The organism is Noviherbaspirillum sp., from assembly GCF_035627455.1.
Lineage (GTDB): Bacteria > Pseudomonadota > Gammaproteobacteria > Burkholderiales > Burkholderiaceae_D > Noviherbaspirillum.
Genome location: NZ_DASPLS010000094.1, coordinates 56,574 through 112,629, shown reverse-complemented (window position 1 = coordinate 112,629; position 56,056 = coordinate 56,574). Strand labels below are relative to the sequence as shown.

General features: G+C 64.0%; 47 protein-coding genes and 1 tRNA gene (1 of these 48 running past the window's edge). 26 read left to right on the top strand and 22 right to left on the bottom strand.

Annotated features, from left to right (window positions below):
• Position 1: 1 nt before the first annotated feature.
• The 6 genes from VEC01_RS18220 to VEC01_RS18195 form a co-directional block, all read right to left on the bottom strand.
• Positions 2-76 (bottom strand) — tRNA-Val (locus VEC01_RS18220).
• A gap of 41 nt (positions 77-117) precedes the next feature.
• Positions 118-837, bottom strand: coding sequence for a DNA polymerase III subunit epsilon (gene dnaQ / locus VEC01_RS18215; RefSeq protein WP_324902328.1), 720 nt, complete (start codon positions 835-837; stop codon positions 118-120).
• Positions 838-843: 6 nt separating this feature from the next.
• A complete protein-coding gene (locus VEC01_RS18210; RefSeq protein WP_324902327.1) occupies positions 844-3,942 on the bottom strand; it encodes an efflux RND transporter permease subunit in 3,099 nt (1,032 codons plus the stop codon).
• Between the two features lie 16 nt (positions 3,943-3,958).
• A complete protein-coding gene (locus VEC01_RS18205; protein ID WP_324902326.1) occupies positions 3,959-5,107 on the bottom strand; it encodes an efflux RND transporter periplasmic adaptor subunit in 1,149 nt (382 codons plus the stop codon).
• 67 nt (positions 5,108-5,174) lie between these two features.
• Positions 5,175-5,618 (bottom strand): ribonuclease HI, encoded by a 444-nt coding sequence (rnhA, locus tag VEC01_RS18200; protein ID WP_324902325.1) that lies wholly within the window; start codon positions 5,616-5,618, stop codon positions 5,175-5,177.
• 1 nt (position 5,619) lies between these two features.
• A complete protein-coding gene (locus tag VEC01_RS18195; RefSeq protein WP_324902324.1) occupies positions 5,620-6,402 on the bottom strand; it encodes a class I SAM-dependent methyltransferase in 783 nt (260 codons plus the stop codon).
• Between the two features lie 3 nt (positions 6,403-6,405).
• On the opposite strand from VEC01_RS18195, the gene gloB reads away from it, so the two are divergent.
• Both gloB and VEC01_RS18185 read left to right on the top strand, forming a co-directional pair.
• Positions 6,406-7,179, top strand: coding sequence for a hydroxyacylglutathione hydrolase (gene gloB, locus VEC01_RS18190; RefSeq protein ID WP_324902323.1), 774 nt, complete (start codon positions 6,406-6,408; stop codon positions 7,177-7,179).
• Between the two features lie 129 nt (positions 7,180-7,308).
• On the top strand, positions 7,309-8,802 hold the full coding sequence (locus VEC01_RS18185) for a transglycosylase SLT domain-containing protein (RefSeq protein ID WP_324902322.1): 1,494 nt from the start codon (positions 7,309-7,311) through the stop codon (positions 8,800-8,802).
• Between the two features lie 284 nt (positions 8,803-9,086).
• Here the strand turns inward: VEC01_RS18185 and VEC01_RS18180 are convergent, their stop codons facing one another.
• The 4 genes from VEC01_RS18180 to VEC01_RS18165 are packed head-to-tail and all read right to left on the bottom strand — an operon-like array spanning position 9,087 to position 14,675.
• Positions 9,087-10,703 carry an ABC transporter ATP-binding protein gene (locus VEC01_RS18180; RefSeq protein WP_324902321.1) on the bottom strand — a complete coding sequence of 539 codons (1,617 nt, stop codon included), beginning with the start codon at positions 10,701-10,703 and terminating at the stop codon, positions 9,087-9,089.
• Entirely contained in the window at positions 10,700-11,797 is a 1,098-nt protein-coding gene (locus VEC01_RS18175) for an ABC transporter permease (RefSeq protein WP_324902320.1), read from the bottom strand. The genes VEC01_RS18180 and VEC01_RS18175 overlap by 4 nt, the downstream gene beginning before the upstream one ends.
• Positions 11,794-12,852 (bottom strand): microcin C ABC transporter permease YejB, encoded by a 1,059-nt coding sequence (locus VEC01_RS18170; protein ID WP_324902319.1) that lies wholly within the window; start codon positions 12,850-12,852, stop codon positions 11,794-11,796. Before VEC01_RS18170 ends, VEC01_RS18175 begins: the two co-directional genes overlap by 4 nt.
• 23 nt (positions 12,853-12,875) lie before the next feature.
• Complete coding sequence (locus VEC01_RS18165) at positions 12,876-14,675, bottom strand: extracellular solute-binding protein (RefSeq protein WP_324902318.1); 1,800 nt, start codon at positions 14,673-14,675, stop codon at positions 12,876-12,878.
• A 330-nt stretch (positions 14,676-15,005) separates the two neighbouring features.
• Between VEC01_RS18165 and fabI the strand changes: the two genes are divergently transcribed.
• The gene (gene fabI / locus VEC01_RS18160) at positions 15,006-15,791 is read left to right on the top strand and encodes an enoyl-ACP reductase FabI (RefSeq protein ID WP_324902317.1); all 786 of its coding nucleotides are present in this window, start codon (positions 15,006-15,008) and stop codon (positions 15,789-15,791) included.
• 357 nt (positions 15,792-16,148) lie between these two features.
• On the top strand, positions 16,149-17,543 hold the full coding sequence (locus VEC01_RS18155; RefSeq protein WP_324902316.1) for a DEAD/DEAH box helicase: 1,395 nt from the start codon (positions 16,149-16,151) through the stop codon (positions 17,541-17,543).
• A 92-nt stretch (positions 17,544-17,635) separates the two neighbouring features.
• Here the strand turns inward: VEC01_RS18155 and senA are convergent, their stop codons facing one another.
• The gene (gene senA / locus VEC01_RS18150) at positions 17,636-18,820 is read right to left on the bottom strand and encodes a selenoneine synthase SenA (protein WP_324902315.1); all 1,185 of its coding nucleotides are present in this window, start codon (positions 18,818-18,820) and stop codon (positions 17,636-17,638) included.
• Positions 18,821-18,954: 134 nt separating this feature from the next.
• Here senA and VEC01_RS18145 point away from each other — a divergent pair, with 134 nt between their 5' ends.
• Complete coding sequence (locus VEC01_RS18145; RefSeq protein ID WP_324902314.1) at positions 18,955-19,401, top strand: GNAT family N-acetyltransferase; 447 nt, start codon at positions 18,955-18,957, stop codon at positions 19,399-19,401.
• A gap of 6 nt (positions 19,402-19,407) precedes the next feature.
• On the opposite strand, the gene egtB is transcribed toward VEC01_RS18145, so the two are convergent.
• Together egtB and egtD are read right to left on the bottom strand one after the other, a co-directional pair.
• Positions 19,408-20,643 (bottom strand): ergothioneine biosynthesis protein EgtB, encoded by a 1,236-nt coding sequence (gene egtB, locus VEC01_RS18140; protein WP_324902313.1) that lies wholly within the window; start codon positions 20,641-20,643, stop codon positions 19,408-19,410.
• Positions 20,644-20,653: 10 nt separating this feature from the next.
• A complete protein-coding gene (egtD, locus tag VEC01_RS18135; protein ID WP_324902332.1) occupies positions 20,654-21,562 on the bottom strand; it encodes an L-histidine N(alpha)-methyltransferase in 909 nt (302 codons plus the stop codon).
• A gap of 293 nt (positions 21,563-21,855) precedes the next feature.
• On the opposite strand from egtD, the gene VEC01_RS18130 reads away from it, so the two are divergent.
• The 13 genes from VEC01_RS18130 (at position 21,856) to VEC01_RS18070 (ending at position 35,818) form a co-directional block, all read left to right on the top strand.
• On the top strand, positions 21,856-22,521 hold the full coding sequence (locus tag VEC01_RS18130; RefSeq protein ID WP_324902331.1) for an ABC transporter ATP-binding protein: 666 nt from the start codon (positions 21,856-21,858) through the stop codon (positions 22,519-22,521).
• On the top strand, positions 22,518-25,055 hold the full coding sequence (locus tag VEC01_RS18125) for an ABC transporter permease (protein ID WP_324902312.1): 2,538 nt from the start codon (positions 22,518-22,520) through the stop codon (positions 25,053-25,055). Before VEC01_RS18130 ends, VEC01_RS18125 begins: the two co-directional genes overlap by 4 nt.
• Entirely contained in the window at positions 25,055-26,119 is a 1,065-nt protein-coding gene (locus VEC01_RS18120) for a carotenoid 1,2-hydratase (RefSeq protein WP_324902311.1), read from the top strand. The genes VEC01_RS18125 and VEC01_RS18120 overlap by 1 nt, the downstream gene beginning before the upstream one ends.
• A complete protein-coding gene (locus VEC01_RS18115) occupies positions 26,116-27,903 on the top strand; it encodes an ABC transporter transmembrane domain-containing protein (RefSeq protein WP_324902310.1) in 1,788 nt (595 codons plus the stop codon). Before VEC01_RS18120 ends, VEC01_RS18115 begins: the two co-directional genes overlap by 4 nt.
• A gap of 123 nt (positions 27,904-28,026) precedes the next feature.
• The gene (locus VEC01_RS18110) at positions 28,027-28,821 is read left to right on the top strand and encodes a thymidylate synthase (RefSeq protein ID WP_324902309.1); all 795 of its coding nucleotides are present in this window, start codon (positions 28,027-28,029) and stop codon (positions 28,819-28,821) included.
• Positions 28,821-29,303 carry a dihydrofolate reductase gene (locus tag VEC01_RS18105; protein WP_324902308.1) on the top strand — a complete coding sequence of 161 codons (483 nt, stop codon included), beginning with the start codon at positions 28,821-28,823 and terminating at the stop codon, positions 29,301-29,303. Before VEC01_RS18110 ends, VEC01_RS18105 begins: the two co-directional genes overlap by 1 nt.
• Positions 29,304-29,318: 15 nt before the next feature.
• Positions 29,319-29,888, top strand: coding sequence for a DUF4337 domain-containing protein (locus VEC01_RS18100; RefSeq protein ID WP_324902307.1), 570 nt, complete (start codon positions 29,319-29,321; stop codon positions 29,886-29,888).
• Positions 29,889-30,057: 169 nt separating this feature from the next.
• Positions 30,058-32,307 carry an arginine/lysine/ornithine decarboxylase gene (locus VEC01_RS18095; protein ID WP_324902306.1) on the top strand — a complete coding sequence of 750 codons (2,250 nt, stop codon included), beginning with the start codon at positions 30,058-30,060 and terminating at the stop codon, positions 32,305-32,307.
• Between the two features lie 223 nt (positions 32,308-32,530).
• The gene (locus tag VEC01_RS18090; RefSeq protein WP_324902305.1) at positions 32,531-33,493 is read left to right on the top strand and encodes a CvpA family protein; all 963 of its coding nucleotides are present in this window, start codon (positions 32,531-32,533) and stop codon (positions 33,491-33,493) included.
• A gap of 118 nt (positions 33,494-33,611) precedes the next feature.
• On the top strand, positions 33,612-34,211 hold the full coding sequence (locus tag VEC01_RS18085) for an NUDIX domain-containing protein (protein ID WP_324902304.1): 600 nt from the start codon (positions 33,612-33,614) through the stop codon (positions 34,209-34,211).
• Between the two features lie 49 nt (positions 34,212-34,260).
• Positions 34,261-34,620, top strand: a complete 360-nt coding sequence (locus VEC01_RS18080; RefSeq protein ID WP_324902303.1) for an autorepressor SdpR family transcription factor — start codon at positions 34,261-34,263, stop codon at positions 34,618-34,620.
• Positions 34,617-35,276: an SdpI family protein gene (locus VEC01_RS18075; RefSeq protein ID WP_324902302.1), complete on the top strand. Its 660-nt coding sequence runs from the start codon at positions 34,617-34,619 to the stop codon at positions 35,274-35,276. Before VEC01_RS18080 ends, VEC01_RS18075 begins: the two co-directional genes overlap by 4 nt.
• A gap of 23 nt (positions 35,277-35,299) precedes the next feature.
• On the top strand, positions 35,300-35,818 hold the full coding sequence (locus VEC01_RS18070; protein ID WP_324902330.1) for a class IV adenylate cyclase: 519 nt from the start codon (positions 35,300-35,302) through the stop codon (positions 35,816-35,818).
• An 83-nt stretch (positions 35,819-35,901) separates the two neighbouring features.
• Here the strand turns inward: VEC01_RS18070 and VEC01_RS18065 are convergent, their stop codons facing one another.
• Positions 35,902-36,459 (bottom strand): hypothetical protein, encoded by a 558-nt coding sequence (locus tag VEC01_RS18065; RefSeq protein WP_324902301.1) that lies wholly within the window; start codon positions 36,457-36,459, stop codon positions 35,902-35,904.
• Between the two features lie 33 nt (positions 36,460-36,492).
• Positions 36,493-37,662, bottom strand: coding sequence for a zinc-dependent alcohol dehydrogenase (locus tag VEC01_RS18060; protein WP_324902300.1), 1,170 nt, complete (start codon positions 37,660-37,662; stop codon positions 36,493-36,495).
• A gap of 574 nt (positions 37,663-38,236) precedes the next feature.
• On the opposite strand from VEC01_RS18060, the gene VEC01_RS18055 reads away from it, so the two are divergent.
• A complete protein-coding gene (locus tag VEC01_RS18055; RefSeq protein ID WP_324902299.1) occupies positions 38,237-39,568 on the top strand; it encodes a glycosyltransferase in 1,332 nt (443 codons plus the stop codon).
• 795 nt (positions 39,569-40,363) lie between these two features.
• Here VEC01_RS18055 and VEC01_RS18050 read toward each other — a convergent pair.
• On the bottom strand, positions 40,364-41,371 hold the full coding sequence (locus VEC01_RS18050) for a fasciclin domain-containing protein (RefSeq protein ID WP_324902298.1): 1,008 nt from the start codon (positions 41,369-41,371) through the stop codon (positions 40,364-40,366).
• A gap of 237 nt (positions 41,372-41,608) precedes the next feature.
• Positions 41,609-41,893, bottom strand: a complete 285-nt coding sequence (locus VEC01_RS18045) for a DUF378 domain-containing protein (RefSeq protein WP_324902297.1) — start codon at positions 41,891-41,893, stop codon at positions 41,609-41,611.
• A 215-nt stretch (positions 41,894-42,108) separates the two neighbouring features.
• Between VEC01_RS18045 and VEC01_RS18040 the strand changes: the two genes are divergently transcribed.
• The 3 genes from VEC01_RS18040 to VEC01_RS18030 all read left to right on the top strand — a co-directional run bounded on the left by VEC01_RS18040 (position 42,109) and on the right by VEC01_RS18030 (position 44,077).
• The gene (locus tag VEC01_RS18040) at positions 42,109-43,050 is read left to right on the top strand and encodes a MerR family transcriptional regulator (RefSeq protein WP_324902296.1); all 942 of its coding nucleotides are present in this window, start codon (positions 42,109-42,111) and stop codon (positions 43,048-43,050) included.
• Positions 43,051-43,158: 108 nt separating this feature from the next.
• Positions 43,159-43,479 (top strand): PilZ domain-containing protein, encoded by a 321-nt coding sequence (locus tag VEC01_RS18035; RefSeq protein WP_324902295.1) that lies wholly within the window; start codon positions 43,159-43,161, stop codon positions 43,477-43,479.
• A gap of 316 nt (positions 43,480-43,795) precedes the next feature.
• Entirely contained in the window at positions 43,796-44,077 is a 282-nt protein-coding gene (locus VEC01_RS18030) for a KTSC domain-containing protein (protein WP_324902294.1), read from the top strand.
• 191 nt (positions 44,078-44,268) lie between these two features.
• Here the strand turns inward: VEC01_RS18030 and VEC01_RS18025 are convergent, their stop codons facing one another.
• Both VEC01_RS18025 and VEC01_RS18020 read right to left on the bottom strand, forming a co-directional pair.
• A complete protein-coding gene (locus VEC01_RS18025; RefSeq protein ID WP_324902293.1) occupies positions 44,269-44,649 on the bottom strand; it encodes a DUF5710 domain-containing protein in 381 nt (126 codons plus the stop codon).
• A gap of 518 nt (positions 44,650-45,167) precedes the next feature.
• Entirely contained in the window at positions 45,168-47,252 is a 2,085-nt protein-coding gene (locus tag VEC01_RS18020) for a hypothetical protein (RefSeq protein ID WP_324902292.1), read from the bottom strand.
• A 171-nt stretch (positions 47,253-47,423) separates the two neighbouring features.
• On the opposite strand from VEC01_RS18020, the gene VEC01_RS18015 reads away from it, so the two are divergent.
• The 3 genes from VEC01_RS18015 to VEC01_RS18005 all read left to right on the top strand — a co-directional run bounded on the left by VEC01_RS18015 (position 47,424) and on the right by VEC01_RS18005 (position 49,599).
• The gene (locus VEC01_RS18015) at positions 47,424-48,317 is read left to right on the top strand and encodes a DMT family transporter (RefSeq protein ID WP_324902291.1); all 894 of its coding nucleotides are present in this window, start codon (positions 47,424-47,426) and stop codon (positions 48,315-48,317) included.
• Between the two features lie 214 nt (positions 48,318-48,531).
• Entirely contained in the window at positions 48,532-48,849 is a 318-nt protein-coding gene (locus VEC01_RS18010; protein WP_324902290.1) for a BON domain-containing protein, read from the top strand.
• A gap of 408 nt (positions 48,850-49,257) precedes the next feature.
• Positions 49,258-49,599 (top strand): hypothetical protein, encoded by a 342-nt coding sequence (locus VEC01_RS18005; RefSeq protein ID WP_324902289.1) that lies wholly within the window; start codon positions 49,258-49,260, stop codon positions 49,597-49,599.
• A gap of 22 nt (positions 49,600-49,621) precedes the next feature.
• On the opposite strand, the gene dcd is transcribed toward VEC01_RS18005, so the two are convergent.
• The 3 genes from dcd to hrpA all read right to left on the bottom strand — a co-directional run bounded on the left by dcd (position 49,622) and on the right by hrpA (position 55,826).
• Positions 49,622-50,188: a dCTP deaminase gene (gene dcd, locus VEC01_RS18000; protein WP_324902288.1), complete on the bottom strand. Its 567-nt coding sequence runs from the start codon at positions 50,186-50,188 to the stop codon at positions 49,622-49,624.
• A 154-nt stretch (positions 50,189-50,342) separates the two neighbouring features.
• Positions 50,343-51,665 carry an NAD(P)/FAD-dependent oxidoreductase gene (locus VEC01_RS17995; protein ID WP_324902287.1) on the bottom strand — a complete coding sequence of 441 codons (1,323 nt, stop codon included), beginning with the start codon at positions 51,663-51,665 and terminating at the stop codon, positions 50,343-50,345.
• A gap of 279 nt (positions 51,666-51,944) precedes the next feature.
• Complete coding sequence (gene hrpA, locus VEC01_RS17990) at positions 51,945-55,826, bottom strand: ATP-dependent RNA helicase HrpA (protein WP_324902286.1); 3,882 nt, start codon at positions 55,824-55,826, stop codon at positions 51,945-51,947.
• Positions 55,827-55,851: 25 nt separating this feature from the next.
• Between hrpA and argA the strand changes: the two genes are divergently transcribed.
• On the top strand, positions 55,852-56,056 hold the 5' end (the start) of the coding sequence (gene argA, locus VEC01_RS17985) for an amino-acid N-acetyltransferase (RefSeq protein ID WP_324902285.1). Its footprint extends 1,106 nt past the window's final position; the window shows 205 of its 1,311 coding nt (coding positions 1-205); its start codon is at positions 55,852-55,854; its stop codon lies beyond the right edge, outside the window.

Genomic DNA, 56,056 nt, shown 5'->3' with positions numbered 1-56,056 from the left:
CTGGTGGACGGTACTGGGATTGAACCAGTGACCCCTGCCGTGTGAAGGCAGTGCTCTACCCCTGAGCTAACCGTCCGAGAAGGTGCGCATTATGGCACAGTCGCTGCAGGGAATCAACTAACTTGCCGCGCTTTCCGGCTCGAAGCGCCAGAGGCATTTGCCCTTGACTTCCTTGTCGAGGCGGTCGAGCAAGGCCTCGTGCTCCGCGAGCTCCGCTTCGGATGCAGTCAGGATCACGATTTCCGCAAGCGAGACGACTTCCACCATCTGCTCCGCTTCAGCTCCGGCTTCAGGCGCGGCGAGGTCGATCGTCAGGCTGTTCTGGCCGCGCGTCATCGCCAGGTACACCTCGGCCAGCAGTTCGGCGTCCAGCAGCGCGCCGTGCAGCGCGCGGTGCGCGTTCGAGATGCCGTAGCGGTCGCAGAGCGAATCCAGCGAGTTGCGTTTTCCGGGGTGCATCTCCTTGGCCTGCACCAGGGTGTCGGTCACCATCGCGACGTGCTCGACAAAGCGCGGAAAACCGAGGCGGTCGAATTCCGCGTCCAGGAAGGCGAGGTCGAACGGGGCGTTGTGGATGATGATTTCCGCGTCGCGCACGTAGTCGCGCAGTTCGTCGGCGATTTCGGCGAACTTGGGCTTGTCGCTCAGGAATTCGGTGGTCAGGCCGTGCACCGCGAGCGCGCCCTCTTCCGAATCGCGCTCCGGGTTGATGTAGTGGTGAAAATTGTTGCCGGTCAGGCGCCGGTTCACGATCTCCACGCAGCCGATCTCGATGATGCGGTCGCCGGAGCGCGGGTTCAGGCCGGTAGTTTCGGTGTCGAGTACGATTTGTCGCATGGTGGCTTATTGTATCGCGGCCGGCGCATGCGCCGGGCCGTGAGCGGCAACGGTTCCGACAGTTTTTTTTCCGCGCGCGAAGAAAGTGTAGAAGGTCGGGACGACGAACAGCGTAAGCAGCGTGCCGAAGCTCATGCCGCCGACGATCACCCAGCCGATCTGGACCCGCGATTCCGCGCCGGCGCCGGTGGCCAGCGCCAGCGGCACCGCGCCCAGCACCATCGCGCCGGTGGTCATCAGGATCGGCCGCAGGCGCAGGATCGCCGCTTCCACCACGGCTTCGCGGATGTCCCTGCCCTGCTCGCGCAGCTGGTTGGTGAACTCCACGATCAGGATGCCGTGCTTGGTGATCAGGCCGACCAGCGTGATCAGGCCGATCTGGCTGTACACGTTGAGCGTGCCGCCGCTCCACTGCAGCGCCGCCAGCGCGCCGGCCATCGACAAGGGCACCGTCAGCATGATGATGAACGGGTCGACGAAGCTCTCGAACTGCGCCGCCAGCACCAGGTAGATGAAGGCCAGCGCCAGCACGAAGGTCAGCGCCAGGCTGCCGGAGGACGAGCGGTACTCGCGGGAAGAGCCGGACAGGTCGGTCGCATAGCCGGGCTTGAGCACGCCGCGCGCGGTCGCTTCCATGAACTCGATCGCTTCGCCCTGCGTGTAGCCGTTGGCGAGATTGGCCGAAATGATCGCCGCGCGGCGCTGCCCGAAGTGGTTCAGCTCGCGCGGCGCCACGGTTTCGCGCACCTTCAGCAGGCTCGACAGCGGCACCATCTGTTCCGGCGCGCCGTTCTTGCCGGTGGCGCGCACGAAGATGTTGTTGATGTCATCCGGCGCGTCGCGCTCGCCGTTGCGGATCTGCACCACCACGTCGTACTGGTCGCTGCCCTTCTTGAAACGGGTCACGTTGCGTCCACCGAGCATGGTTTCCAGCGTGCGGCCGACCGTCTCGATCTGCACGCCGGCGTCGGCCGCCTTGTCGCGGTCGACTTCGACGTTGACCTGCGGCTTGTTCAGGCGCAGGTCGGTGTCGATATTGGACAGCCCCGGGTTCTTGCTCGCTTCCGTGACGATCTGCTGCACCATGCGCTGCAGGTCTTCATACGGTTCGTTGGTCATCACCACCAGGCTGACCGGGCGCTCGCGGATGTTCTGCCCGAGCGAGGGCGGTGCGTTCGGGAACGCGAGCACGCCGGGAACGGCAGCCATCTTGGGCTGCATTTCCTTGATCATGTCGACCGTCTTGCGCTCGCGCTGGCTCCAGTCGACGGTGCGGAAGAATGCGACGCCGCGCTCGACGGTGGGGTTGCCGGCGATCACGAAAACACGGTCGATTTCCGGAATGTCGGCGGCGATCTGTTCCAGCCGGCGCGCGTACTTCTCGGTGTATGCCAGCGATGCGCCATCCGGCCCGGTCAGCGCGGTAAAGATGGTGCCGCGGTCCTCGATCGGCGCGAGTTCCTTCTTCATGCTGGTGCCCAGCCACACCAGCGCGCCGATCACCACCAGGTACAGCGCGATGACCAGCCAGCGTGCCGACAGCGTCAGCGTGAGCAGGCGGCGGTAGGCGGAGGTGACTCCATTGAGCACGTTTTCGATCGCGCGGTAGACCGCCCCATGCTTCTCCTGATGCTTGAGCATGATCGAACACATCATCGGCGACAGCGTCAGCGCGACAAAGCCGGACACGATCACCGCGCCGGCCAGCGTCAGCGCGAATTCGACGAACAGGCGCCCGGTGCGGCCGGGCGTAAACGCCACCGGCGCATACACCGCCGCCAGCGTGAGCGTCATCGCCACCACCGCGAAGCCGATTTCCCTGGCGCCCTTCAGGGCCGCCTCGAACGGTTTCATCCCCTCTTCGACGTGGCGGTAGATGTTTTCCAGCACCACGATCGCGTCGTCGACCACCAGGCCGATCGCCAGCACCAGCGCCAGCAGCGTGAGCGTATTGATGGTGAAGCCGGCCAGCGTCATCAGCGCAAACGAGCCGATCAGCGATACCGGGATCGTCACCAGCGGGATGATGGACGCGCGCAAGGAGCGCAGGAACACGAAAATCACCAGCGCCACCAGCACGATCGCCTCGCCGATGGTGGTGTAGACCGACTTGATCGAGCGGTCGATGAACTGGGTGTTGTCCACCGAAATCGCGATCTGCACGCCTTGCGGCGCCAGTTCCTCGTTCAGTTTCGGCAACTCGGCCTTCACATAGCCGGCCAGCTCCAGCGGATTGGCGGTCGCCTGCCGGATCACGCCGAGCGCGACCGCATTCTGTCCGTTGAAGCGCACCGAAGTGCGCTCCGCCGCCGGGCCCACCTCGACGCTGGCGACGTCCCGGATACGCACCGCATAGCCGTTGACGCTGCGCACGATGACGTTCTCGAACTGCTCCGGCGTGGTCAGGTCGGTCTGCGACACCACCGAGAATTCCCGCTGGCGCGACTCGATGCGCCCGGCCGGCACTTCGATGTTCTGCCGGCGCAGCGCGTCTTCCACGTCGGCCGGCGTCAAGCGGTAGGAAGCCAGCCGGTCGCGGTTGAGCCAGATGCGCATCGCGTACCGGCGTTCGCCGCTGATGCGCACGTCGGCCGCGCCAGGCAGAAGCTGCAGGCGCGGCTTGACGATCCGGTTGGCGATGTCGGTCAGGTCCAGCTGCGACATCTTTTCGCTGGCGAACGAGAGCCAGATGATCGGGCTGGCGTCAGCTTCGACCTTGGCGATCACCGGTTCCTCGATCGTCTGCGGCATCTTGGAGCGCACCCGCGACACCCGGTCGCGCACGTCATTGGCGCCGGAGTCGGGATCCTTTTCGAGTCGGAAACGCACCGTGATCTGGCTTTGCTCGGCGCGCGAGATCGAGGTCAGCACGTCGATGCCGTCGATGCCGGCGATCGAATCCTCGAGCGGCTTGGTGACCTGCGATTCGACGATCTCCGAACTCGCGCCAGGGTAGCGGGTTTCGACCGTGACCACCGGCTCGTCGATCTTCGGGTATTCGCGCACCGCCAGCCGCTTGTAGCACACCAGGCCGACCAGCAGGATGATGAGCGACATCACCGTCGCAAACACGGGACGGCGGATGCAGACGTCGGATAACATCATGATCGATTCGCTCCGGTCAGCTCTTGGCAGGAACGCCGTCGGCCGGTTTCTGTTCGCCGCCGCCTTCGGCCACGCGCACCGGCGTGCCGTCCTTCGACAGGCGGACCTGGCCCGCGGTGACGACCAGGTCGCCGGCCTGCAGGCCCTGCACGATCTCGACCTTCGCCGCGCGCCGCAAGCCGGTCTTGACCTCGGTGCGCACCGCCTTGTTGTCGACGATCTTCCATACGACGAACTTGTCGCCCTGCGGGACGATCGCCTCTTCCGGCACCACCAGCGCGTTGTCGCGCTCGGCCAGGATCAGGCGCACCCGCGCGAACATGCCGGGCTTGAGCTTGCTCTCCTGGTTGTCGATGCGTCCGCGCAGCAGCGCGGAACGGCCGGAGCTGTCGACCTGCGGATCGATGGCGTCGACCCGAGCGCGGAACGGCCGGCCGGGCAGCGCGTCGACGGTGACTTCGATGGCCTGGCCCTTCTGCACCTGGTCGACATAACGCTCCGGCACGCGGAAATCGACCTTGACGCTGGAAATGTCTTCCAGGTTCACCAGGTCGGTGCCGTCCTTCACGTAATCGCCGACGCTGACGGTGCGGATGCCGACGATGCCGGAAAACGGCGCGCGGATTTCGAGCTTGGACAGTCGCGCTTCTGCCAGCGCCAGCTTGGCTTCCAGCACCTGCACATTGGCCTGCGATTCGTCGCGCGCGCGCTCGGAAATGAATTTCTGCTTGGCCAGGTCCACCGTGCGCTCGTAGTTCGCCCTGGCGATGCCGAGTTCGGCCTTGGCCTGCCGCACTTCCGCCTGGTTCACGGTGGAATCGAAGCCGACCAGCAGCTGCCCTTTCTTCACCTGCTGGCCATCGGCGAAATTGAGCTTGACGATGCGGCCGGAGACTTCCGGCCGGAGGATCACGGATTCATTCGAGCGCACCGTGCCGACCGCATTGATGTCGTCCACCAGCTTCATGCCGACGACCTTGCCGACGTCGACCGAGATCGGGCCGGCCGCCCTGGCCGCGCCCGCCGTTGCCGGCGCCGCGGCGCCTCCCACCGCCTTCTGTTCTGTCGGCCCCTGCGGCTGCCGCTGCACATAATACGCATAGCCGCCAAGCGCGGAAATGCCGATCGCCGCGACGGCGGGGTACAGGAGTCTCCGAGGATTCATCTGGAAGAATGGAATGGTAATTTGTCAGATAGCAACAAAAGTTGCTCCTGGCGAATGTAGCACAAGCTCAAGCGGATCGTGCGACGGACGCGACGCCGAGGTTGGCCAGCGCATCCGCGCGTTCGTTGCCATCGTGTCCCGCATGACCTTTGACCCAGCGCCATTCGATTTGGTGCTGGGACTGTGCGGCATCAAGCGCCTGCCACAGGTCCGCGTTCTTCACCGGCTCCTTCGACGCGGTCTTCCAGCCGCGTGCCTTCCAGCCGTGGATCCACTCGCTGATGCCCTTCTGCACGTACTGGCTGTCGGTATGCACGATAACGTCGCAGGGCCGCTTGAGCGCCGACAGCGCTTCGATCACCGCTCTGAGTTCCATCCGGTTGTTGGTGGTGTTCAGCTCCCCGCCATACATTTCCTTCTTGTGCGCGCCGGCAACCAGCAATGCGCCCCAGCCGCCCGGGCCGGGATTTCCCTTGCATGCCCCGTCGGTGAATATTTCCACTTTTTCCATCTTATAGGTGTTCGTTCTTGTTGATTCGATTGGTCGCCGGCACGCCCTGCCGGGCCGTCGCCGGCTTTCTCGTCCATGCGGGTCCGACCAGCCGCATGCCGCGGACGCGCTTGATCGCCTGGACCACGTACATGGCGCCGAGGAAAGGCCACCAGCGCTCCCCCATCCTGTCCATGAACGCGAAGCGGTTCAGCCATTTCTCCGTGAGGCAGGGCGGCGCATAGCAGCCGAAATGGCCGCGGTTGACTTCCATGTTGAGGAGCTTGAGCCAGTCCTTGAGGCGCGGCAGGCTGATGAATTCCCCATCCTGCGGCAGAAAATGGGCTCCCGTGATGCGCCCGGCCACCTGGCGCAGACCCCACAGGCTGGCCGGGTTGAAGCCGGTGATGATCACCTGGCCTTCCGGCCGCAGCACGCGTTCCACTTCGCGCAGCACCTGGTGCGGCTCGCTTGCGAATTCCAGCACGTGCGGCAGCACCACCAGGTCCAGGCTCTGCGACGCGAACGGCAATTCGGTGAAATCATGCACCAGCACCACCGGCGACTTGCTGCCATCGTGCATCTCGGCCGGCAAGTGGGTGTCGGTCAGCCAGCGGTTGGGCATCCGGTTCGCCTGCAACGCATTGACCTGCGGCAGCCCGATCTGCACCGCGTTGAATCCGAAAATGTCCGCCGTGAGCATATCGAGGCGCTGCTGCTGCCAGGCGCGCACATAGCCGCCGGTCGGCGTTTCGAGCCAGGGACCGAGGGCTATAATGGGTCTTTCAGCGGAAGGACGTTCCATCGTATGTTGAAAATATTGACTGTACCGGCGTTTCAGGACAACTACCTGTGGCTGATCCACGATGGCGTGCATGCCGCAGTCGTTGACCCGGGCGACGCGGTGCCCATCCTCTCCGCACTGGCGGAAAACCGCCTTGCCTTGGCCGCTATTCTACTGACACATCATCATGCTGACCATGTCGGCGGGGTTCCGGCGCTGCTGCAGCGTTTCCCGGTGCCGGTATTCGGGCCGCGCGGCGAGAACATTCCGCAGATCACGCATCCGCTGGGCGAAGGCAACCGTGTGACGGTGCCGGGCATCGGCGTGCAATTGTCCGTCCTCGACGTGCCCGGCCACACCAGCGGACATATTGCCTATCATGCAAGGGAGCAAGATTGGCTCTTCTGCGGCGACACGCTGTTTGCCGGCGGCTGCGGCCGGCTGTTCGAGGGTACGCCTGATCAGATGGCGGAATCCCTGGAAAAACTCGCCGGGCTTCCTGAGCAAACGCAAATCTTCTGCGCGCACGAGTACACCTTGGCAAATTTACGCTTTGCTAACGAAGTCGAGCCGGATAATATGGCGTTGAAGGCGCGCATTGAACGCGAGCAAGCCAAGCGCGACCGCGGAGAACCGACCGTGCCTTCCACCGTCGGTATTGAAAAAGAAACAAATCCGTTTCTCCGGTTCCGGGAGCAGCATATCGCCGACAGGCTGATTGCCGCAGGACATCTTTCCAGCAGGGAACCAATTGCCGTTTTTGCGGCCTTACGCGGGTGGAAGAATTCCTACCGTTAAGGCACCGGCATTCATTGCTTTTTTTGCAATAAAACCAGTAATTCTTGACGCAGGAAAATACCATTACGTAAACTCCATCGATTTACCGGCGCGACGATCGCCGGACCATATAACAGCAAGCGAGGACTCATGCAGCGGCTGAAAATAAGAAAACTGACTCTGGCAGCGATCCTCGTCCTCGGGGCGCCCGTGGCGGCGCAGGCCGCGGATCTTTCCCTTCCCTTATATAACTGGTCGCAGGTGTCGGCGATCGAGCGGCCGTACGATCCGGATGATCCGCTCGCCCAGGTGCTGGCGATGGAGGAAGTCGACGTCTGGGGGCGCATCCGCAAGGGCTTCGGCATTCCCGACCTGGACAATCCGCTGGTCGCCAACCACATCCAGTGGTACAGCTCGCGGCCGGATTACATCCAGCGCACCACCACGCGCGCATCGCGCTACCTGTTCCATGTGGTGCAGGAGCTGGAAAAGCGCAACATGCCGACCGAGCTGGCGCTGCTGCCCTTCATCGAATCGGCATTCAATCCGCAGGCCTACTCGACCGCGCATGCTGCCGGCATGTGGCAGTTCATCCCGTCCACCGGCCGCGACTACAACCTGACCCAAAGCATGTTCAAGGACGAGCGCCGCAACATCCTGGCCTCGACCGATGCCGCGCTGACCTATCTGCAGCGGCTGTACGGCATGTTCGGCGACTGGCAGCTCGCGCTGGCGGCGTACAACTGGGGCGAGGGTTCGGTGCAGCGGGCGATCAACAAGGCGCGCGCGGCCGGCCTGCCGCAGGATTTCAACACGCTGTCGCAGTACATGCCGCAGGAAACGCGCAACTACGTGCCGAAGCTGCAGGCGGTAAAGAACATCATCGCGTCGCCGGCCGAGTACGGCCTGGCGCTGCCCAAGGTCGACAACCAGCCGTATTTCGTCACCATCGGCAAGACGCGGGACATCGACGTCAAAGTCGCCGCGCAACTGGCCGAGCTGTCGATCGAGGAATTCAAGGCGCTCAATCCGCAGTTCAACCGCCCGGTCATTCCGGCCGGTTCCGGCACGCAGATCCTCCTTCCCCAAAGCAACGCGGAAAAATTCAAGTCCAACCTGGCGCGTTGGGGACGGGCGCTTTCCTCGTGGACTGCCCACAAGGTCACGAACGCCCGGGAAAGCATTGCCAGCATCGCGAAGAAGTTCGGCACCACGCCGGAGGTCATCCGCGAAGCGAACAACATCCCGCCGAAGATGGCGGTGGCGGCAGGGTCGACCGTACTGGTTCCACGCAACGATCACGCACCGGACAAGGACATTGCGCCGGAACTGATCGATACCGCCAGACTGGTCACCGCACCGGACGTGCCGGAGACCCGCAAGATTTACGTGAAGGTGGGCAAGAAGGACAACCTTGCATCGATCGCGAAGCGGCACCGGGTCAGCGTCGCCCAGATCAAGTCGTGGAACGACCTGAAACAGGACAAGGTGGCGGCGGGCACGAGCCTGGAGCTGAATGTGCCAAACAAGGCAGCGGCGAAGCCGGCGACCCGGCAGGTATCGCGCAGCGGCGGCACGACCCACCGCAAGGCCGCGCCGGCGCCACGCAAGGCCAAGGCGGCGGCGAAGCCGAAGAAGCGCTAGCCGGCGTTCTGCGGCGGGCCTGGTTCGCACGCGGGCCCGGCAAGCCGGTCCTGCTGGAGGCCCACCCAGTTGTGCCCGCACCGGCGCTTAACGCCGGGCGTGGCGCCGGATTCTGCTTGTGAGGCCTGCGGATTTTATTACCGGGTTATGCCCCCCGCCTTCGCGGGGGCGACGGGGAAAGGACAGGCCCGGATTCGTTTGCCAGCCCGCATTTCACCGCAACAGCCAGCCTGCATTTCACCGCCACGGCCGCGCCCCGTTTCACCGCAACAGCCGCCCTGCTTTCAGGTCAACCCGACCTTCTCGCTCTCCGGCACCGCGCTGCTCAGCGTGGAATACGTCGCCGCCGCCAGCAGCCGCTGCGTATAGGGTTGCTTCGGACGCGACAGCACTTCCTCGGTCGTCCCGCTTTCCACCACTTTCCCGTCCTTCATCACCATCACCCTGTGCGCCATCGCGCGGATCACCGCGAGGTCGTGACTGATGAAGAGATAGGCCATGCCGTACTTGCGCTGCAGTTCGGCCAGCAGCAGCAGCACCTGCTGCTGCACCGACACGTCCAGCGCCGAGGTCGGCTCGTCAAGCAGGATCAGCTCGGGCTTCAGGACCAGCGTGCGCGCGATCGCGATGCGCTGGCGCTGGCCGCCCGAAAATTCGTGCGGATAGCGCGACATCATCTGCGGCACCAGCCCGACCTCGGCAAGCGCATTGGCGACCGCCTCGCGTATCTTCTCGCGCCCGAGCTGCGGCTGGTGCAGCGCCAGGCCTTCGCCGACGATCTGCTCGATGGTGCGGCGCGGCGACAGCGACGCGAACGGGTCCTGGAACACCACCTGCATCCTGGCGCGCATCGGCCGCAGCGCCGTGCTCGACATCTCGCTGATCGGCTTGCCGAGGAACGCGATCTTCCCCTGGACCTGGGCCGCCGACAAGCGCAGCAATGCCATTCCGAGCGTCGATTTGCCCGAGCCCGATTCGCCGACGATGCCCAGCGTCTCATGCGCCTTGAGCTGCACGTCGACCGCATCGACGGCGACGAACTCCGTCTTCTTGAACCAGCCGCGCGGGATCGAGAAGGTGCAGCGCACCCGCTCGGCGGTCAACAGCGCCGGCGCGCCCTGGTCGACGGTGTCCACCACGCGTTGCGGACGGCTGCCGAGCAGCTTGCGGGTATAGGGCTCGCGCGGTTGCGCGAACAGGTCGCGCGTGCTCGCGGTTTCGATCAGCTTGCCTTTTTCCATCACGCCGACGCGGTCGGCGAAATGGCGCACCAGGTTCAGGTCGTGCGTGATCATCAGCACCGCCATGTTCTCTTCGCGCTGCAGCTGGTTCAGCAGCTCGAGAATCTGCACCTGGATGGTCACGTCAAGCGCCGTGGTCGGCTCGTCGGCGATCAGCAGCTTCGGCCTGCAGGCCAGCGCCATCGCGATCATCGCCCGCTGGCGCTGGCCGCCGGAGAGCTGGTGCGGAAAGGCGAGCGCGCGGCGCGCCGGCTCCGGAATGCCGGTCTTGTCGAGCAGCGCGACCGCCCGCTGCGCCGCCTCCTTCGCGCTGACGCCCTCGTGCAGCATCAGGACTTCCGCGATCTGGTTCCCGATCGTAAACAGCGGGTTCAATGCCGTCATCGGCTCCTGGAAGATCATCGCGACATCCTTGCCGCGCACCGACCGCATCGCCGGTTCCGGCTTCTGCAGCAGGTCGCTGCCCTCGAACAGGATGCGCCCGCCATAGCGCGCGTACTGGTTCAGCCGCAGCACGGACAGCGCGGTCACCGTCTTGCCGGAACCCGATTCTCCGACCAGCGCGAACTTCTCGCCCGGCGCAATCGAAAAGCTGACGTCGTCGACCACGGTCGACTGGCCGAAATCGACCCGCAGGTTTTGCACCTCGAGCAGGCTCATGCTTGCCTCCTCACATCCAGCGCATTGCGCAGGGCATCGCCAATATTGGTCAGCAGCAAGAGCATCATGGTCAGCACCACAAAGGTGGAGGTGGCGATCCACCAGGCGTCCAGGTTGTTCTTGCCTTGCGCAAGCAATTCGCCCAGGCTCGGCGTCGAAGGCGGCACGCCGAGACCGAGGAAGTCGAGGCTGGTCAGTGCAAGGATTGCCGCGCTCATGCGGAACGGCAGGAAGGTCACCACCGGCGTCATGCTGTTGGGCAGCACATGGCGCCAGATGATCTGTCCGTTGGACAGGCCGAGTGCGCGCGCGGCCTGCACGTACTCCAGGTTGCGGTTGCGCAGGAAGTCGGCGCGCACGTAATCCGACAGCCCCATCCAGCCGAACAGCGACAACAGGATCAGCAGCAAGCCGATGCCCGGCTCGAAGATCGACGCGAAGATGATCAGCAGGTAGAGCTCTGGCATCGAGCCCCAGATTTCCATGAAGCGCTGGAAGAACAGGTCGACCCTGCCGGCGAAATAGCCCTGTATCGCACCGGTGATCAGGCCGAGGATCACGCCGGTGATGGTGAGCGCCAGGCCGAACAGCACCGACACCCGGAAGCCGTACAGCAGGCGCGCGAACACGTCGCGCCCGCGGTCGTCGGTGCCGAGCCAGTTGTCCGCGGACGGCGGCGCCGGGTTCGGCGATTTCGCGAAATAGTTGAGGGTGTCGTAACGGTAGCGGTTGAGCGGGTAGATCGCCCAGTTGCCGTCGCGCGCGAACTGCTCCTGGATGAAGGGATCGAGGTAGTCGGCCGGCGAATCGAAGTCGCCGCCGAAGACCTTTTCCGAATAGGTCTGCACGATCGGGAACAGGATCTTGCCGTTGTACCCGACCGCCAGCGGCTTGTCGTTGGACACGATTTCCGCGACCAGGCTGATCGCAAACAGCACGCTGAAGATGATCAGGCTCCAGTAACCGCGCCGGTCCTGCTTGAAGCGCAGCCACACGCGCCGGCCCGGGGAAATGGAGACGGCCGACGGCGCGGCGGCCGCGCCGGGTGCGGCGGCGGGGGCGGTGGCGGCGGAGGCGGGGGTCACGGTATTCATCGGGCCAGGCTTTCAAACTGCACGCGCGGGTCGGCCCACACGTAGCACAGGTCGCCCAGCAGCTTGACCACCAGGCCGATCAGGGTAAACAGGTAGAGCGTGCCCATGACCACAGGATAATCGCGGCGGATCACGGATTCGTAGGACAGCAGGCCGAGCCCGTCGAGCGAGAACAGGGTCTCGATCAGCAGGCTGCCGGCGAAGAAGGCGCCGATGAAGGCCGCCGGAAAGCCGGTCACCAGCGGGATCAGCGCATTGCGGAACACGTGCTTGTAGAGCACCGTCTTTTCGGACAGACCCTTGGCGCGCGCGGTCAGCACATACTGCTTGCGGATCTCTTCGAGGAAGGTGTTCTTGGTCAGCATCGTCATCACCGCGAACGAACCGGCCACCGAAGCGGTGACTGGCAGCGCGATGTGCCAGAGATAGTCGGTGATCTTGCCAAACCAGGACAGCTGCTCCCAGTTGTCCGAGGTCAGGCCGCGCAGCGGAAACCATTGCAGGAAGCTGCCGCCGCCAAACATCACCAGCAGGAAGACGCCCAGCACGAAACCGGGGATCGAATAGCCGACCAGCACCGCAATGCTGGTGGCGACGTCGAAACGGCTGCCCTCCCGCACCGCCTTGGCGATGCCGAGCGGCAGCGATATGAGATAGGTCAGGAAGAAGGTCCACATGCCGAGGCTGATCGACACCGGCAGCTTCGATTTCACCAGGTCCCAGACATCCTTGTGGTGATAGAAGCTCTGGCCGAGGTCGAAGGTCGCGAAACCCTTGAGCATCTGCCAGAAACGCTCCAGCGGCGGCTTGTCGAAACCGTAGAGCGTCTGGATCTCCTTGACGCGTTCGGCATCGATGCCCTGCCGGCCGCGATACTCCGACGGCCCGCGCGTCGATACCTCGCCGGCGCCGGCCTGCCCCTTCAGTTCCGACAGCATCTGCTCGACCGGACCGCCGGGAACAAACTGGATCACGGCGAAGGTGATCGCAATCACCCCGAACAGCGTCGGCAGCATCAGCAGCAGGCGCTTTCCAATGTAAGCCCACAAGTTCATGGATCAACCCTCATGATGAATTCCTAGCGCGGCCTGGTTTCCCACCAGGTGGAGAGCACGTAGCCGTCGGCCTGGTAGTACAGCGGCACGACCTGCGGAAAGCCGAAACGGTTGCGGTAGGCGACGCGGTGGGTCGCCGAGAACCAGTGCGGCACGACGATGTGCTTGTGCAGCAGCACGCGGTCCAGCGCGCGCGAGGCGGCGACCAGATCCGTCCAGCTGGTCGCGCCGACCACCGCCGCGACCAGCTTGTCGACCGCCGGGTCCTTCAGGCCCCAGATATTGCTGGAACCTTTCTCGTCGGCCGCCGCCGAGCTGTACATGTCGAACAGCTCGTTGCCGGGGCTGGTGAACGCGCCGAAGTTGACGCTGGTCATCTCGAAGTCGAATTCCTGCATGCGCCGCTGGATCAGCGCGTAATCCGAGGTGCGCTGGTTCACCTGGACGCCCAGCTTCTGCAGGTTGCGCACATAGACGCTGATGATGCGCGACATCGCGCCCTGGTCGTCGATGACTTCCAGCGTGAAAGGCTCGCCCTTCGCATTGCGCAGCGCGCCGTCGCGGTACTCCCAGCCGGCTTCCTTGAACAGCGCCTTGGCCTGCACCAGGTTGGCGCGCAGGGACGAAGGCGGCGTCGTTACCGGCTGCACCGGCGCCGGGCCGAATACCGCCGGGTCGAGCTGCGCGCGCAGCGGCTCCAGCAGCTTCAGTTCGTCGGCGGACGGCAGGCCGGTCGCCGCCAGCTCGCTGTTGTTGAAGTAGGAATAGATGCGCTTGTACTGGTTATAGAACAGCTGGCGGTTCATCCACTCGAAATCCAGCGCCAGCCCGAGCGCGCGGCGCACGCGCACGTCCTGGAACTGCGGCCGCCGCAGGTTCATCACGAAGCCCTGCATGCCGGCGCCGTTGGAATGCCGCATTTCCCGCTTGATGATCTCGCCGTTCTCGAACTTCGGGCCGATGTAGGCGCGCGCCCAGTTCTTCGCGGTGTTCTCGACCACCACGTCGAACTCGCCCGCCTTGAACGCTTCCAGGCGCGCGACGTCGTCCTTGTAGAACTGGTAGTTGATCCGGTTGAAATTGAACATGCCGCGGCGCGTCGGAATCTCATTGCCCCAGTAGTCCGGATTGCGCTTGTAGCTGATCGAGCGGCCGACGTCGTAACGGTCGATCAGGTAGGGGCCGGTCGAAATCGGCGGATCCAGCTGGATCCGGTCGAAGCTCGTACCGGCGCCCCATTTGCGCGAAAACACCGGCACCCCGCCGACGATCAGCGGCAGTTCATGGTTGAGCGACTTGAAATCGAAGCGGACGGTGCGCTCGTCGACCACGACGCACTGCTTGACCTCGGCAAACGTGATCTTGAACGATGGCGCGCCCTTGGCGACCAGGCTGTCGAAGGAATGCTTGACGTCGGCGGCCGTGACCGGGTCGCCATTGTTGAAGCGGGCCTTGGGATGCAGGCGGAAAGTCATCGACATCCGGTCCGGCGCCAGTTCCATGTCCTCGGCCAGCAAGCCGTACATGGTCGCGATTTCATCGGACGAAGCGGTGGCGAGGGTTTCGAACATCAGGTTCGACACGCCCGCCGCGGCCACGCCCCTGAGCGAGAACGGATTGAACTTGTCGAAGCTGGTGCGGCGGTCCGGGTTGGCGAGGTAAAGCTCGCCGCCGCGCGGCGCGTCCGGATTGACGTAGTCGAAATGCCGGAAGCCGGCCGCATATTTCGGCTTGCCGTACAAGGAATAGGCATGCGCCGCCAGCGCGCCGCCGCTGTACTGCATGAATCCGACGAGCAGGAAGGAAAGAAGGAGTTGTCGCATTCGCCTGTATATAAAGTGATGCAGTCCGCCGCTTCGGGATAGGTATTTTACCCAAAGGGAAGGCAGCAATTTATATTCGATTAAGTTTTTTGCTTGCCCGGCGGTAAGCGGTTTTGCGGTTTTATCACGCGACCGGGGCCCTTGGCTTGATTTCACCCAAGAACGCAAAAAGTTGCCGTCCGCGTCAACCCACCCTACAATCTTGCCCAGTTTGAAAAAAGGAGCCCGGAAAACCCCGTAATCACGCGCTTTTCCCGGAATCCTTAACCGCGGCAAGGGGGATGAAACCCGTATCGCGATAAAATACAGACCAATTATCTGGAGTCGTTCATGGCATTCCTGCAAGGCAAAAAAATTCTGATCACCGGACTCCTGTCCAACCGTTCCATCGCCTATGGCATCGCCCAGGCCTGCCATCGTGAAGGCGCGGAACTGGCGTTCACGTATGTCGGCGAACGCTTCAAGGACCGCATCACGGAATTCGCGAAGGAATTCGGCAGCGAGCTGGTCTTCGACTGCGATGTGAGCAGCGACGAACAGATCAACAACGTCTTCACCGACCTCGCGAAGTCCTGGGACCACCTGGACGGCCTGGTGCACTCGATCGGCTTTGCGCCGCGCGAAGCGATCACCGGTGACTTCCTAGATGGTTTGTCTCGGGAATCGTTCCGTATCGCACATGATATTTCCTCGTACAGCTTCCCGGCGATGGCCAAGGCGGCGCTGCCGATGCTGCGCCCGAACTCCTCGCTGCTCACGCTTACCTACATGGGCTCGACCCGCGCCACACCGAACTACAACACCATGGGCCTGGCCAAGGCATCGCTGGAAGCGAGCGTGCGCTACCTCGCCGAATCGCTCGGCCCGAAAGGCATCCGCGTCAACGGCGTGTCCGCCGGCCCGATCAAGACGCTGGCAGCCTCCGGCATCAAGGACTTCGGCAAGCTGCTCGGCATCGTCGCCGCGCATGCGCCGCTGCGCCGCAACATCACGATCGAGGACGTCGGCAATACCGCCGCCTTCCTGCTGTCCGACCTCGCGGCCGGCATCACCAGCGAGATCATGTATGTCGACGGCGGCTTCTCGCATGTGATGTACGCACCGACCGAAGAGTAAGCGCTCTGCGGAACAGGCAAGCGGGCGGGTTTTCCCCGCCCGTTTTTCTTTCCGGTCCGCATTAACACGTACCGGGGAAAATAAACCCGCAGCGGCATCGGGAAGTCTGTATAATGCGCCGCTGTGCATCGCAACAAGCATGCACCAAGCAGCATCGCAAACCCTGTAGCAAGAAACGATAAAGCCCTCCCGCCTCTTGGTGTCGCCTTTTTTCAGACACCGTCCCGGCGCAAAGCTTTGTGCCGAAATTTCTCAAAAGAATTCTCAGTTGTTTCGTCGGTTGGCGTTGCCTTTTCAATACGTTCGCGCATGCGTGATGAACGCGGTCGCGGCGTTGCATTTTAAGAAAGAAGCACAATGACATTTGAAACACTCGGCCTGCATTCGTCCGTTCAAAAAGCCCTGACGGAAGCCGGCTACACCAAACCTACTCCGGTGCAGGAGCAGGCAGTTCCCGCGGCGCTGCAAGGCCGCGACCTGATGGTGTCCTCGCAGACCGGCTCCGGCAAGACCGCCGCATTCATGCTGCCGGCGCTGCACAAGTTCGCGCTGATGGAGCAGCCGCAAGCCGCCCAGCGCACCCCGAACCAGGAGCGCCAGGCCGCGCGCGCCCGCGGCGACCGCCCGCGCTTCCAGCCGGCCCAGCCGAAGATGCTGGTGCTGACCCCGACACGCGAACTCGCGCTGCAGGTCACCAATGCCGCCGCCAAGTACGGCACCTACCTGCGCCGCGTGCGCACCGTGTCCATCCTGGGCGGCATGCCGTATCCGAAGCAGATGCAACTGCTGGCCAAGAATCCGGAAATCCTGGTGGCCACGCCCGGCCGCCTGATCGACCACATGGAATCGGGCAAGATCGATTTCTCGCAGCTGCAGATGCTGGTGCTGGATGAAGCCGACCGCATGCTCGACATGGGCTTCATCGACGACATCGAAAAGATCGTCGACGCCACGCCGGAATCGCGCCAGACCATGCTGTTCTCCGCCACGCTCGACGGCGTGGTCGGCAGCATGGCCAAGCGCATCACGCGCGACCCGCTGGTGATCCAGATCGCCAGCGCCGCCACCAAGCATGAAAACATCCAGCAGCGCGTGCACTTCGTCGACGACCTGTCGCACAAGAACCGCCTGCTCGACCATCTGCTGCGCGACGCGTCGATCGACCAGGCTGTGGTGTTTACCGCCACCAAGCGCGACGCCGACAACATCGCCGACCGGCTGAATATCGCCGGCTTCACCGCCGCCGCGCTGCACGGCGACATGCACCAGGGCGCGCGCAACCGCACGCTGGACGCGCTGCGCCGCGGCCAGGTGCGGGTGCTGGTGGCAACCGACGTCGCCGCCCGCGGCATCGACGTGCCGGGCATTACCCACGTGGTGAACTACGACCTGCCGAAGTTCCCGGAAGACTATGTGCACCGCATCGGCCGCACCGGCCGCGCCGGACGCAACGGCCTGGCGATCTCGCTGGTGAACCACTCGGAAAACATCAACATCAAGCGCATCGAACGCTTCACCAAGCAGATGATCCCGGTGGATGTGATCGCAGGCTACGAGCCGAAGAAATCGGCTTCCGCCCCGCGCAGCAACCGCAAGCCGCAGGGCTGGAAGCCGGGCGAAGGCCGCGGCGGCAAGCCGGGCCAGCGCAGCTTCAGCAAGCCGGGCGCGCCGCGCAAGGACGGCGGCGGCTACAACAAGGGCTCGCACTTCGGCGACAACGGCGGCGGGCGCCGCTCGTACGGCGATCGCTGATCGACGCTGCTGTCATCGAACGGCCGCTTCCGGATAACGGGGCGGCCGTTTTTTTTGCGCCGTCCGGCAGGCAGGAGAAACATCACGGCGCGCTATAGCGCGCATGTCCTGAAGCCGATGAACAGGTCATCCCGCCCGGGCAGGCAGAAATTGCGGAACTTCGGCGAGCGCAATCGCAGCCTGGTCGCAAACGATGCGCCGCGCACCGCCTGGTGGCTGACGAACGCCGGCTCGGAGTATTCCCGCCACGCGCCCGCGCTGAACCCCGGATAAGGCTCGAACGGCGTGCACGTCCATTCCCACAGGTCGCCCCAGCGCAACGCCGCATGGCCCGATTGCGCCGCATATTCCCATTCGGCTTCGGTCGGCAGCCTGCGCCCGGCCCAGGCGCAATACGCCTGCGCCTCGTACAGGCTGATGTGGCGCACCGGCTCGTTCGGCGCCAGCGCCACCTGGGTGCCGAAACGCTCGATGCGCCAGCGCCTGCCGTCGCGCATCCAGTCACGCGGCGCGGAGCGCTCGCGCGCCATCAGCCAGGCGCGCCCGGCGCTTGTCCAGTACTGCGGCTTCTGGTAGCCGCCATCCTCGACGAAATCGCCGAACTGCGCGTTCGACACCAGCGTGGAATCCATCGTGAACGCAGGCACGTAACACGCATGTTCCCATTTTTCGTTGTCGAACACGAAGCCGGCATCGCGCCGGCTGCCCATCTGTATCGTCCCGCCGGGGAAACGGATCTCTCCCTGTGCCCAGGAAGGCATGGTATTCCGGGAAAGTTGCAGCGGCGCACCGACGCCGAGCGTCTGCAGGCTCTGTGCGAGCGCTTCACCGCGCATGTCTTCATGGGCGAGCGCCAGCCGGTACGGATAGAGCGCGGCATCGCTCTTCGCGCGCCCGAGCTTGTCGAGCACGCGGTCGAGCACTTCATGGCAATACGTCTTCAGCGCGCCCCTGCTCGGCAGTTCCAGCTTCCAGCGCGCCGCGTGCGGCACCGTGTTCGCGTCGAACCAGTCGTCGCCCTTGGTCAGCAGTGAATTGCGCTGGGCTGCGACCGGGTCGCTCGATTGCGCGTCGCGCAGGATGTACCACTCGGCAAACCAGGCAATGCGGCCCAGTTCCCATAGCGGCGGATTGATATGCGGCAGCACGGGGACCCGGGCCGCGCTATCCAATCCTTCCGCCGCATGGCATTCGAACAGTTCGAGCGTGTACTCGCGCGCATCCCGCAACCCGATTGCCAGTTCGTTCGATGTCGCAGTACGGAAGGAAAAATTCATCGTGTTTGGCCAAGTCGGTTGTGCCCCGGTTCATTATCGGCCTGCGGTCCCCAAAAGCCAATGACGGCGGGAACGATTCTTTCCCGCTTTGTGCTACCTTTACGCCGCCTTCAACCTTTTTCCAGGGGAATTGCATGCCCGTCATTACCCGGCAGGCCGGGCTGGCCGATATCGACCTTGTCGCACCGCTGTTCGATGCCTACCGCCAGTTCTACCGGCAGGCGCCTGACGCCGCGCTCGCCCGCGCCTTTATCCAGGAGCGGCTTGCACTGTTGGAGTCGGCAATCTTTCTTGCCTTGAACGGCGACGAGCCGGTGGGCTTCACGCAGCTGTATCCGTCCTTCACCTCGGTCGGCGCGCGCCGCATCTGGGTACTCAACGACTTGTACGTCGCGCCGTTGGCGCGCGGCCAGGGCGTGGGGAGCGCTTTGCTGGATGCGGCGAAGGCGCATGCGCGCGCAACCGGCGCGAAACGGATCGACCTGTCGACCGCGCAGGACAACCCGGCCCGGAAACTGTACGAGGCGCATGGCTATACGCGCGAGAGCGGGTTCTGTCACTACAGCCTGCCGCTCGACTGACACCGGCTACAGCGACTTCGCCAGCCGGATCCCGGTGAACTGCCAGCGCGCGCTGGCCGGAAAGAAATTGCGGTAGCTGATGCGCGCATGTCCTGCCGGCGTGGCGCAGGATGAGCCACGCAGCACATACTGGTTCGCCATGAACTTGCCGTTGTACTCCCCGAGCGCGCCTTCCGCGATGCGGTAGCCCGGATAGGGCGAGTAGCTGCTCAGCGTCCACTGCCAGCTGGCACCGAACAACTCCGCCAGGCCGGCAGCCTGCTCGCGCTGCTGCGCCTGCGGATGCAGTCCCTGCAGTCCGAAATCGCCGGCGCCGTGCGCCGCATATTCCCACTCCGCCTCCGTCGGCAGGCGCGCCCCGCGCCAGCGCGCATAGGCATCCGCCTCGAAGAAGGAGAGATGGGTGGCCGGGCGCTGCGCATCGAGCGGCTGCAGCCCGTGCAGCGTGAATTCCTGCCACGTGCTGCCGTCGCGCCGCCAGTACAGCGGCATCGACAGCCGGTTCGCCTGCACCCAGTCCCAGCCTTCCGACAGCCAGAGTGCGGGACTGGCATAGCCGCCGTCCTCCACGAAGGCGCGGTACTCGCCGTTCGTCACCAGGCGCGACGCCAGCGCGAACGGCTCGAGGAATTGCCGGTGGCGCGGCATCTCATTGTCGAAGCAGAATCCGGGGCCGCCGAAGCCGATTTCCGCCAGTGCCGCATCGAATCCGCGCCATGCCGGCTCTGCCCCCCTTGCCGCGGGCGCGAGCGGCGCCTCGCTGTAGGCCGGATACAGCGGACTCATCGACAGCATGTGCTTGACGTCGGTCAGCAGCAGCTCCTGGTGCTGCTGTTCATGCTGCAGGCCGGTTTCGACCAGCGCGAGGCGTTCCGCGGTAAGATTTCCGTTCGCCAGCAGCCAGCCCATGCGCTCATCGACGTCGCGCCGGTATGCCAGCACCTCGTGCAGGCCTGGCCGGGTCAGCATGCCGCGCTGCGGACGCGGATGCTTGTCGCCGACGCCGTTGTAATACGAATTGAACAGCACCCGGAACGCCGGATGAAAAGGCCGGAATCCCGGCTCATGCCGTTCCAGCAGAAAGGTTTCGAAGAACCAGGTGGTGTGCGCCAGGTGCCATTTCACCGGGCTCGCATCCGGCATCGACTGCACGCAGCAGTCTTCTTCCGACAACGGCCCGGCCAGCGCCTGCGTGTGCCCGCGCACGGCGCGGTAGCGCGCGGCAAGCGTATCGTCGTTCATCCACGCTCCTTCAGACGGCGTGCGCATGGCATACCATGAACCAGCCGCGCTCGTCGGTCCAGGTCTTGACCCTGCCGAAACCGGCGCGTTCAAGCAGTTGCAGGAAATCCTGGCGCGTGTACTTGTAGCTGTTTTCGGTATGGATGCGTTCGCCCTCGCGAAACACGCGCTGCCCGCCGCTCCAGCGCACCGCGACCGACCGCCGCGCTTCCAGATGCATTTCGATACGGCCCTGCGCGTCGTTGAAGAATGCCAGGTGCCGCCAGTCGCTCACGTCGAAGTCCGCATCGAGCAGGAGATTCAGGTGGCGCAGCAGGTTCAGGTTGAACGCGGCGGTCACGCCGAGCGCGTCGTCGTACGCCCGATCCAGCACCCGTCTTTCCTTGACCAGGTCGACGCCGATCAGCAATCCGCCGCCGGCCTCGCAGGCGGCACGGATGCGGCCCAGCATGCAAGCCGCTTCTTCCGGTGTGAAGTTGCCGATCGACGAGCCCGGATAAAAAAACAGGCGCTTGTCGCGCCGCACTTCCGCCGGCAGTTCCAGCGAACACGAAAAGTCCATGCCCACGCCGGTCATCCGGACCACCGGGTAGCGCAGGCGCAGCCGTTCGATCGCGTCGCGCAGGAAGTCGACGGAAATGTCGACCGGCACATATTGCACCGGCTGCAGCACCGGAAACAGGCGCGCCGCCTTTGCGCAGTTGCCGGCGCCGAGGTCAATCAGCGTCACGCCCTTTCCGACCGACTGCCCGATGTCACGCAGGTATCGCTCGAATATGGCCGCTTCGGTGCGGGTCGGATAGTACTCCGGCAGTTCGCAGATCGCTTCGAACAATTTAGAGCCGAGCGCGTCGTACAGGTACTTCGGCGACGCCGACGCCTGCTGCGCCAGCAAACCGGCGCCGAGCTCCGTGCGGATTGCGTCCGTGTCGTATCGGTAGAGCTGGATGAAGCCGTTTGGCAAGTCGCTGGTGGGAAAGGACACGGTGTCTGCTTTCAGGCATGCTCGTCCGTTGCCGGGCGCGCTGTCGCAAGGTTTTTCGCTATCATAGTTGTCGGCTGCGTTCCGCTTCTTGAGGCGACACAAGCATGCTTGGCGCAATTGCTGCCGTCGTTTCCGGCTTTCATCCCTTTGAGGACATCAACCGCGCATATGTCTTTCCGAAACAAAATGCGACGCTTTTCCCTGACCTGCCTCCCTGCCTGCCGCGCATGCTGAACCTGCGCGGCGTAACCAAATCCTATGGCGCCGGCAGGCGGGTGCTTGCCGGGCTGAACTACACCTTGGGCGCGGGGGAATACGTCGCGATCATGGGCGAGTCCGGTGTCGGAAAATCGACGCTGCTGAACCTGATCGCCGGGCTCGACGTGCCCGACGCCGGCGAGATACTGGTCGACGGCGCCGCGATGTCGGCGCTCGATGACGATGCGGCCACGCGCCTGCGCCGCGAGAAATTCGGTTTCGTCTTCCAGGCCTTCCATGTTCTTCCGCACCTGACCGTGATGCAGAACGTCGCGCTGCCGCTGCTGCTCAACCGCCAGGCGCCGCAGCGCGCGCTGCAGATGCTCGACGCGGTCGGTCTCGGCGACCGGGCGCAGGATTATCCGCGCCAGCTATCCGGCGGAGAACTGCAGCGCGTGGCGATTGCGCGCGCGCTGGTGCACAGGCCGAAGCTCTTGCTCGCGGACGAGCCGACCGGCAACCTCGATCCGGACACCGCGCATGAAGTGCTGCTGCTGCTGCGCGACGAGATCAAGCAGAACGGCGCATCGGGCATCATCGTCACGCACTCGCCGGCGGCGGCGGCAACCGCGGACCGGGTGCTGCTGCTGACCAGGGACGGCCTGCGCCCGATGGACTTGCGGCAGCAGGCATGAGGCAGGCATCCCTTTCCCTGCTGCACCGCTGGCTGACGTTTGGCGAGTGGCGCGCGCATCCGCTGCGCGCGCTGGTCGCGGTGGCGGCGATCGCGCTCGGCGTGGCGCTCGGTTTTGCGATCCACCTGATCAATGCGGCCGCATACAATGAATTCTCCGCCGCGATCAAGAGCCTGTCCGGACAGGCCGACCTGCAGCTGCGCGGCAGCCAGCCCACCTTCGACGAGGCTATCTATGCGGAGCTGCTGCAGCAAAAGGAGATCGCCGTCGCCAATCCGGTGCTGGAAATCGATGCCGCGGTGCCGGACCGCGCGGGCGCGCTGAAGATCCTCGGCATCGATGTGCTGCAGGCCGGCGCCATCGCACCCGACCTGATCGGCATGCCGGCCGAGGACCGGCCTTTCGACCTCCTGGCCGACGACACGGTTTTCCTTTCCCCGGCCGCGATGGAGTGGCTCCAGGTCCGGCAGGGCGATGCATTGCAGCTGCAATCCGGCACGCAGACGGTGACGCTGCGGGTGGCGGGCGGGCTGGTGCGTGCCCGGCCGGGGCAGCGTATCGGGGTGATGGATATCGGCGCCGCGCAATGGCGTTTCCAGCGCCTCGGCCTGCTGTCGCATATCGACCTGCGGCTGGCGAGCGGCGTTTCGCGCGCGGCGTTCAGGACCGCGCTGGCGTCGCAATTGCCGCCCGGCTTGCTCGTGACCGAAACCGAAGACCAGGAAACGCGCACGGCCAACATGTCGCGCGCCTACCGCGTCAATCTCAACATGCTGGCGCTGGTGGCGCTGTTTACCGGCGCCTTCCTCGTGTTTTCCACGCAGGCGCTGTCGGTGCTGCGGCGGCGCAGCCAGCTGGCGCTGCTGCGCGTGGCCGGCATGACGCGGCGCCAGCTGCTTGCGCAGATCCTGGGCGAGGGCGCGCTGCTCGGCGTCGCCGGCTCGCTCGCCGGGCTGGGCGCCGGCTACGGGATCGCCGCCGCCGTATTGCGCTTCTTCGGCGGCGACCTGGGCGGCGGCTACTTCCCCGGGGTGCAGCCGACGGTGCAGTTCTCGCTGCCGGCGGCATTGAGTTTCTTCCTGCTCGGCACGGCCGCCGCATTGCTCGGTTGCGCCGGCCCGGCATGGGAAGCGGCGAAGGCACGCCCGGCACAGGCACTGAAATCGGGCGGGGAGGATGTCGCGCTGGCGCGCCTGGCCTCGCCCTGGCCCGCCCTCGCCTGCCTCGCGGCCGGCGCGGTACTGACGCAATTGCCCCCGGTGTTCGAGCTGCCGGTATTCGGCTATCTCGCGATCGCCCTCCTGCTGGTGGGCGGCATCGGCCTCATGCCGCGCATGGCCGCGCTGCTGTTCGCGCCGCTGGCGCGCACGCCGGCGCTGTCCGGTCCGGTTACGGGACTCGTGTTCGCGCGGCTGGCGAACGCGCCGAACCAGGCGGCGATTGCGCTTGGCGGGGTGTTGTCGAGCTTCAGCCTGATGGTGGCGATGGCGATCATGGTTTCCAGCTTCCGGGTATCGGTCGATGACTGGCTCGGGCAGGTATTGTCGGCGGACATGTATGTGCGTTCGGCGGGGGGCGGCAATACCGGCGCGTTTTCCGAAGACGAGCAACGGGCGATCGCGGCGGCGCCCGGCGTGGCGCGCGCCGACTTCCTGCGCTCGTCGCAGCTGGTGCTCGATCCGGCGCGCCCGCCGGTAGCGCTGATCGCGCGCCCGATCGACATCGCCGATCCGGGCAAGGCGCTGCCCCTGGTCGACACCGCCCTGCCCGCCGGCCAGCTGCCCGCCGGCGTCGCGCCGGTATGGGTATCGGAAGCTATGACCGACCTGTATGGCTACCGGGTGGGCGCGCGGGTACGGCTGCCGCTCGGCGCACAGCAGCCGGAATTCGTGGTCGCCGGCGTCTGGCGCGACTACGCGCGGCAATCCGGCGCGATCCAGATGCGATTGGAGGATTACCGTGCGGCCACCGGCGACCGGGAGGTGAACGACGGCGCGCTGTGGCTGCAGCCCGGCACGACGGTGGAGCAGGTGTCGGCCGCGCTGCGGCGGCTGCCGTTCGGCAGCATGCTCGAATTTTCCGTTCCGGCGGAGATCAGGGCGATCAGCCTGCGCATCTTTGACCGCAGCTTCGCCGTCACCTACCTGCTGGAAGCGGTGGCGATCGTGATCGGCCTGTTCGGCGTCGCGGCGACCTTTTCCGCGCAGACGCTGGCACGCGCAAAGGAATTCGGCATGCTGCGCCACCTCGGCCTGCTGCGGCGCCAGATCCTCGCGATGCTCGCGGCGGAAGGCGCGCTGCTGACGGTGCTCGGCATCGTTGCCGGCTTTTTGCTCGGCGGCACGATCAGCCTGATCCTGGTGTTCGTGGTCAATCCGCAATCCTTCCACTGGACGATGCGCCTGCACCTGCCCTGGGCCATGCTGTTCGCGGTCGCCGCCGTGCTGCTGGTATCGTCGGCGCTGACCGCGCTGGCTTCCGGGCGGTATGCGGTGTCGGGCAACGCGGTGCGGGCCGTGAGGGAGGATTGGTGATGCGCCGTCTTGCGATCATGCTGCTGTCGGTTGCGCTGTCCGCCGTCGCCGCTCCGCCGCAGTTTGCCCCGGTGCTGCCGGGAAAAGCGCTGTCCTTCCCGGCCGACTTCGGCGCGCATCCGGCCTTCCGCACCGAGTGGTGGTATGCCACCGGCTGGCTGGAAATTCCCGATGGCAAACCAGTCGGCTTCCAGGTCACCTTCTTCCGTTCGGCGACCGAACACGACGCCGGCAATCCGAGCCGCTTCGCCCCCAGGCAACTGATCGTCGCGCACGCCGCGCTGTCGGACCCGGCCGTCGGCAGGCTGCTGCACGACCAGAGAAGCGCGCGCGAAGGCTTCGGCCATGCCCATGCGAAAGAGGGCGATACCGATGTGCGGCTGGGCGACTGGCGCTTTGTGCGCAAGCCGGACGGGCGTTATGAAGCAAGCCTTCCCGCCCGCGACTTCACGCTGGCGCTCACGCTGACGCCCACGCAGCCGCCGCTGCTGCAGGGCGACCGCGGCTTTTCCCGCAAAGGACCGAGACCGGAGCAGGCAAGCTATTACTACAGCGAGCCGCAGCTGCAGGTCGAAGGAACGGTCACGCGGGAAGGCAAAAGCCTGCCGGTGCGCGGCAGCGCATGGCTGGACCATGAGTGGTCCACCAGCGTGCTGGACACCGAAGCGGCGGGCTGGGACTGGGTCGGCGCCAATCTCGACGACGGCGGCGCGCTGACGGCGTTCCGCATCCGCGGCAGGAACGGCACGACGCTCTGGGCATATGCGGCGCTGCGCGACCGCAGCGGCCGGATCACGGTCTATGCGCCGGGTCAGGTAAGATTCGTGCCGCAACGGCAATGGCGTTCGCCGCGCACCGGCGCCAGCTATCCGGTTGCAGTGCGCGTCGAGACCGGCGCCACCGCATGGGAACTGCTGCCGCTGCAGGACGACCAGGAGCTGGATTCGCGCCAGTCCACCGGCGCGGTCTACTGGGAAGGCGCGGTGACGCTGCAGCGCGACGGGCAGGCCGTCGGGCGCGGCTATCTCGAACTCACCGGTTACGTGAAACCCCTGAAACTATGACGGATTCGACAGAACGCGCGAAAGGCAGCCTGGCCACCATCAAGGACCTGCTGCCCTTTCTCGCGCCGTACCGGAAACAGTTCCTGCTGGCCGGCATCGCGCTGCTGATCGCCGCCGGCGCCACGCTGGCGATTCCTTATGCGTTTCGGCGCATGATCGACGCCGGCTTCGGGCCGACCGGCATGGGCGCGGAAAACAGCGCGCAGATCGACCTCTATTTCCTCGCGCTGTTCGGCGTCGCCTGCGTGCTCGCGGTGGCGACGGCGGCGCGCTTCTACATGGTGTCCTGGCTGGGCGAACGCGTCACCGCGGACTTGCGCGCCGCGGTCTACCGGCATGTGGTGCAGCAGAGCCCGCAATTCTTCGAAACCACGCAGACCGGCGAAGTGCTGTCGCGCCTGACCACCGACACCACGCTGATCCAGACGCTGGTCGGCACCAGCATCTCGCTGGCGCTGCGCAACACTTTGCTGTTCGCAGGCGGGCTGGTGATGCTGTTTGTCACCAGCGTGCGGCTGTCATCGATCATCATCGTGATGCTGGCCGCGGTGGTGCTGCCGATCGTGATCTTCGGCCGGCGCGTGCGCAAGCTGTCGCGCGACTCGCAGGACCGGGTCGCCGACGCGTCGGCAATGGCCGGCGAAATCCTCAATGCGATGCCGACGGTCCAGGCCTACACCCGGGAACACGAGGAAGCGCGCCGCTTCGGCGGCTCGGTCGAGCGCGCCTTCCACACCGCGATGCAGCGCATCCGCGCGCGCTCGCTGCTGACCGTGCTGGCCATCCTGCTGGTGTTCGGCGCGATCGTGTTCGTGCTGTGGCTGGGCGCGCACGCGGTGATCCAGGGCCGGATGACCAGCGGCGAACTCGGCCAGTTCATCCTGTATGCGACCATCGTCGCCGGCGCCACCGCCGCGCTGTCGGAAGTGATGGGCGAGGCCCAGCGCGCCGCCGGCGCGGCCGAGCGCCTCTTGGAGCTGCTGACGGCGCGCTCGCCGATCCAGCCGCCGCCCGCGCCGCGCAAATTCGCCACGCGGACCGCGAACGGCGCGGCGCTGGCGCTGCGGCAGGTGACGTTTCACTACCCGTCGCGGCCGCAGTCCCCGTCGCTGCGCGACCTGACGCTCGAGATCCGGCCGGGCGAGACGGTCGCCGTCGTCGGTCCCTCGGGCGCCGGCAAGACTACGCTGTTCCAGCTCCTGCTGCGCTTCTACGATCCGCAACAGGGCGCGATCCTGCTCGATGGCGTCGACATCCGCGAGCTGGCGCTGCACGACCTGCGCGCGGCGATCGGGATCGTGCCGCAGGATACGGTGATCTTTTCCGCCGACGCGATGGAAAACATCCGCTACGGCCGCGCCGACGCCAGCGACGAAGATGTGGTGCGCGCGGCGAAGCTCGCCGCGGCACATGAATTCATCGAGCGCCTGCCGCAGGGCTATCGCTCCTTTCTCGGCGAGCGCGGCGTACGGCTGTCCGGCGGCCAGCGCCAGCGCATCGCGATCGCGCGCGCGCTGCTCAAGAATCCGCCGCTGCTGCTGCTCGACGAGGCGACCAGCGCGCTGGACGCCGAGTCGGAGCGCCTGGTGCAGGGCGCGCTGGAAGCGGCGATGGCGGGTCGGACCACGCTGGTGATCGCGCACCGGCTGGCCACCGTGCAGCGCGCCGACCGCATCGTCGTGCTGGAGCACGGCCGCATCGTGGAAAGCGGCACGCATGCGTCGCTGGTGGCGCAGGGCGGGCTGTATGCGAATCTCGCCGCCTTGCAATTTTCGCAATCCTGAGCATCGTCGCCGTCCTTTGTTGCAACGGCAAGGCCGCCGGTGCGCTTGCGGTTCCTTGCATGACAATGACACATCCGGGCGCGCTTTACCCGTTAAAATATCGCATCTTAAAACAGGGTCACCATGCGCCAATACCTCGATTTCATGCGCCATGTGTATGAACATGGCACCGAAAAGACCGACCGCACCGGCACCGGCACGCGTTCCGTGTTCGGCTACCAGATGCGCTTCGACCTGCAGGAAGGCTTCCCGCTGGTCACCACGAAGAAGCTGCACCTGAAGTCCATCATCCACGAACTGATCTGGTTCCTCGCCGGCTCGACCAACATCCAGTACCTGAAGGACAACGGCGTGTCGATCTGGGACGAATGGGCTGACCAGGACGGCAACCTCGGTCCGATCTACGGCTACCAGTGGCGCTCCTGGCCGACACCGGACGGCGGCCATATCGACCAGATCGCGCAGCTGGTGGAACAGATCAGGAACAACCCGGATTCGCGCCGCCTGATCGTGTCGGCCTGGAACGTGGCCGACATCCCGCGCATGAAGCTGCCGCCGTGCCACGCGTTCTTCCAGTTCTACGTCGCCGACGGCAAGCTGTCCTGCCAGCTGTACCAGCGCAGCGCCGACATCTTCCTCGGCGTGCCGTTCAACATCGCATCCTACGCGCTGCTCACCCACATGATGGCCGAGCAGACCGGACTGGACGCGGGGGAATTCATCTGGACCGGCGGCGACTGCCACCTGTATTCCAACCATATGGACCAGGTGCGCGAACAGCTCTCGCGCACGCCCCATCCGCTGCCGAAACTGGTGATCAAGCGCCGCCCGGATTCGATCTTCGACTACAAGTACGAGGATTTCGAGATCGCCGGCTACACATCCCACCCCCACATCAAAGCACCAGTAGCCGTCTGATGCCGCACCTGACCATCGTCGTCGCCGTCGACGAAAAAAACGGCATCGGCATCGACAACAAGCTGCCCTGGCGGCTGCCGGAAGACCTCGCGCATTTCAAGCGCATCACGATGGGCCATCCGGTGATCATGGGCCGCAAGACCTACGATTCCATCGGCCGGCCGCTGCCGAACCGGCGCAACATCGTCATCACCCGCAACCCGGCCTGGAAGCAGGAAGGCGTGGAAACCGCTTCCTCGCTGCAGGCGGCGATCGGCATGGTTGGCGATGTCGCCGCCTGCATCATCGGCGGCAGCCAGATCTTCGCCGAGGCGCTGCCGCTCACCGACCGCCTCATCGTCACGGAAATCGCCCATGGCTTCGCCTGCGACACCTTCTTCCCCGCAATCGACCGCGCGCAGTGGAAGGAAATCGCGCGCGAAGTGCATCATTCGGCGTCGAACGGTTTCGACTACGCATTCGTCACTTACGAAAAAGCCTAGGAAGCAGGAGAGAAAATGTCAGCACACGGTTTTCACGTGCATGGTCCGCACGACCATGAGGTGGAACACGCTGCCCACGGCAGCGACGGTTTTTCCAGCAAGATCGCGGTGACCACCGCGATCCTGGCGACCATCGGCGCGGTCTTCGGCTACCAGGCCGGCGCCACCCAGAACAATGCGGCGCTGTACAAGAACAATGCCGCGATCAAGAAGACGGAAGCCTCCAACCAGTGGAACTATTACCAGGCCAAGTCGAACAAACAGAACCTGGCGGAACTGGCGATGAGCCTGCCGGGCGCCGACACCGACAAGTACAGGTCGGAAGTCGAGCGCTACAAGTCGGAAAAGGCGCAGATCAAGGCCGACGCCGAGAGGCTGGAAGCGGTGTCGGTCGACTGGGACAGGCAGTCGGACCAGCAGATGCACCAGCATCACCGCTGGGCGCAGGCGATGACCGCCGAACAGATCGCGATCTCGCTGGCGGCGATCACCCTGCTCACCCGCAAGAAATGGCTGGAGTTCGCCTCCTATGGGGTGGCCGGGGTCGGCATTGCGCTCGGCGTGGCCGCCTGGCTGCATTTCTGACACAAACCATCAGCAGCGAAAAGCCGGCTTCGGCCGGCTTTTTCTTTCAAAACCCATCGTTTTCTCGCACGAGTTCTGCATATCTGCGACAATTCGGTTTTTGCAGTTTTCGGCGCGCAAGCTTTCCCGCCCAGGCGTCTCCCAAGTAATCGTCCGTTCTGGAGACCAAATGAAATTCCGTTTCCCCATCGTCATCATTGACGAAGACTTCCGCTCCGAAAACACTTCCGGCCTGGGTATCCGGGCGCTGGCGCAAGCGATGGAAGCCGAAGGCATGGAAGTGCTCGGCGTGACCAGCTATGGCGACCTGTCCCAGTTCGCGCAGCAGCAGTCGCGCGCCTCCGCCTTCATCCTGTCGATCGACGACGAGGAATTCGGCGGCGGCACCGACGAGGAAACCGACGTCGCGCTCAAGTCGCTGCGTGCCTTTGTCGAGGAAATCCGCTACAAGAACGCCGACATCCCGATCTACCTGTACGGCGAAACCCGCACCTCGCGCCACATCCCGAACGACATCCTGCGCGAGCTGCACGGCTTCATCCACATGTTCGAGGACACGCCGGAGTTCGTCGCGCGCCACATCATCCGCGAGGCCAAGTCCTACCTCGACAGCCTGGCGCCGCCCTTCTTCCGCGCGCTGGTGCACTATGCGCAGGACGGCTCCTATTCCTGGCACTGCCCCGGCCACTCGGGCGGCGTGGCCTTCCTGAAGTCGCCGATCGGCCAGATGTTCCACCAGTTCTTCGGCGAGAACATGCTGCGCGCCGACGTCTGCAACGCGGTCGAGGAACTCGGCCAGCTGCTCGACCATACCGGCCCGGTCGCGGCCTCGGAACGCAACGCGGCGCGCATCTTCAATGCCGACCATTGCTACTTCGTCACCAACGGCACCTCGACTTCGAACAAGATGGTGTGGCACTCCACCGTCGGCCCCGGCGACATCGTCGTGGTGGACCGCAACTGCCACAAGTCCATCCTGCACTCGATCATCATGACCGGCGCGATCCCGGTGTTCCTGATGCCGACGCGCAACCACCTCGGCATCATCGGCCCGATCCCGCTCGAAGAATTCAAGATGGAAAACATCATGAAGAAGATCGAGGCCAATCCGTTCGCGCGCGAAGCGGTAAACAAGAAGCCGCGCATCCTGACCATCACGCAGTCGACCTACGATGGCGTGCTGTACAACGTCGAGACCATCAAGGAAATGCTCGACGGGAAGATCGACACGCTGCACTTCGACGAAGCCTGGCTGCCGCACGCGACCTTCCACGACTTCTACAAGAACATGCACGCGATCGGCAAGGACCGGCCGCGCGCGAAGGAATCGCTGATCTTCTCGACCCAGTCCACCCACAAGCTGCTGGCCGGCCTGTCGCAGGCATCGCAGATCCTGGTGCGCGACTCGCAGACGGTCAAGCTCGACCAGGACATGTTCAACGAAGCCTACCTGATGCACACCTCGACCTCGCCGCAGTACGCGATCATCGCGTCCTGCGACGTCGCCGCCGCGATGATGGAGCCGCCGGGCGGCACCGCGCTGGTGGAGGAAAGCATCCTGGAGGCGCTCGACTTCCGCCGCGCGATGAAGAAGGTGGACCAGGAATGGGGCCAGGACTGGTGGTTCCAGGTCTGGGGCCCGGACAATTTCGGCGACAACGGCATCGGCTCGCGCGAGGACTGGATGATCCGCGCGGAAGACGACTGGCACGGCTTCGGCAAGCTGGCGCCCGGCTTCAACATGCTCGACCCGATCAAGGCGACCATCGTCACCCCGGGCCTGGCGCTGGACGGCAAGTTCGGCGAGTCCGGCATCCCGGCGTCGATCGTCACCAAGTACCTGGCCGAGCATGGCGTGATCGTGGAGAAGTGCGGCCTGTATTCGTTCTTCATCATGTTCACCATCGGCATCACCAAGGGCCGCTGGAACACGCTCCTGACCGCGCTGCAGCAGTTCAAGGACGACTACGACAAGAACCAGCCGATCTGGCGCATCCTGCCGGAATTCGCGGCGGCCAACCCGCGCTACGAGCGTGTCGGCCTGCGCGACCTGTGCCAGGCCATCCACGACATGTACAAGACCTACGACGTGGCGCGCCTGACGATGGAAATGTACCTGTCCGACATGCAGCCGGCGATGAAGCCTTCCGACGCGTTCGCGAAGATGGCGCACCGCGACATCGAGCGCGTGCCGATCGAGGAACTGGAAGGCCGCGTCACCGCGATCCTGCTGACGCCCTACCCGCCGGGCATTCCGCTCCTGATCCCGGGCGAGCGCTTCAACAAGACCATCGTCGACTACCTGAAGTTTGCGCGGGATTTCAATGAGAAATTCCCGGGCTTCGAAACCGACGTGCACGGCCTGGTGACGCAGGAAGCGGGCGGCAGGCGCGGGTATTTCGTGGACTGCGTGAAGTAATGCATTGATAAAGCGATGCACCAGGGCGCCGACCGGCGCCCTTTTTTTTGCGTTGCGCTTTGGCGCCGGTTCGCCGTTCTACATGCAAAGCAGGCGTTTTCCCGGAACCTGAAGTCCGGCGCGATCGACCGGAAGCAAACACCCCCCATATTTGCGGAACGCCGGACGTAACTGCCACTCCTTTGGACGGTCTTAAGGGGAAGAGCAAAACCGTGACGGCGCCATGAACCTCAACTGGATCGATCTGCTGCTCGGCACACTCATCCTGCTTAGCGTGTTTGCGGGATGGCGCCGGGGCTTCCTGCTGGAATTCCTTGACCTTGCGAGCTGGCTGGCCAGTCTCTGGCTGGGGCTGCGTTTTTACGCGCCTGTCGCGCGGTGGCTCTCCAGCGTCACGGATTGGCCCGACATCTGGGGCCGGCCGGCCGGATTCCTGGCCATCTTCTTCCTGAGCCTGATCGTGCTGCGGCTGGCGCTCGTAAAACCCATCGCCGCGCTGCCGGCGAACGCCCACATGCACCCGGTCAACAAGGTGCTGGGCTTCCTTCCCGGCCTCGCCAACGGCCTGATCCACGCCATGATCGTCGCCATCCTGCTGATGGCCCTGCCCTTGCCGGAGCGCTTGCAGACCGATGCGAGAGGCAGCGCGCTCAATGAACGCTTGACGAGCTATGCGGACGCGGTCGAGTCCCGGCTGCGTCCGGTGTTCGACGATGCGATCAACGAAACCCTGACCATGCGTACCGTCAGGAGGCCGCCGACGGAGAGTATGAAGCTCCCGTTTTCCGTAAAGGAATCCAGGCCGCTGGCGAAGCTCGAAGTCCAGATGCTGGCGCTTGTGAACCAGGAAAGGGCCAAGGAGGGACTGCGGCCGCTGGCGATGGATGATGAGCTCACAAAGGCCGCGAGAAAGCATTCCGCCGACATGCTGGCCCGCGCTTATTTCTCGCATTACTCGCCGGAAGGAAAAAATGCGTCCGACCGTTTGCGCGCGGCAAAGATACCTTTCCTGCTCGCGGGAGAGAACCTCGCTTTCGCGCCGAACCTGAACATCGCGCATACCGGCCTGATGAATTCTCCCGGGCACCGCGCCAACATCCTGAGGTCCCAGTTCAGGAAGGTAGGCATCGGCATCATGGATGCAGGAGCAAGAGGCATCATGGTGACGCAAAAGTTCAGCAATTGAGGGGGTGCGCCGGATTCCGGAAATGGTTCCCGCCCTTGCATTGACAGGACGGCGCGAGCCGCTCGCCGTTTTGCGCAAGACTTCTGGTATCGACTGCTCCGCTCCAAAAGGAAATCCCATGCCCACCGAAGATCACCAGATCAAGATAGTTGACGTCGAGACCCTGTCCGATGACTGGTACACGCTGAAAAAATACAGCTTCGATTTCCGGCGCAAGAATGGCGAATGGCAACGGCAGACGCGCGAGGTGTACCACAGCGGCAACGGCGCAACGGTGCTCCTGTATAACCGCTTGCAGCGTACCGTCGTGCTGACCCGCCAGTTCCGCCTGCCGGCCTACCTGAACGGCGTGGCCGACGGCATGCTCATCGAGACGCCGGCCGGGCTCCTGGAAGACCAGGCGCCGGCGGACCGCATCCGCCATGAAATCGAGGAAGAGACCGGCTATGAGGTCGACCAGGTGACCAAGGTGTTCGAAGCGTACATGACACCCGGCGCCGTCGCGGAACGGGCGTTTTTCTTCGTCGCCGAATACCAGCCCGACAAACGCAAGGATGCCGGGGGCGGCGTCGCGGCCGAGGGGGAGGATATCGAGGTGCTCGAACTCCCCTTCGACAAGGCCTGCGAGATGATGGAGAAAGGCGAGATCATCGACTGCAAAACCATCATGCTGCTGCAATACGCCGCGCTGAATCTGTTTGGCAAATCCGGGACCTAGGCGCGCAGATCTGCCGCGCGCGAACGAAATTGCGCGAAGGACCGGATATTTGACGCATGCCAATGCCAGGGCGGTCCTTCCGCTTGACCGGTATTTAGGTAATTGCCAAAATACCGAAATGGATTCCGTATTCAAGGCTTTGTCCGATCCGACCCGTCGGCAAATACTCAAGCTGCTGCGCGCGAGCGATCTGAGCGCTGGCGACATCGCCGCGCATTTCGACGTTTCCAAGCCCACGATCTCCGGGCATCTCTCGGTGCTCAAGGAGGCAGGCCTCGTCGATATGGAACGGCACGGCAATGTATTGATGTACCGGCTGAAGCTCAGCGTCCTCGAAGAAGCGATGATTCCATTCATGGAATTCTTTCACCGCGGCGCCGCGCCGCTGAAAAAGAAAGGGAAGAAATGAAGCGTCCGGCAGTAATCGTTCCAGCAATTCTCGCCGCTCTCGCGTTTGCGGTGTCGGCGGTTCTGTACACCCGCCTTCCCCACACCGTTGCGATCCACTGGAACCTTCATGGGGAACCGGACGGCTTCGCGCCGCGCCCGTTCGCAGCCTTTTTCCTGCCCGTCGTGATCCTGCTGACATCCGCGTTGCACGGACTCGCCCACCGGTTCGATCCCCGCAAGGTGAATCTGCAGCGCTCGTCCACCGCCCTCACCGTCTCGGTCATTGCGCTGGCGATCGTGGTGACGGCGGCTCACCTTGCGATACTTGCTGTGGCGCTTGGCATCGGCGTCAGCATCCCGGCGCTGGCAATCGGCTGCGTCGGGCTGCTTCTGACAATCAGTGGCAATTACATGGGAAAGACGCGCTCCAATTTCGCATTCGGGATCCGGAACCGCTGGACCCTGTCGGATGAGCGGGTCTGGGACCGCACCCACCGCGTCGCCGGGCGGATCTTCGTTGCCGAAGGCCTCGCGGCGATGTTGATCGCGGTTTCCGGATCAAGCGGACCACGAAGCGGGCTCGCCGTCATTTCCGTCTTGGTCGGGACGCTGGTCATCATCCAGTTTTATGCCTACAGGGAATGGCGAAAGCTGCACCCGGCGGCGAAGAATTGAAACAAGTCAAGGGACACGAAATCGTGGCAAGAAACATTGAAATCAAGGCCCGTGTCGGGAGCGTGAGCGCGCTCGCAGAAAAATTGAATCCGATGGCTACAGAAGCGCCATGCACGATTTTTCAGGACGACACGTTCTTCACATGCGACAACGGCCGGCTGAAGCTGCGGGTATTCGCTCCAGGATCGGGACAACTGATCTTCTATCAGCGTCAGGACACGCAAGGCCCGAAAGAATCGTTCTACGTACTGTCCGAGACAAGCTCACCGGATTCGCTGCGGGAAGCGCTATCGTTAGCCTATGGCGTGGCCGGACGGGTAAGGAAAAACCGGCTGCTCTACCTGGTCGGCAGGACGCGCGTCCATCTGGACGCCGTCGAAGGGCTCGGGCAGTTCATGGAGCTTGAAGTCGTGCTGAAGGACGATGAAACGGCAGAAGCCGGCGTTCAGGAAGCAGAGCTGCTGATGCAGCGCCTGGGCATCCATCCCTCGCAGCTGATCGAAGGCGCATATGTCGATTTGCTGAACGGGCGGCGCTCTTGACCCAGTCAATCCGCCTCGACCTTTCTGCCGCACGATCCTCGCGCCAGCAATGCTGGCGCAGGGGCGACGATCGCCCCATCCGCTCAGTATTTCGCTGAACGTCTCGCCTTGCGCCGGTAGAGGTAATAGCCGGCGCCGACAATGGCAGAAGCAATCACGGCCTTTCTGACAAATCCGGCGCGGTTATGCTTGAACTCCGCGCCGGCGCCCATCTCCGCAAGCACGTTGGGGATGTGGCCGCGCATCAGATCGTCGGCGATGCCCTCCACCACGTTGACGCGGTCGGCGAACAGCAGCAGCAGCCAGTGCCGGATATCGTTTTCACTGAGTTTGTACGCGATATCGCGTATTTTCCCGCTCAGCCCCGAAGGCGGCGTGCTGGTGCCGAACACCGGCGTCACGCCCGGCCTTTCGGTCGAATAGTAAATCTTCATATTGAGCGGCTGGTCCTCGGGCCGCTCCCAGTGAAGGCCTTCCAGGCGCGGAGGCGTGCGCTCCATCGGATAGGCGGGCCTGTTCTTGTGATCGAGATCCGCGCCCCATCCCTGTATGTGCTCGTAGTCGGAGCGCGGTGCGGTTGCGGATATCGGGTGCTGTCCGCTGGTGTCCCGCCGGGTTACGGCATGTTGATCATCATTCATGATGTGCTGCTCCTCGAAAGGTAATGGGCATGCTTAGTGGATCAATGGCGCGCCTGCTGCGGCTGGCGGGATCAGCACGGTCTTGATGCAGTTGTCGAGTTTGCTGGAGAAGATGTGATAGGCATCGGAGACTTCTTCCAGCGGAACGCGATGCGTGATGATTTGCTTGGGATCCAGCCGGCCAGCCTGGATATGCTCGATCAGTCGTGGCAGGTGACGCTTCACGCTCGCCTGGTTCATGCGCAAAGTCAGGCCCTTGTTGAGCGCGTTCCCGATCGGCACCGCATTGAAAGTCGGGCCGTACACGCCGACAATCGACACCGTGCCCCCCTTGCGTACCGAGTTGATCGCCCAGTGGAGCGCCGTGGCGGCGCCGGCTTGCAGCGGAATATACCTGCCGGTCAGGCTCTGCACCGCGCTGCCGGCGGCTTCGCAGCCGACAGCGTCTATGCAGACATCGGCCCCCAGCCAGTCCGTCATCTTCTTGATGTGCTCCGCCATGTCTCTCACATCCTTGAAGTTGACCACTTCGCACTGCGCATATCTCTGGACGAACTCGAGCCGGTATTCGACGTGATCGACGACGATGACGCGGCCGGCTCCCATGAGCCAGGCCGACTTGGCAGCGAAAATCCCGACCGGACCTGCGCCGAAGACCACCACAGTGTCGCCTTCCTCGATCTCGCCCATCTCCGCCGCCTGGTATCCGGTAGGGACGGCATCCGTCAGCAGCACGGCATCGTCGACATGGAGGTCTTTGGGTATGACGGTGGGATTGATATCGGCGAGCGGCACGCGGACGAAATCCGCCTGCCCGCCGTCATAGCCGCCAGCCGTATGCGAATAACCGTAGATCGCGCCGACCGCCGACGCTTGGGGGTTCGTGTTATGGCAGTTGCCATAGAGCTCTTTCTGGCAGAAATAACAAGATCCGCAAAAGATATTGAAGGGCACAAGGACCTGGTCGCCGACCTTCAGGTTCCGGACCGAAGGGCCGACCTCTTCGACGATGCCGGTGAACTCATGGCCAAACGTCATGCCGACCCGGGTATCCGGCACCAGGCCATGGTAAAGGTGCAGGTCGGAGCCGCAGATACATGACCGCGTGACGCGTACTATCGCGTCGTTCGGGTGGGCGATGACCGGGTCGGGCTTTTGCTCGGCACGAACACGGTAGGGACCTCGGTAATTCATTGCTAACATAACGCGCTCCTTGTGAGAAAGAACGCGGCTGTGCCGGAGCGAATACAAGACTGGTTCAACAGAGGGCAGTCAGCCCCGGCAGAACAATCGATAAGGCCCCTGGTGCAACCGCTGAACTGATCGCCGCCGCGCCGCCCGCGCGGCCATTGCCGCGCCTTACTGCAGGCGGTGTCCGGGCTTGTGCTTGCAACACCTTGCAACCTTGTGCAATCCAGCCGGTGGACAGGGCAGAAGAACAGCGAGGAAAAGCTCGTTCGCATTTCACTCATTCTGAGCTTTTTGTTAAGACCCGGATGTGTGGAAAAGTTTCGTTCCGACTGCCTGTGGCAGGCCGCGGTGCTTACGTTCTTTGGTGAAACATACGGCGCTTCAACTGGTCATAGGCAGCGAATGCAGCTTCATCGGCCACGAATATCAGGAAAGGCCTCCTATGCCCTCCTTTTGGGAGACAGCGTTCATAGCGTCGCGTTTTCCGTGCTTTTGGTTTCTAATAGGGCCACTGTCCTTGCAGCCGGCATACGAACGATAGGAAGCACAGAAAAAAAACCGGCGCTAAATCAGGAGGCTGCGTGCCGTGTCCGAAAACACTCCCGACTATCTCGTTATCACTGTCGGCACCACCGGCGATATCTATCCGTTCATACGTATTGCCGATGCACTGCGGGCGCTCGGGCGGAAACTTACCTTCATCACGAACACCTGCCACGCGCACCATGTACTGCGCGCCGGGCTTCCGTGTGTCGGGATCGGAACTGACGAGGAGTACCAGCGCATCATTGCGAATCCCGATTTATGGGATCCCAGGAAAGGGTTCTCCGCGCTAATGGCCGGCTACAGCGACCATTTGAAACAGATGGACGAAGCCATCCGATCCGTTTCTCCGCCAGGCCCGCTGGTGGCGATCGCGCATCCGTTCGCTGTGCCCGCTGCTGCGATCGCCCGGGACTGCGGTTCCATCAGCTCTGTCGTTGCCGCTTATCTTGCGCCGTCGAATCTGCGAACCTGCCACGACCCGCTGCAGATCGGCCCGACCTCAGTGCCGCGCTGGGTGCCGATGCGGTGGCGGCGCGCGCTCTGGCGGTTTGTCGAAAAAGGCTGGATTGACCCGGTTGCAGTCGCCCAGATCAACGCCGTGCGCAAACCACTGGGTTTGCCGGAGCTTGATTCTTTTCTGACGCATATCGCCGAAGCGCCTGACCTGTCGGTCACCCTCTTTCCTTCCTGGTTCGCGCCCGCCGTACCGGATTGGCCGCACCCGTTGATTTCGGGCGACTTCCAGCTGTTTGACGCAAGCGGACAGGACGGCTTCACGGAAGAACTTTCCGCCTTTCTTGTTCGTGGCGAAAAACCGCTGGTCTTCACTCCGGGCACCGGAAATCTCCATGCTGCCGGCTTCTTCGCTTGCGCCCTCTCCGCCGTCGGCAGGCTCGGGCGGCGCGCGATTTTCCTGACCGGGGAGCGCAACCAGCTTCCGCCACACCTTCCTGAGTCGGTGCTGTGGCAACCGTATGTGCCGCTGTCTGCGCTCCTGCCGCGCAGCGCGGCGCTCGTCCATCATGGCGGCATCGGCACAACTGCAGAAGCGCTGCGCGCTGGCGTGCCCCAATTGATTGTTCCCTTTGCCTGGGATCAGTTCGACAACGGCGCGCGCGTCGCGTCGCTCGGCGTCGGCACGGTCATTCCCGCAAAGCGGCTGCGGCCGCGCAAGCTGGCGAAGCGCCTTCAGGCCCTTCACGCTTCTGAAGCCATTCGTGCTCGGTGTTCAGTACTCGCGGCACGCTTCATTCCGCCCCCAAACCCGGCAGGACTGTGCAAGGAAATCGAGCGTCTTCTGCAGGCTGAGCTTTATGACGCGCGCGGCGCCAAGTCGACGGAACATCAAGACGCGCTGGATTCGCCCGGGTGATTTCCCGGGGTGGCGGACCTGCGGGACAACAAGGTCGCGGTGCGGAATTATTTCGCGGTCCAGCAGGGTTGGGGCTACTCGCGGCAGCATGCGATCGCAAAGGCATGGCGATCACGGCTGCGGTCACAGCAACCGGCAGGGACGCCGCATTGAAATTGATTGGAGCGGCGGATCCGGGCTTTACACCGGCCTGAGCCGCAACCCGCAAGGAGTGGTTTTCGCCGCGGTCCCCTCCGGCTCGATTGGCGGCGACGGCACGTCGCCGAACAAGGCCTTCAAGAACACCGGGACATGGCTCGACCCGCGGCGTGCCCGTGGCGTTCCCGCGAGGGCGGGGAAGCGCGGCAAGAAAAAGCGCGGCAGGAAAAGCGCCGCGCCATCGCCCCGCTCTAGAAGCGGCGCATCGACCTGCCGGAATACGCGCGCTTGAAGACACGCGCCTGAACCTTACGCCACAGAAATCCAGCCAGCGCCATCATGATCATCTTTCGCATCTCACACCTCCGGTCTTTAGGGACAACGCCATGTCGCCCATTTCCTGTATGACCCAAGGGCGGCCGGCAGGGTTCCGGGTTCGACATCTACTAAAGTTTCCTTACCGATTTCGGCTCGCTGAAAAGATCCCGCCGACGCGTTTCCGCTGGAAAATCCAGCACACCGTAAAGGCTATTGCTTCCGACGGTGTGCCAAGTATCCCGCCGAAGGCGGCACGAGGCTTGGCGCAGAATGCCGCGTGCGCCAGCCGCAGGAATATCGGTTCGGGCCGCCCATGCGCTCGCTCGGGATGACACCGGCTTACAGCGCGGGGATGAGGACCTTGTCGATCACATGTATCACGCCGTTGCTCGCCCTTACGTTTGTCGCCACGATCCGCGCAGGAGTCGCACTCGTGTCGCTGATCGTCGGCGGCGTGCCGGCATTGATGACGATCGATTGCGAGGCGAGCGTGTTGACCGGCGCACCGAACGGGATCTGTGACGCAAGCACCTGCGTGCCGAGCGCATGGTAGGTCAAGACCGTCTTCAATTGCTGCGGCGTGAGGCCGGCCGGCGCCGCGGCGAAGGCGCTGTTGGTCGGCGCGAAAACCGTAAACGCGCCTGGCGCGGACAAGCTTGCCTGCAGGTTTGCTCCGGTCACCGCGCCCACCAGGGAAGACAGCTGCGGATTGACCTGCGCCATTTGCACGATATTCAGGACGCCCGGCGGCACCAGCACCTTGTCGATCGCGTGAATCACACCGTTGCTCGCCGCAACATCGGGCGCCGTCACGTTCGCAGTGGTAAGCGCCGCATCGGTCAGTGTCACGGATGACTGGCTGCTGTTGAGCGTGACCGCGGCGGGCTGCCCTTCAAAGGAATACAGCGTCGGCTGTGCCGATTGCGGCGTCGCACGGAGTTCGGACGCCGCCCTGCTGGCTGGCAGGACGTGGTATGTCAGGATGCTCTTCAGCGCAGCGGGCGGCAATGCATCCACCATCGCCGTTGCATTGGCAAAGCCCAGGCTTGCGGCGAGCTGGTTGAACGCGGCGTCGGTCGGTGCGAATACCGTCAACCGGGCATTGCTGTCAGCCAGGGCCGCTCCCAGCTCGGCTTTGGTGGCAGCCGCCAGCAAGGCATTGAAGCCGCTTGCCCCGGCGACTTTGTCGATCGTGGGAGATGCTCCGGGGGCCGAGGAGGCCGCGCCGGCCGACGATGGCGCGGCGGCCGCCGGCAGGGCGGCACCGAGGTCGTCATTGTCGCTGCCGCCGCAGGCGGAAAACAGGACGACGGATAACAGCGGGAACAGGTATTTCGCAGATTTCATGGTGGTCTCCAGGGAAATGAGTGTCGTCAACGAGTGAACACGGGGTGTTGAAGTCCGTCACCGGTATCAAAAGCATAGGAGTGCGAGTCCCGGAGAGCTTGACATTCATCAAACCATACCACGTTTTGTCCAAGACAAAATGATCGTGCGTACCACCATCTTCTTGTATCTGCGAGCAAAAAGAAACGCCCGGCGCGTTCGGCGCCGGGCGTTTCTCCTTTGTCTACCCCGCAAGGATCAGGAGCGCGACATCTTGCTGCTGGTGTAAATCGTGTAAAGCGCAGAGAGGCCTACCACTGCATAGACGATTCGCGAGAGAAGACTCATTTCGCCGAACAACGTGGCCACCAGATCGAAGCCGAACAGTCCTACGAGGCCCCAATTGATACCGCCGACTATCAGCAGGGCCATTGAAATCCAGTCGACGGCGTTCATGCGACTTGCCCGTGCGGTGCGTGATCCGGAGCGCCGTTCGGGAGTATGGCGCCTTTCATGCAGGTGACCTTCAACAATTGTTGCCATGATGTATCTCCTTTGTGTCGTTGCGAAAAACTGCGTACGCCTTGCCTCCCGGTCAAAAAACTTCACCGTGTCAGCCTCCGACGCAGGTAATTGGAATGGACTGCCGCAGCTGCGGAAGGTTCGACAAAAATTCTTATTTGTCTAGGACGTCTGTGTTGATAGAATGGCTTTAGCAAAAGGTGCCGGCGCATTGAAATCATTGATAATCAAAGGAAATGTCCAATTCCCCACCAAACGATTTGAGTATCGCCGCCGTTGAGCGCGAGACGGGGCTGTCGAAGGACACCCTGCGCGTCTGGGAGCGGCGCTACAACTTTCCTTCACCGGGACGTGACGGGTCTGGCGAGCGAACCTATCCGCCGGAGCAGGTCGAGAAGCTGCGGTTGATAAAAGGCCTGATGGACCAGGGGCACCGCCCGGGCAAGCTGGTCGGCGCCGATACGAACATCCTGCGCGGGATGGCGGCTCAAACGCCTAAGCGAGGCAGGACGATCGTCGAGCCGGCCGAAGAGCGTGACGATCTGCTGCACTTTGTCGCGCTCTGCAGGGAGCATCGCATTGACGAATTGCGCCGCGAACTGACGCAGTGCCTCTTGAGGAGCGGGATATATCGTTTCGTGACCGACGTGATTGCACCGCTTACGACAATGATTGGCGCACAGTGGGCGAGCGGACAGCTTGCCGTCTTCGAGGAGCATCTGTACACCGAAACGGTGCAGGTGATAATGCGCAATGCGATCAGCTCCATTCCGGCGCCGGATACGGCGACCGGGGCAGGACCGCTGCCCCGTATCGTGCTGACGACCATCCCGCACGAATTGCACGGCCTCGGGCTGCTGATGGCCGAGGCGATTTTCGTTCTCGAAGGCGCGCGTTGCATTTCGCTTGGCGTTCACACGCCCGTGACGGAAATCGCGCAGGCAGCCAGAGTCCACGCGGCGGACATCGTCGCATTGTCATTCTCCGTTTCTGCGCGGCCGGCCCATGTGCTCGGCGCGCTGGCAGACCTGCGCGCCGAATTGCCGCCTTCCGTGGAGATCTGGGCCGGTGGGCGCAGCGCCGTGCTGCGGCGCCGCACGCAGTCAGCGGTCAAGAATATGGACCTGCATGACATTCCCGCTGCCCTGGCGGAGTGGCGCAGAAGGGTATTGCCGTAACCCGCGGCAAAGCGGGGGGCGAAACGCCGCTGGCAGCACAGGCGAAACCATACTTGCCGGCAACAGTTGTTGCGTGTATATTTCCACCAGGAAATATTTGGACCGACTATGCCAGAATCGCGACGTTTTCCACGCATTGATGTTTATCTCGACGCACATCTCATCGTCGACGGCGAAGCATTTCGTGCCAAGATCAAGGACCTTTCCCGGGGCGGGGCATGCGTCATCTCGCCGCATTTCTTTCCGTCGGCGACCGATGTGACCGTTTCGCTGGAAGCGCTGTCGCGAAAGCTTGGCCTGCTGGGCAAGACTGTCTACTCGTTCGAATGCGAGCCCGGCATCTTTCGAACCGGTATTCGCTTCCATCCTTTGACAGAGGCGAACCGCGCCGTGGTTGAGGCTCTGATGCTCCAGGCGAAATCGATCTAGCGCATCTTGGTGCCAGCCGGCGCGAGGTGAACGACGCGCTTGAGATTGCCGGACAGCTTGAAGTTCACCCTTCGCCGCCGGCGGGTTGGACGAGCGGAACCGCGGCCGTCAGTCGCTCGCGCCTGCCAAAGGTAAAAAAACTGGCGTTGGCAGGCGCTGCCGCATTCCCTTTCTGGTCTATTACTCTTCCACCGGTGTCAGAAGGAACTTCACCAAGGGTTCTCAAGCTCGAATTCATGCAGGAGCAAGCCTTATCGCTCTTGCGCGTGCCGCTCAGCGAACCACATGCAAGTCATGGATACGGATGGAGTGCATCATGGAGATGAAAAGGATCAATGCGGGGAAACTGCGTGCGATCGGCTACGACGCGCGTGAACGTGTGCTGCGGGTCGAATTCGAAGACGGAACCGCGATAGATTATTCCGGTGTCGGGGCCGAGGTGTGGCGCCGATTGTCGACCTCCGGCGCGGCATGGAGCTACTACCGCGACAACATCGAGGAAGAGTTTACCGGCCGCCGGGGCACGGTCCGGCCGCAGGGAAAATCGCGGTCGCTCGAAGACCTTTTCAAGGCTCCCGGCGAGGATGCGGATACTTAGGATCGGGCGAGTACGAATGAACTGCCCTGCAATGTTTTCGACAAGCTTCACGGCTGCTGGATTTCGCCAGCTTTAAGCCTTGGTCCGCCATAGCGAGCGCGGCGCCCGTCCAGGTAGCGTTCGGATCGCCTGTATTCGGCCAACCGCTGCCACCGGAAAGGCTGCGTGCGGTCGCGCGTGAGCACGGACAGTCATGAATCGTTTTCGTCGCGGCGCCAGCGTTTGAAAAGGGATGCATCGGTACCAGGCGGCACATACCATGATCGCCGCTCGGCATTCCAGCGCGCGCCAAGCTTCTTGGCCGCATCCTTCTCGGCGAATGGGACTGCGATCAGGGTAGAACCTGGCGGCATACCGGCTGGCGGCCGCGTGCCCTTTTTTGGAAGACTACGCGAACTTGCGGATGCCACTGACGCGCCGTTCGAGCTGCCGACCCACGGCGCGGGCGCTTCTCCTGCCGGCAGCATGCACTCCTGCTGGCTGCCGTCGGCACGGGTCTCAATGACGCGCACACCTTGCGCAGTGCTCTCAACAGAAAAATAAGGCGGATCGAATGGCGGGGCGTCAGTCATGGCGGCTCGGGCGATAGTTTGACCCGCATTATCGCAGGCCGTGGTCGGGCACGCATCCTTCTCGATCGAAGCCACGGCTACAGAGCGACAGCTCGCCTCACTCCGTCGATTCCCCCGCCCGGTTTCATTGCCGTCTTACATTTCGCAACAGCTCTCTCATCTCGGAAACATACGGCTCGTGCATTTGCAAGCATGATCATTCCATTTCCGCAACGGGATATTGTGCTCTCGTATCCCGACGTGACGCCGGCTTCGCTCCATGGAGCGCACCATCGCTGGCCTCGCATCGCTTCGTGGTGGGCGGCGCCGCGCGGTAAGGATATCTACCGCATATCCCCGCTCACCATCGCGGGTTCATGACGTAAGGGATTACAAGCTCCAGAGGAGGGTTGCCTCCCTCGCCATCGGGAGGCCTTGGGTTGGGGGCAGGATGCGTGAAGTACGGCCGATGTATCGCAAACACCCTACCCCTTACCTGTCCCTCCCTCCGCAAGGAGGGAGGGTTTTTTTTCACGGTGCTATTGGGGAAGGACCAGCCGGAGGACGCTGCTCTCTTCCGCGACGAGCAGTGTGTTCGGCGCCACGAACCACAAGCCCTTCGGCGAGAACAGACTGCCCGGCAGATTACCCAGGTGGATGCCATACCTGCCCGGCGCGCCGGCGACCGTGGAGACGACTCCGGCAGGCGTGATCCTGCGGATCAGGCTGGCATCCGAGACGTAGACGTTGCCTGACGTATCGACTGCGATCCCCTTCAAAAAAGAGAAGCTGGCGTCCCGCCCGATGCCGTCCACGGAACCCCTGCTGCTTCTTGCCGTGCCGGCCAGGGTGGTGACCACACCGGCCGGCGTGATTTTCCGGACCGTCTTGCCGTAAATTTCCGTTACGTACAGATTTCCCTGCGCATCCCTGGCGATCGCATTCGGGCCGGCGAACTTTGCGGCGGTTCCGGTGCCATCCACGCTTTCTTCGGCATTCCGGGCATCGCCGGCGAGCGTTGTGACGCTGCCGTCCGGCGCGACCTTGCGGACTGTGCTGCCGTCGGTCACATACAGGAAGCCCGCGCTGTCAGCCACCACGCTTGACGGCGACGAAAAGCGAGCGCTGCTTCGGTCGCCATCGATCAGCTGGTAACCGGCGTCACGCACGCCGGCAAAGGTTGAGACACTGCCGTCGCGCGCCACTTTCCGGATCACGCGGTTGTACTCGTCGGCGACATACAGGTCGCCGTTGGCGCCGGCGGCGATGCCGGAAGGGAGCGTGAATTGCGCGGCGTCGCCGGCGCCGTCCGCGTAGCCGCTCCTGCCGGCGCCCCCGGCAATCGTTGTCACGACGCCGCCGCGGATTGCGCGGATCGCATAGTTGTACGCGTCGGTGACATAGATGCTGCCGCTTGCATCGGCGGCGACGGCGACGGGATTGCCGAAGCGTGCCTGCGCAGCAGGACCGTCGCTTGCCCCCAGCGACCGCGCGCTTCCGGCGATCGTGGACACCGCGCCGCCCGGCGTGATTTTCCTCAATGTCGTGCCATCGCGGTCGGACACGTAAAGGTTGCCGCCCGGGTCGATCACGATGCCGTACGGGCTGTGCAGGCGCGCCGCCGGCCCCACGCCATCGACGCTGCCTGCTTCCCCCGCCTTTCCCGCCACCGTAGTGACGCTGCCATCGGCGGCGATGCGGCGGATGGTATGGTTCTCTGTATCGGCCACGAACACATTGCCCGCGCCGTCGATGGCAACGCCGCGCGGTTTACGGAACCGGGCGACAAAACCCGGGCCGTCGGCATCCCCGGCGTTTCCGGCGCTGCCCGCGATCGTCGTCACCTCTCCTGCTGGTGTCACCTTCCTGATCGTCGAATTTCCGGTGTCGGCCACATACAGGTTGCCGGCATTGTCCACGGCCGCGCCGGTCGGCTGCAGGAACCGTGCGGCGGCTCCGGTTCCATCCGCGCTCCCGGTGACTGCCTCGCGGCCCGCCAGCGTGCTTACCACGCCTTGGGGCGTAATCTTGCGTATCCTCCCCGCACTATGGAAACCGGGCAGGCCCGGAATTCTTCCATGACCTTCCGTCACATACAGGTTGCCGGCATTGTCGATCGTCATGCCAAGCGGCCAGGAAAACCGTGCTTGCGCGCCGGTCCCGTCATCGTTATCGGCCGCCAGGCCCGTCTGCCCGACCGTTCCGGCCAGCGTGCTCACCTGCCCGTCGCGCGTGATCTTGAAGATCGCGTGGTCGTCGTCGCCCGCGACATATACGTTTCCATTGCCGTCCACTGCCACCGCCGCCGGACTGGCAGCGGATGGTGGCAGCGTGGTGACGACACCCGACGGATCAACCTTGCGTACCGCGCCGATATCGGCGACAAAGAGATTTCCGGCCGTATCGATCGCGAGGCCGAGCGGGCCAATAAACCGCGCTTCAACACCGGCCGCATCGACATTCCCCGGCCCGCCCAACGCGCCCGCAAGGTGGTAGAGACCGGGAGAGGATGCGCTTTCCGGCGCCTGCACCGAGGCGCCCCCGCCGCCGCATGCCGCGGCCAGCAGGCAAGCCGAGGCGGCAATGGCAAGGCTTGCAGCGAAGGGTAATCCTGTTGTCTTCATCTTCGTTTCCCGTCGTCGGTGATGTCGATCGCCGTGCGTTGCCTGCATGAAGGCGAGGACCTTGATCGTTTGTGCGCATGCTGACATGCGCGCACACGGGCAGCAATACCGGATTCATGGGATGCATCGCGCGTCGTGCAGCAACGAAAGATGCGGGTTATGATGCCGGCCATGCCTGCCACCCGCTCCAGCCACCACGCCGGCCTGCTGCAGATCCACGCCGCCGTGCTCCTGGCCGGCGGCGCCGGCCTGTTCGCGAAATTCCTGCCTGTCAGCGCCGCCGTGCTGACGGCCGGGCGCACCGTCTTCGGCAGCCTCGCCCTGCTGGCGGTCGCGATGCTGGCCAAGTCCAGCCTGAGGCTGCACGGCACCAAGGACTTCCTCGTGCTGGCCGCGACCGGCGCGCTGCTCGCGGCACACTGGTTCACTTTCTTCCTGTCGATCCAGGTCTCGACCGTCGCCATCGGCCTGCTCGCGTTCTCGTCCTTTCCGTTATTCGTGACTTTCCTCGAGCCGGTCGTGTTTGGCGAACGCCTGCACAGGCGCGACGTCGCCACCGCCATCGTCGTCACGCTGGGACTGGTCCTCGTCACGCCGAGCTTCGACCTCGGCAACCACCTGACACAAGGCTTGCTCTGGGGGGTGCTGTCGGCATTCACCTATGCGGCGCTGTCGCTGCTGAGCCGGTCTTACGCCGGCAGGTATCCGGCGGTGAGCATCTCTTTCTACCAGCAGGCTTTCGCCGCGCTGTGCACGCTGCCGCTGGCGTTGCAGTGGGAAGGGATGCTCACTTCGCGCGATCTGTCGCTGCTGCTCGTGCTGGGCGTCGTGTTCACGGCGCTCGGGCAATCGCTGGTGGTAGCCAGCCTGCGCCATCTGCGCGCGCAGACCGCCAGCGTCGTGTTCGGCCTCGAACCGGTCTACGGCATCCTGCTGGCGTGGCTGCTGCTTGACGAGGCGCCGGCGGCGCGCACGCTCCTCGGCGGCTTGCTGATATGCGGCGCGGTGCTGGTCGCATCGCTCATGCACCGGCCGGTGCGCGGCGGCAAACTGAACGACGGATGACGGCGGATTTCTGGGTTGCAAGCCAAACTAACCGCATACCCGTTGCCGGGTCGTTGCCCCGATCGGCTAGGTGGGGTGAAATCCTGCGCTGGCTTTTTCCTCGCCACCACCATCCCTCGGTGGCACGTTCCGTGCTAATCCCGATGCGGGAACGACGCCCGCACACAGGTCGAGGCGTCATGCCTGTGTGCTCTGGCGTCGCGTTGATCCAACAATGATGAAGAAAGGGATTGCCATGAAAACTGCCGGTCTTATCCTCGGTGCAGCACTGCTGCTGGGTGCTTGCGCATCTCCCACCCGGTCGCCGGAAGAACAGTTGGCTGGGCGCATCAAACAGCAAATCGCACAAACGCAGGGAATAGGCGGCGCGGACTCGGTCAAGGTGCAGACCCAGAGCGGCGTCGTGATCCTGTCCGGCTTTATCGGCACGGAAAAGCAGAAATACGACGCGGGGCAGACCGCGTTGAAGATCAGCGGCGTGCAACAGGTGTTCAACAATCTCCAGGTGCTGAACCAAAGCTCGGGTCGCTAGCATACCCGCGGCAAAACGAATCGCAAAAACCGGCGGGCAGCACTGCCGCCGCGTGTAAAAAATCCCACGGGTTTGTGACTCGTGCGCGGGTGCCGTTCGCCTGCCGAATGCGGGCCGTCCCGGGGCGCCGCCTGTGCATGCAAACAAGAATGCTTTCGGGTAAGAGCTGCAATGCTTCGGTGCTGCGGCCACGGGCAGATCCGGCGGTTAGTCAGAGGCCACGGGGTTCCCAGCCGCCTTGCCGGCCGACTGTGTAAGCCATCGTAACAGTCCTCGCCAGTGCCGGGTACGTGAATGATATTGAAATGAGGGCCGTTTCGGCGGCTCTCCAGTTCTGTTCTTTGCGCAGATTGTTCTTGCCGCTCGAAGGACAGGGGTTTCTGTGGCCATAACTCTTCAGGGGGCCTGATGATGAAACCGATTTCGGCAATTTTCACAGCCATTTGCGCCACTGCAGCTCTCTGGACGCCGGCATCGGCGTCTTCTCCTCCGCAGGAATTCGGCCTGGTCATCGTTGACATCAAAACCGTCGCCACGGACATTGCGAAAAACATCGGCGTTCAGGCGAGCCTGATCCCGCTGACAGTGCAAGTGCCCGTCAGTGTCGCATCCGGGGTCTGCGGCATTCCCGAGACGGTGCTGGGGGCGCAAGGCGGCGCGCCGGGGGAAGCCGCCGGGGTAAGTTGTGAAGCGACGACGACATCGCCGCAACTCGAGCAGTTCGTGCGGACCAAGGTGCGTCAGCAATAGCCCGCACCCGGCCTCCGCCGGCTCAGGTCTTCGGCAGCGTGACGCCGCGCTGGCCCTGGTATTTCCCGCCGCGGTCGCGGTAGGAGGTCTCGCACACTTCGTCGCTTTCGAAGAACAGCACCTGCGCGCAGCCCTCGCCCGCGTAGATCTTCGCCGGCAACGGCGTCGTATTGGAGAATTCCAGCGTCACATAGCCTTCCCACTCCGGCTCGAATGGCGTCACGTTGACGATGATGCCGCAGCGCGCATAGGTCGACTTGCCGAGGCAGATCGTCAGCACGGTGCGCGGGATGCGGAAGTATTCGACGGTGCGCGCGAGCGCGAAGGAGTTCGGCGGGATGATGCAGACATCGCCCTTGAAATCGACGAAGGACTTTTCATCGAAATTCTTCGGATCGACGATGGTGCTGTTGATGTTGGTGAAGATCTTGAATTCATCGGCACAGCGGATATCGTAGCCGTACGAAGAGGTGCCGTAGCTGACGATCTTCTGTCCATCCACATGCCGCACCTGGCCGGACTCGAAGGGTTCGATCATGCCGTGTTCCTCCGCCATGCGGCGGATCCACTTGTCGGATTTAATGCTCATTATGTTCGCGAGAGGGTTCGGTAAGTGATGCGATCCGCCGTGCGGCGGGCGAATTCCCGCGATTTTACGCGAAAACACCCCGCCGGAACCCACCCAGCGGGCTATTTTCAGGATTGAACCTGATCAGGAAACCCGGCGCGTGTTGCCGAACCGGCTACACCGCCTGCCGCATCTGCTGCGGCTGCCTCGCGCCGGCATGGTGGAAGGCTGACGCCTGCGCGATGTACTGATGCTCCACGCAGGCGCTGTAGGCTTCCTTCAGGCGCATCGGGTCCTGCAGCAGCCTGTCCTTCCACTCGCCCAGGTGCACATGGTGCTGGATCAGGCTGCGCAGCACGGTCGCATGTTCGGTCACGCCGACCGTGGTGCAGCCGACCAGCACGTCCTTGCAGAACTCCAGCCGCAGATAGCGGAAATTGCGCTCATCGGCCATTTCCACCCATTGCCCGCCGCGCACCCCCTGCCAGTTGCCGAAGGACGAGGAAATCAGGCCGAGCGTATCGACCACGTCGATCTGCCTCACGCCGCGCTGGAACGCATGGCGGCCGGTCATGTTGAGAGCCGCGCAGTAGGCCTGGTCGGCGGCATTCGGCTGCACGCCGGCGATCAGCGAGCGGCCGCTTGCCTCGTCGAAGCTCTCGGCGCAGTCGCCGGCGGCATACACGCCGGGTACGTTGGTCTGCATCGATGCATCGACCACCACGCCCTGCAGGCATTTGATGCCGCTCCCCTTCAGGAAACCGACGTTGGGCGCGGTGCCGACTGAATAGACGACCAGGTCGGCCGGAATCTGCATATGGTTCGACAGCCTGACCGCAAGCGGGCCGCCGTCGCGCGGATTGCCGGCGCCGATGGCGAGCACGCGGGACGAGGTGTGGACATCGATGCCCTTCTTGGCGCACCAGCGCTGCACCATGTCGCCGGCGCCCTTGCCCATCATGTTGGGCAGCATCCGGTCACGCCGCTCCACCACTGTCAGCCGCACTCCACGCAGCGCCAGCGCCTCCATCACGATGCAGCCGACGAAGCCGGCGCCGATCAGCACCACGCGCGCGCCCGGCTTCGCCAGCCGCGCTATGCGGCGCGCGTCGTCCAGCGTCCAGCAGGGATGGACACCGGGCAGACCGATACCGGGAATCGCGGGCACGCGCGGCGCGGCGCCGGTGGCGATCAGCAGCCGGTCGAACTCGATCGCGCTGCCGTCTTCCATCTTGACCGTGCGCGTGCGGCTGCTCACATGTTCGGCGCGCCCGGCCACCATGCGTACCCGCAGCCGGGAAAAATAATCGCGGTCGCGGCGCAGGTAGGTGCCGGTTTCGCTGATATGGCCGGCCAGCAGTTGCGGGATCGCCATGCGCGAGTACGGCTGCTCCGTCTCGCCGCCAATCAGCACGATATCGTGATCCGGCGCGTGCTTGCGCAGGGTTTCCGCGGCGATCACCCCCGCCGGCCCGTTGCCGATAATGACGTGCCTCATGCGGCCATCCTGTGCGCGGCCGCTGCGCTGAGTTTCTGCATTCCTTTTCCCTGTGGATGAGGATGATGAAACCCACTATATCGAGGCACGAAATGTTATCAATTGAACAATATCAACCGCGCGCATCATCCACGGCAAGAATGCATTGAGGAAGCGCAACAGGACTGCGTGCCCCGGCTCTTTTCGACAAGCGTCGCGAGCGGAACGGATTGGCGTCGGCGCACGCGTACGAGAGGCATGCGGAGCAACGCAGGCGTCACGCCAGACAGCGCGGTATGCCTAGCGCTGCATCGATTCCCAGACCTTCTGCAGCCGTTTAACGGACACCGGCATCGGCGTGCGCAACTCCTGCGCGAACAGCGACACCCGCAGCTCTTCCAGCAGCCAGCGGAATTCGGTCATGCGCGGATCGGCGGCCTTCTGCCGGTCTTTCTGCGCGCGCTGCCAGGGCGCGGCCACCTGCGCCCACTCGGCCATCAGGCGCGCATCCCGTGCCGGGTCGGCGCGCAGCTTGTCGAGGCGTACGTTGATCGCTTTCAGGTAGCGCGGAAAATGCGCGAGCTGGCTGTAGTCGTTGTCCGCGATGAAGCGCTTGCCGACCAGCGCCTGCAGCTGCGACTGGATGTCGGCCGCCGCCTGCGCATGCGCCTTGGCGCCCTGCAGCTTTTTCGGCAGCGTGTAGTACTCGGCCAGGACCTGCGCCGCCAGCCGCGCGATCTCGTTGACCAGCAGGCCGAGGCGGGACTTGCCCTCGTCCTTGCGCCGGTTGAATTCCTCCGCATTTTTCGGCAGCGGGTCCTGCAGGCAGGCGCGCTCCAGGCCGGCCTGGATGATCTGGTCGCGCAGCTCTTCCTGGGTGCCGAGCGACATGAACTGCATGCCCATCTGCTGCAGGCCGGGAATGTTCTTCTCCAGGTACTTCAGCTGCTCCTTCAATTGCAGCGAGAACAGGCGACGCAGGCCGGTGCAGTGGACCCGGGCCGCTTCCGCCGGATCGTCGAACACCTCGAGATCGCAATGCGTGCCCTTGTCGACCAGCGCCGGAAAGCCGATCAGCGTCTGCTTGCCCTGTGCGATTTCGAGCAGCTCCGGCAGTTCGCCGAAGGACCAGGTGGTCAGGTTCTGGTATTCGGCGACGGCAGCGCCGGCTGCCGCCTCCTTCGCCGCGGTTTCGGTCCCGCCGGAGGCCGGCTCGCTTGGCGCGACGATGGTCTTTTCTGCGAGCTTCTGGAAGCTTTCGCGCGCCTGGCCGCCGAACTGCGCCTGCAGGCCGGCGAGACTGCGGCCCATCTCCAGCTGCCGTCCGTGCTCGTCGATCACCTTGAAGTTCATGAAATGGTGGGCCGGCAGCGTCTCCAGCTTGAAATCCGTGGTCTTGACGGTCAAGCCGGTCTGTTCGCGAACGTCGGCGATGATCGTGTCGATCAGGTTGCCCTTGCCGAATTCGGCGCGTTCGCAGAACCCCGCCGCATAATCCGGCAGCGGCACGCAATGGCGGCGCAGCTTCTGCGGCAGGGATTTCAGCAGCAGGTGCACCTTTTCCTTCAGCATGCCGGGCACCAGCCATTCGCAGCGCTCGGCGGACACCTGGTTCAGCGCGTACAGCGGAATCGCCAGCGTGACGCCGTCGCGCTGGCTGCCCGGTTCGAAGTGGTAGGTCAGCGTCATCGCCACGCCGGCCACCGTCATCGTCTTCGGGAACAGGTCGGTGGTCACGCCGGCCGCCTCGTGCCGCATCAGGTCGTCGCGGTTTAGGTGCAGCAGCTTCGGGTTCTTCGCGGTCGCTTCCTTCAGCCACTTGTCGAACGCGGTCGCGGTATGGATGTCCTGCGGAACCAGCTTGTCGTAGAAGGCCGCGATCAGTTCCTCGTCGACCAGCACGTCGAGCCGGCGCGACTTGTGCTCCAGGTTCTCGATTTCGCGCACCAGCTTCTGGTTATGCGCGAGGAAAGGCGCGCGGGTGTCCAGTTCGCCGGCGACCAGCGCGCCGCGGATAAAGATCTCGCGCGCTTCCTTCGGATTGATCTGCCCGTAATTGATGCGGCGCTGGCTGTAGACCACCAGGCCGTACAGCGTCGCGCGCTCGTACGCGGACACCTGCCCCGAGCGTTTTTCCCAGCGCGGGTCGCCCCAGGATTTCTTCAGCAGGTGGCCGCCGACGCGCTCCAGCCATTCCGGCTGGATCTGCGCGATGCAGCGCGCGTACAGGCGGGTAGTCTCGACCAGTTCGGCCGCCATCACCCAGCGGCCCGCCTTCTTCGCCAGCTGCGAACCCGGCCAGATATGGAACTTGATGGCGCGCGCGCCCAGGTAATGCTGTTCCTCGTCGACCTTGTAGCCGACGTTGCCTAGCAGCCCGGTCAACAGCGCGGTATGCACCTGCTCGAAGGTCGCCGGCGATTCGTTCAGGCGCCAGCCCTGCTCGCGCACCAGCGTCAGCAGCTGCGAATGGACGTCGCGCCACTCGCGCAGGCGCAGCTGCGACAGGAAGTTCGCGCGGCAGCCTTCCATCAGCTGCTTGTTGGATTTCTTGTGCTCGATCGCATCCTCGAACCACCTCCAGATCTTCAGGTAGGAGAGGAACTCCGATTTCTCGTCGGCGAACTTCCTGTGCGCATTGTCCGCCGCGTCCTGCGCCTCCAGCGGCCGGTCGCGCGGATCCTGCACTGACAGCGCGGCGGCGATCACCAGCACCTCGCTGAGCGCCGCATTGTCGCGGGCGGCAAGGATCATGCGTCCCACCCGGGGGTCGAGCGGCAGCTTCGCAAGCTGGCGGCCGAGCGGCGTGAGCTGGTTCGCGTCGTCGACCGCGCCCAGCTCCTGCAGCAGCTGGTAGCCGTCGGCGATCGCGCGCCCCATCGGCGGCTCGATGAAGGGGAAGGTCTCGACATCGGTCAGGCGCAGTGCCTTCATGCGCAGGATGACCGCCGCCAGCGAGGAACGCAGGATTTCCGGGTCGGAGAACTTCGGCCGCTGCAGGAAATCCTGCTCCTCATACAGCCGGATGCACACGCCCGCGGCGACGCGGCCGCAGCGGCCGGCGCGCTGGTTCGCCGCCGACTGCGCGATCGGCTCGATCTGCAGCTGCTCGACCTTGTTGCGGTAGCTGTAGCGCTTCACCCGCGCCAGGCCGGTGTCGACCACATAGCGGATGCCGGGCACCGTCAGCGAGGTTTCGGCGACATTGGTGGCCAGCACGATGCGGCGCGCGTTCGAGGTCTTGAACACCCGCTCCTGTTCCTGCACCGACAGGCGCGCGAACAGCGGCAGGATCTCGACATGCGGCGGATGGTGCTTGCGCAGCGCCTCGGCCGCGTCGCGGATTTCGCGTTCGCCGGGCAGGAAGACCAGCACGTCGCCCGGGCCGAGGCGGGCCAGCTCGTCGACCGCGTCGACCACCGCATCCATCAGGTCGCGCTGCTCCTTCTGCGCCGACGGCTTGCCGTCGCCCTTCTCGGACGGCTCCACCGGGCGGTAGCGCACCTCGACAGGGTACAGCCGGCCGGACACTTCGATCACCGGCGCCGGCTTGTCCGGGCGGCCGAAATGGCGCGCGAAACGGTCGGCGTCGATGGTCGCCGACGTTATGATCACCTTCAGGTCCGGGCGCCTGGGCAAGAGCTGCCTCAGGTAGCCGAGCAGGAAGTCGATGTTCAGGCTGCGCTCATGCGCCTCGTCGATGATGATGGTGTCGTATTGCTTGAGCAGCGGATCGGTCTGGGTCTCGGCCAGCAGGATGCCGTCGGTCATCAGCTTTACCGATGCGCCCCTGGACAGGGTATCGGTAAAGCGCACCTTGAAGCCGACATGCTCGCCCGGCGGCGAGCCGAGTTCCTGCGCGATGCGCTTGGCGGTCGAGGATGCCGCGATCCGGCGCGGCTGGGTATGGCCGATCAGCCCCGTCTGGCCGCGGCCGAGCTCGAGGCAGATCTTGGGCAGCTGGGTGGTCTTGCCGGAGCCGGTTTCGCCGCTGACGATGATGACCTGATGCGCTTGCAGGGCGGCGGCGATCTCCTGGCGGCGGCCGGAAACCGGCAGCTCTTCCGGGAAGGTAATCGGCGGCAAGGGATTGCGGACGACCGGCGCGGCGGGCTTGTCCTCGGCGCGCCGCGGCCTGGCCGGCCGGGGCGGACTTTTTTGGGCATGTTCGGGTGCAGACATATCGGGGCGAATTATAATGCGCGTCATGGAAAACCCTATTCAATTCGTTCAGTGGCTACGTTCGGTTGCGCCGTACATCCATGCCTTCCGCGGAAAGACCTTCGTGGTTGCGTTTCCGGGCGAGCTGGTGATGGCCGGCGCCCTGCCGGTGCTGGCGCAGGACCTGTCCCTGCTGCACGCACTGGGCATCAAGATCGTGATCGTCCACGGCTCGCGCCCGCAGGTCGAGG

What these genes read in the sequence shown, in the direction of transcription:
- dnaQ (WP_324902328.1), bottom strand. Translation starts at nt 837, where the DNA reads ATGCGACAAATCGTACTCGACACCGAAACTACCGGCCTGAACCCGCGC.
- VEC01_RS18210 (WP_324902327.1), bottom strand. Translation starts at nt 3,942, where the DNA reads ATGATGTTATCCGACGTCTGCATCCGCCGTCCCGTGTTTGCGACGGTG.
- VEC01_RS18205 (WP_324902326.1), bottom strand. Translation starts at nt 5,107, where the DNA reads ATGAATCCTCGGAGACTCCTGTACCCCGCCGTCGCGGCGATCGGCATT.
- rnhA (WP_324902325.1), bottom strand. Translation starts at nt 5,618, where the DNA reads ATGGAAAAAGTGGAAATATTCACCGACGGGGCATGCAAGGGAAATCCC.
- VEC01_RS18195 (WP_324902324.1), bottom strand. Translation starts at nt 6,402, where the DNA reads ATGGAACGTCCTTCCGCTGAAAGACCCATTATAGCCCTCGGTCCCTGG.
- gloB (WP_324902323.1), top strand. Translation starts at nt 6,406, where the DNA reads ATGTTGAAAATATTGACTGTACCGGCGTTTCAGGACAACTACCTGTGG.
- VEC01_RS18185 (WP_324902322.1), top strand. Translation starts at nt 7,309, where the DNA reads ATGCAGCGGCTGAAAATAAGAAAACTGACTCTGGCAGCGATCCTCGTC.
- VEC01_RS18180 (WP_324902321.1), bottom strand. Translation starts at nt 10,703, where the DNA reads ATGAGCCTGCTCGAGGTGCAAAACCTGCGGGTCGATTTCGGCCAGTCG.
- VEC01_RS18175 (WP_324902320.1), bottom strand. Translation starts at nt 11,797, where the DNA reads ATGAATACCGTGACCCCCGCCTCCGCCGCCACCGCCCCCGCCGCCGCA.
- VEC01_RS18170 (WP_324902319.1), bottom strand. Translation starts at nt 12,852, where the DNA reads ATGAACTTGTGGGCTTACATTGGAAAGCGCCTGCTGCTGATGCTGCCG.
- VEC01_RS18165 (WP_324902318.1), bottom strand. Translation starts at nt 14,675, where the DNA reads ATGCGACAACTCCTTCTTTCCTTCCTGCTCGTCGGATTCATGCAGTAC.
- fabI (WP_324902317.1), top strand. Translation starts at nt 15,006, where the DNA reads ATGGCATTCCTGCAAGGCAAAAAAATTCTGATCACCGGACTCCTGTCC.
- VEC01_RS18155 (WP_324902316.1), top strand. Translation starts at nt 16,149, where the DNA reads ATGACATTTGAAACACTCGGCCTGCATTCGTCCGTTCAAAAAGCCCTG.
- senA (WP_324902315.1), bottom strand. Translation starts at nt 18,820, where the DNA reads ATGAATTTTTCCTTCCGTACTGCGACATCGAACGAACTGGCAATCGGG.
- VEC01_RS18145 (WP_324902314.1), top strand. Translation starts at nt 18,955, where the DNA reads ATGCCCGTCATTACCCGGCAGGCCGGGCTGGCCGATATCGACCTTGTC.
- egtB (WP_324902313.1), bottom strand. Translation starts at nt 20,643, where the DNA reads ATGAACGACGATACGCTTGCCGCGCGCTACCGCGCCGTGCGCGGGCAC.
- VEC01_RS18130 (WP_324902331.1), top strand. Translation starts at nt 21,856, where the DNA reads ATGCTGAACCTGCGCGGCGTAACCAAATCCTATGGCGCCGGCAGGCGG.
- VEC01_RS18125 (WP_324902312.1), top strand. Translation starts at nt 22,518, where the DNA reads ATGAGGCAGGCATCCCTTTCCCTGCTGCACCGCTGGCTGACGTTTGGC.
- VEC01_RS18120 (WP_324902311.1), top strand. Translation starts at nt 25,055, where the DNA reads ATGCGCCGTCTTGCGATCATGCTGCTGTCGGTTGCGCTGTCCGCCGTC.
- VEC01_RS18115 (WP_324902310.1), top strand. Translation starts at nt 26,116, where the DNA reads ATGACGGATTCGACAGAACGCGCGAAAGGCAGCCTGGCCACCATCAAG.
- VEC01_RS18110 (WP_324902309.1), top strand. Translation starts at nt 28,027, where the DNA reads ATGCGCCAATACCTCGATTTCATGCGCCATGTGTATGAACATGGCACC.
- VEC01_RS18105 (WP_324902308.1), top strand. Translation starts at nt 28,821, where the DNA reads ATGCCGCACCTGACCATCGTCGTCGCCGTCGACGAAAAAAACGGCATC.
- VEC01_RS18100 (WP_324902307.1), top strand. Translation starts at nt 29,319, where the DNA reads ATGTCAGCACACGGTTTTCACGTGCATGGTCCGCACGACCATGAGGTG.
- VEC01_RS18095 (WP_324902306.1), top strand. Translation starts at nt 30,058, where the DNA reads ATGAAATTCCGTTTCCCCATCGTCATCATTGACGAAGACTTCCGCTCC.
- VEC01_RS18090 (WP_324902305.1), top strand. Translation starts at nt 32,531, where the DNA reads ATGAACCTCAACTGGATCGATCTGCTGCTCGGCACACTCATCCTGCTT.
- VEC01_RS18085 (WP_324902304.1), top strand. Translation starts at nt 33,612, where the DNA reads ATGCCCACCGAAGATCACCAGATCAAGATAGTTGACGTCGAGACCCTG.
- VEC01_RS18075 (WP_324902302.1), top strand. Translation starts at nt 34,617, where the DNA reads ATGAAGCGTCCGGCAGTAATCGTTCCAGCAATTCTCGCCGCTCTCGCG.
- VEC01_RS18065 (WP_324902301.1), bottom strand. Translation starts at nt 36,459, where the DNA reads ATGAATGATGATCAACATGCCGTAACCCGGCGGGACACCAGCGGACAG.
- VEC01_RS18060 (WP_324902300.1), bottom strand. Translation starts at nt 37,662, where the DNA reads ATGTTAGCAATGAATTACCGAGGTCCCTACCGTGTTCGTGCCGAGCAA.
- VEC01_RS18050 (WP_324902298.1), bottom strand. Translation starts at nt 41,371, where the DNA reads ATGAAATCTGCGAAATACCTGTTCCCGCTGTTATCCGTCGTCCTGTTT.
- VEC01_RS18045 (WP_324902297.1), bottom strand. Translation starts at nt 41,893, where the DNA reads ATGGCAACAATTGTTGAAGGTCACCTGCATGAAAGGCGCCATACTCCC.
- VEC01_RS18040 (WP_324902296.1), top strand. Translation starts at nt 42,109, where the DNA reads ATGTCCAATTCCCCACCAAACGATTTGAGTATCGCCGCCGTTGAGCGC.
- VEC01_RS18035 (WP_324902295.1), top strand. Translation starts at nt 43,159, where the DNA reads ATGCCAGAATCGCGACGTTTTCCACGCATTGATGTTTATCTCGACGCA.
- VEC01_RS18030 (WP_324902294.1), top strand. Translation starts at nt 43,796, where the DNA reads ATGGAGATGAAAAGGATCAATGCGGGGAAACTGCGTGCGATCGGCTAC.
- VEC01_RS18025 (WP_324902293.1), bottom strand. Translation starts at nt 44,649, where the DNA reads ATGACTGACGCCCCGCCATTCGATCCGCCTTATTTTTCTGTTGAGAGC.
- VEC01_RS18020 (WP_324902292.1), bottom strand. Translation starts at nt 47,252, where the DNA reads ATGAAGACAACAGGATTACCCTTCGCTGCAAGCCTTGCCATTGCCGCC.
- VEC01_RS18015 (WP_324902291.1), top strand. Translation starts at nt 47,424, where the DNA reads ATGCCTGCCACCCGCTCCAGCCACCACGCCGGCCTGCTGCAGATCCAC.
- VEC01_RS18010 (WP_324902290.1), top strand. Translation starts at nt 48,532, where the DNA reads ATGATGAAGAAAGGGATTGCCATGAAAACTGCCGGTCTTATCCTCGGT.
- VEC01_RS18005 (WP_324902289.1), top strand. Translation starts at nt 49,258, where the DNA reads ATGATGAAACCGATTTCGGCAATTTTCACAGCCATTTGCGCCACTGCA.
- dcd (WP_324902288.1), bottom strand. Translation starts at nt 50,188, where the DNA reads ATGAGCATTAAATCCGACAAGTGGATCCGCCGCATGGCGGAGGAACAC.
- VEC01_RS17995 (WP_324902287.1), bottom strand. Translation starts at nt 51,665, where the DNA reads ATGAGGCACGTCATTATCGGCAACGGGCCGGCGGGGGTGATCGCCGCG.
- hrpA (WP_324902286.1), bottom strand. Translation starts at nt 55,826, where the DNA reads ATGTCTGCACCCGAACATGCCCAAAAAAGTCCGCCCCGGCCGGCCAGG.